Annotated in this window: 54 protein-coding genes and 1 pseudogene; 6 read left to right on the forward strand and 49 right to left on the reverse strand. The window is 33.1% G+C overall.

The genetic code is table 11. The features are described from left to right. Window positions 1-53 precede the first annotated feature (53 nt). From tnpA to ACTQ5K_RS17310, 13 genes are all read right to left on the reverse strand, one after another. The gene (gene tnpA, locus ACTQ5K_RS17250) at window positions 54-248 is read right to left on the reverse strand and encodes an IS66 family insertion sequence element accessory protein TnpA (protein ID WP_441994101.1); all 195 of its coding nucleotides are present in this window, start codon (window positions 246-248) and stop codon (window positions 54-56) included. A 532-nt stretch (window positions 249-780) separates the two neighbouring features. After that, complete coding sequence (locus ACTQ5K_RS17255) at window positions 781-1,947, reverse strand: nucleotide sugar dehydrogenase (protein WP_441994102.1); 1,167 nt, start codon at window positions 1,945-1,947, stop codon at window positions 781-783. Window positions 1,948-2,097: 150 nt separating this feature from the next. Next, the gene (locus ACTQ5K_RS17260) at window positions 2,098-3,504 is read right to left on the reverse strand and encodes a Coenzyme F420 hydrogenase/dehydrogenase, beta subunit C-terminal domain (RefSeq protein WP_441994103.1); all 1,407 of its coding nucleotides are present in this window, start codon (window positions 3,502-3,504) and stop codon (window positions 2,098-2,100) included. 35 nt (window positions 3,505-3,539) lie between these two features. Further along, complete coding sequence (locus tag ACTQ5K_RS17265; protein ID WP_441994104.1) at window positions 3,540-5,054, reverse strand: oligosaccharide flippase family protein; 1,515 nt, start codon at window positions 5,052-5,054, stop codon at window positions 3,540-3,542. Between the two features lie 103 nt (window positions 5,055-5,157). Then, window positions 5,158-6,294 (reverse strand): polysaccharide pyruvyl transferase family protein, encoded by a 1,137-nt coding sequence (locus ACTQ5K_RS17270; protein ID WP_441994105.1) that lies wholly within the window; start codon window positions 6,292-6,294, stop codon window positions 5,158-5,160. 23 nt (window positions 6,295-6,317) lie between these two features. Further along, window positions 6,318-7,454: a glycosyltransferase gene (locus tag ACTQ5K_RS17275; RefSeq protein ID WP_441994106.1), complete on the reverse strand. Its 1,137-nt coding sequence runs from the start codon at window positions 7,452-7,454 to the stop codon at window positions 6,318-6,320. A gap of 294 nt (window positions 7,455-7,748) precedes the next feature. Beyond that, a complete protein-coding gene (locus ACTQ5K_RS17280; RefSeq protein WP_441994107.1) occupies window positions 7,749-8,669 on the reverse strand; it encodes a glycosyltransferase family 2 protein in 921 nt (306 codons plus the stop codon). 121 nt (window positions 8,670-8,790) lie between these two features. Then, window positions 8,791-9,900 carry a hypothetical protein gene (locus ACTQ5K_RS17285; RefSeq protein WP_441994108.1) on the reverse strand — a complete coding sequence of 370 codons (1,110 nt, stop codon included), beginning with the start codon at window positions 9,898-9,900 and terminating at the stop codon, window positions 8,791-8,793. Between the two features lie 179 nt (window positions 9,901-10,079). Next, window positions 10,080-11,171: a glycosyltransferase gene (locus ACTQ5K_RS17290; protein ID WP_441994109.1), complete on the reverse strand. Its 1,092-nt coding sequence runs from the start codon at window positions 11,169-11,171 to the stop codon at window positions 10,080-10,082. 58 nt (window positions 11,172-11,229) lie between these two features. Further along, window positions 11,230-11,904, reverse strand: coding sequence for a sugar transferase (locus ACTQ5K_RS17295; protein WP_441994110.1), 675 nt, complete (start codon window positions 11,902-11,904; stop codon window positions 11,230-11,232). 119 nt (window positions 11,905-12,023) lie between these two features. Next, window positions 12,024-12,788 carry a tyrosine-protein phosphatase gene (locus ACTQ5K_RS17300; protein ID WP_441994111.1) on the reverse strand — a complete coding sequence of 255 codons (765 nt, stop codon included), beginning with the start codon at window positions 12,786-12,788 and terminating at the stop codon, window positions 12,024-12,026. Between the two features lie 121 nt (window positions 12,789-12,909). Beyond that, window positions 12,910-13,617 carry a CpsD/CapB family tyrosine-protein kinase gene (locus ACTQ5K_RS17305; protein WP_441994112.1) on the reverse strand — a complete coding sequence of 236 codons (708 nt, stop codon included), beginning with the start codon at window positions 13,615-13,617 and terminating at the stop codon, window positions 12,910-12,912. After that, on the reverse strand, window positions 13,604-14,350 hold the full coding sequence (locus tag ACTQ5K_RS17310) for a YveK family protein (protein WP_441994113.1): 747 nt from the start codon (window positions 14,348-14,350) through the stop codon (window positions 13,604-13,606). The genes ACTQ5K_RS17305 and ACTQ5K_RS17310 overlap by 14 nt, the downstream gene beginning before the upstream one ends. Window positions 14,351-14,580: 230 nt before the next feature. Between ACTQ5K_RS17310 and ACTQ5K_RS17315 the strand changes: the two genes are divergently transcribed. Further along, complete coding sequence (locus tag ACTQ5K_RS17315; protein ID WP_441994114.1) at window positions 14,581-15,384, forward strand: hypothetical protein; 804 nt, start codon at window positions 14,581-14,583, stop codon at window positions 15,382-15,384. Window positions 15,385-15,774: 390 nt separating this feature from the next. Here the strand turns inward: ACTQ5K_RS17315 and ACTQ5K_RS17320 are convergent, their stop codons facing one another. The 30 genes and pseudogenes from ACTQ5K_RS17320 to ACTQ5K_RS17465 all read right to left on the reverse strand — a co-directional run bounded on the left by ACTQ5K_RS17320 (window position 15,775) and on the right by ACTQ5K_RS17465 (window position 44,974). Then, entirely contained in the window at window positions 15,775-15,990 is a 216-nt protein-coding gene (locus tag ACTQ5K_RS17320; protein ID WP_441994115.1) for a helix-turn-helix domain-containing protein, read from the reverse strand. Beyond that, the gene (locus ACTQ5K_RS17325) at window positions 15,971-16,309 is read right to left on the reverse strand and encodes a lasso peptide biosynthesis PqqD family chaperone (RefSeq protein WP_171510366.1); all 339 of its coding nucleotides are present in this window, start codon (window positions 16,307-16,309) and stop codon (window positions 15,971-15,973) included. The genes ACTQ5K_RS17320 and ACTQ5K_RS17325 overlap by 20 nt, the downstream gene beginning before the upstream one ends. Then, window positions 16,296-17,231, reverse strand: a complete 936-nt coding sequence (locus ACTQ5K_RS17330) for an aldolase (RefSeq protein WP_441994116.1) — start codon at window positions 17,229-17,231, stop codon at window positions 16,296-16,298. The genes ACTQ5K_RS17325 and ACTQ5K_RS17330 overlap by 14 nt, the downstream gene beginning before the upstream one ends. Before the next feature lie 112 nt (window positions 17,232-17,343). After that, window positions 17,344-17,481, reverse strand: a complete 138-nt coding sequence (locus ACTQ5K_RS17335; protein ID WP_441994117.1) for a paeninodin family lasso peptide — start codon at window positions 17,479-17,481, stop codon at window positions 17,344-17,346. Window positions 17,482-17,498: 17 nt separating this feature from the next. Beyond that, a complete protein-coding gene (locus tag ACTQ5K_RS17340; protein WP_441994118.1) occupies window positions 17,499-19,445 on the reverse strand; it encodes an asparagine synthase-related protein in 1,947 nt (648 codons plus the stop codon). Between the two features lie 145 nt (window positions 19,446-19,590). After that, entirely contained in the window at window positions 19,591-20,958 is a 1,368-nt protein-coding gene (locus ACTQ5K_RS17345) for a sugar phosphate nucleotidyltransferase (RefSeq protein WP_441994119.1), read from the reverse strand. A 30-nt stretch (window positions 20,959-20,988) separates the two neighbouring features. After that, window positions 20,989-22,806 (reverse strand): ABC transporter ATP-binding protein, encoded by a 1,818-nt coding sequence (locus ACTQ5K_RS17350; RefSeq protein WP_441994120.1) that lies wholly within the window; start codon window positions 22,804-22,806, stop codon window positions 20,989-20,991. A 1-nt stretch (window position 22,807) separates the two neighbouring features. Continuing rightward, the gene (locus ACTQ5K_RS17355; protein ID WP_441994121.1) at window positions 22,808-23,989 is read right to left on the reverse strand and encodes a nucleotidyltransferase domain-containing protein; all 1,182 of its coding nucleotides are present in this window, start codon (window positions 23,987-23,989) and stop codon (window positions 22,808-22,810) included. Then, window positions 23,967-24,458, reverse strand: a complete 492-nt coding sequence (locus ACTQ5K_RS17360; RefSeq protein ID WP_048717595.1) for a lasso peptide biosynthesis B2 protein — start codon at window positions 24,456-24,458, stop codon at window positions 23,967-23,969. Before ACTQ5K_RS17360 ends, ACTQ5K_RS17355 begins: the two co-directional genes overlap by 23 nt. Further along, window positions 24,453-24,766, reverse strand: a pseudogene (locus ACTQ5K_RS17365) (glycosyltransferase); the annotation flags it as partial. The pseudogene ACTQ5K_RS17365 and the gene ACTQ5K_RS17360, both read right to left, overlap by 6 nt. Window positions 24,767-24,926: 160 nt before the next feature. Continuing rightward, the gene (locus tag ACTQ5K_RS17370; RefSeq protein ID WP_441994122.1) at window positions 24,927-25,064 is read right to left on the reverse strand and encodes a hypothetical protein; all 138 of its coding nucleotides are present in this window, start codon (window positions 25,062-25,064) and stop codon (window positions 24,927-24,929) included. Between the two features lie 238 nt (window positions 25,065-25,302). Beyond that, window positions 25,303-25,611: a PqqD family peptide modification chaperone gene (locus tag ACTQ5K_RS17375; RefSeq protein WP_441994123.1), complete on the reverse strand. Its 309-nt coding sequence runs from the start codon at window positions 25,609-25,611 to the stop codon at window positions 25,303-25,305. 12 nt (window positions 25,612-25,623) lie between these two features. Then, a complete protein-coding gene (locus ACTQ5K_RS17380) occupies window positions 25,624-26,835 on the reverse strand; it encodes a glycosyltransferase family 4 protein (RefSeq protein ID WP_441994124.1) in 1,212 nt (403 codons plus the stop codon). 98 nt (window positions 26,836-26,933) lie between these two features. Next, complete coding sequence (locus tag ACTQ5K_RS17385; protein ID WP_441994125.1) at window positions 26,934-28,445, reverse strand: oligosaccharide flippase family protein; 1,512 nt, start codon at window positions 28,443-28,445, stop codon at window positions 26,934-26,936. 56 nt (window positions 28,446-28,501) lie between these two features. Next, on the reverse strand, window positions 28,502-29,458 hold the full coding sequence (locus tag ACTQ5K_RS17390; protein ID WP_441994126.1) for a glycosyltransferase family 2 protein: 957 nt from the start codon (window positions 29,456-29,458) through the stop codon (window positions 28,502-28,504). A gap of 31 nt (window positions 29,459-29,489) precedes the next feature. Further along, window positions 29,490-30,053 (reverse strand): glycosyltransferase family 4 protein, encoded by a 564-nt coding sequence (locus ACTQ5K_RS17395; protein WP_441994127.1) that lies wholly within the window; start codon window positions 30,051-30,053, stop codon window positions 29,490-29,492. Beyond that, on the reverse strand, window positions 30,040-30,624 hold the full coding sequence (locus ACTQ5K_RS17400; RefSeq protein ID WP_441994128.1) for a glycosyltransferase: 585 nt from the start codon (window positions 30,622-30,624) through the stop codon (window positions 30,040-30,042). The genes ACTQ5K_RS17395 and ACTQ5K_RS17400 overlap by 14 nt, the downstream gene beginning before the upstream one ends. A gap of 55 nt (window positions 30,625-30,679) precedes the next feature. Further along, window positions 30,680-31,627 (reverse strand): GDP-mannose 4,6-dehydratase, encoded by a 948-nt coding sequence (locus ACTQ5K_RS17405; RefSeq protein ID WP_441994129.1) that lies wholly within the window; start codon window positions 31,625-31,627, stop codon window positions 30,680-30,682. Then, window positions 31,628-32,620: a GDP-mannose 4,6-dehydratase gene (gene gmd, locus ACTQ5K_RS17410; protein ID WP_441994130.1), complete on the reverse strand. Its 993-nt coding sequence runs from the start codon at window positions 32,618-32,620 to the stop codon at window positions 31,628-31,630. It lies immediately after the preceding gene. Window positions 32,621-32,700: 80 nt separating this feature from the next. Further along, window positions 32,701-33,843, reverse strand: coding sequence for a glycosyltransferase family 4 protein (locus ACTQ5K_RS17415; protein WP_441994131.1), 1,143 nt, complete (start codon window positions 33,841-33,843; stop codon window positions 32,701-32,703). A gap of 28 nt (window positions 33,844-33,871) precedes the next feature. Next, window positions 33,872-34,972 carry a glycosyltransferase gene (locus ACTQ5K_RS17420; protein ID WP_441994132.1) on the reverse strand — a complete coding sequence of 367 codons (1,101 nt, stop codon included), beginning with the start codon at window positions 34,970-34,972 and terminating at the stop codon, window positions 33,872-33,874. A gap of 14 nt (window positions 34,973-34,986) precedes the next feature. Beyond that, window positions 34,987-36,120: a glycosyltransferase gene (locus tag ACTQ5K_RS17425; RefSeq protein WP_441994133.1), complete on the reverse strand. Its 1,134-nt coding sequence runs from the start codon at window positions 36,118-36,120 to the stop codon at window positions 34,987-34,989. Continuing rightward, window positions 36,101-37,534, reverse strand: coding sequence for a hypothetical protein (locus tag ACTQ5K_RS17430; RefSeq protein ID WP_441994134.1), 1,434 nt, complete (start codon window positions 37,532-37,534; stop codon window positions 36,101-36,103). The genes ACTQ5K_RS17425 and ACTQ5K_RS17430 overlap by 20 nt, the downstream gene beginning before the upstream one ends. Further along, on the reverse strand, window positions 37,515-38,699 hold the full coding sequence (locus tag ACTQ5K_RS17435) for a glycosyltransferase family 4 protein (RefSeq protein ID WP_441994135.1): 1,185 nt from the start codon (window positions 38,697-38,699) through the stop codon (window positions 37,515-37,517). The genes ACTQ5K_RS17430 and ACTQ5K_RS17435 overlap by 20 nt, the downstream gene beginning before the upstream one ends. Window positions 38,700-38,719: 20 nt before the next feature. Further along, entirely contained in the window at window positions 38,720-39,631 is a 912-nt protein-coding gene (locus ACTQ5K_RS17440; protein ID WP_441994136.1) for a glycosyltransferase family 2 protein, read from the reverse strand. A gap of 19 nt (window positions 39,632-39,650) precedes the next feature. Continuing rightward, on the reverse strand, window positions 39,651-40,307 hold the full coding sequence (locus tag ACTQ5K_RS17445; protein WP_441994145.1) for a sugar transferase: 657 nt from the start codon (window positions 40,305-40,307) through the stop codon (window positions 39,651-39,653). Next, window positions 40,304-41,707, reverse strand: a complete 1,404-nt coding sequence (locus ACTQ5K_RS17450; RefSeq protein ID WP_441994137.1) for a UDP-glucose dehydrogenase family protein — start codon at window positions 41,705-41,707, stop codon at window positions 40,304-40,306. Before ACTQ5K_RS17450 ends, ACTQ5K_RS17445 begins: the two co-directional genes overlap by 4 nt. A gap of 547 nt (window positions 41,708-42,254) precedes the next feature. Further along, window positions 42,255-42,953, reverse strand: a complete 699-nt coding sequence (locus tag ACTQ5K_RS17455; protein WP_441994138.1) for a CpsD/CapB family tyrosine-protein kinase — start codon at window positions 42,951-42,953, stop codon at window positions 42,255-42,257. Then, window positions 42,925-43,674 (reverse strand): YveK family protein, encoded by a 750-nt coding sequence (locus ACTQ5K_RS17460; RefSeq protein ID WP_441994139.1) that lies wholly within the window; start codon window positions 43,672-43,674, stop codon window positions 42,925-42,927. Before ACTQ5K_RS17460 ends, ACTQ5K_RS17455 begins: the two co-directional genes overlap by 29 nt. 193 nt (window positions 43,675-43,867) lie before the next feature. After that, complete coding sequence (locus tag ACTQ5K_RS17465) at window positions 43,868-44,974, reverse strand: polysaccharide pyruvyl transferase family protein (RefSeq protein WP_441994140.1); 1,107 nt, start codon at window positions 44,972-44,974, stop codon at window positions 43,868-43,870. 696 nt (window positions 44,975-45,670) lie between these two features. On the opposite strand from ACTQ5K_RS17465, the gene ACTQ5K_RS17470 reads away from it, so the two are divergent. The 4 genes from ACTQ5K_RS17470 to ACTQ5K_RS17485 all read left to right on the forward strand — a co-directional run bounded on the left by ACTQ5K_RS17470 (window position 45,671) and on the right by ACTQ5K_RS17485 (window position 50,908). Beyond that, window positions 45,671-45,817, forward strand: coding sequence for an N-acetylmuramoyl-L-alanine amidase (locus ACTQ5K_RS17470; RefSeq protein WP_441994141.1), 147 nt, complete (start codon window positions 45,671-45,673; stop codon window positions 45,815-45,817). 136 nt (window positions 45,818-45,953) lie between these two features. Beyond that, window positions 45,954-47,069 (forward strand): mechanosensitive ion channel family protein, encoded by a 1,116-nt coding sequence (locus ACTQ5K_RS17475; protein ID WP_441994142.1) that lies wholly within the window; start codon window positions 45,954-45,956, stop codon window positions 47,067-47,069. Window positions 47,070-48,179: 1,110 nt separating this feature from the next. Further along, a complete protein-coding gene (locus tag ACTQ5K_RS17480) occupies window positions 48,180-48,926 on the forward strand; it encodes a hypothetical protein (protein ID WP_441994143.1) in 747 nt (248 codons plus the stop codon). Between the two features lie 1,796 nt (window positions 48,927-50,722). Next, window positions 50,723-50,908 (forward strand): hypothetical protein, encoded by a 186-nt coding sequence (locus tag ACTQ5K_RS17485; protein ID WP_251629192.1) that lies wholly within the window; start codon window positions 50,723-50,725, stop codon window positions 50,906-50,908. Window positions 50,909-51,041: 133 nt separating this feature from the next. Here the strand turns inward: ACTQ5K_RS17485 and ACTQ5K_RS17490 are convergent, their stop codons facing one another. Continuing rightward, a complete protein-coding gene (locus ACTQ5K_RS17490; RefSeq protein WP_031536171.1) occupies window positions 51,042-51,233 on the reverse strand; it encodes a YgaP family membrane protein in 192 nt (63 codons plus the stop codon). 107 nt (window positions 51,234-51,340) lie between these two features. Further along, window positions 51,341-52,006 carry a Crp/Fnr family transcriptional regulator gene (locus ACTQ5K_RS17495; RefSeq protein WP_031536170.1) on the reverse strand — a complete coding sequence of 222 codons (666 nt, stop codon included), beginning with the start codon at window positions 52,004-52,006 and terminating at the stop codon, window positions 51,341-51,343. A gap of 228 nt (window positions 52,007-52,234) precedes the next feature. Here ACTQ5K_RS17495 and ACTQ5K_RS17500 point away from each other — a divergent pair, with 228 nt between their 5' ends. Then, window positions 52,235-52,549, forward strand: a complete 315-nt coding sequence (locus tag ACTQ5K_RS17500) for a hypothetical protein (RefSeq protein ID WP_031536169.1) — start codon at window positions 52,235-52,237, stop codon at window positions 52,547-52,549. A 67-nt stretch (window positions 52,550-52,616) separates the two neighbouring features. Here the strand turns inward: ACTQ5K_RS17500 and ACTQ5K_RS17505 are convergent, their stop codons facing one another. The 4 genes from ACTQ5K_RS17505 to ACTQ5K_RS17520 all read right to left on the reverse strand — a co-directional run bounded on the left by ACTQ5K_RS17505 (window position 52,617) and on the right by ACTQ5K_RS17520 (window position 57,554). Next, a complete protein-coding gene (locus ACTQ5K_RS17505; protein ID WP_251629187.1) occupies window positions 52,617-53,117 on the reverse strand; it encodes a MarR family winged helix-turn-helix transcriptional regulator in 501 nt (166 codons plus the stop codon). A gap of 82 nt (window positions 53,118-53,199) precedes the next feature. Then, a complete protein-coding gene (locus tag ACTQ5K_RS17510; protein ID WP_441994146.1) occupies window positions 53,200-54,963 on the reverse strand; it encodes an ABC transporter ATP-binding protein in 1,764 nt (587 codons plus the stop codon). A 43-nt stretch (window positions 54,964-55,006) separates the two neighbouring features. Further along, window positions 55,007-56,758 (reverse strand): ABC transporter ATP-binding protein, encoded by a 1,752-nt coding sequence (locus ACTQ5K_RS17515; RefSeq protein WP_235252463.1) that lies wholly within the window; start codon window positions 56,756-56,758, stop codon window positions 55,007-55,009. A gap of 238 nt (window positions 56,759-56,996) precedes the next feature. Next, complete coding sequence (locus ACTQ5K_RS17520; RefSeq protein WP_441994144.1) at window positions 56,997-57,554, reverse strand: thioredoxin family protein; 558 nt, start codon at window positions 57,552-57,554, stop codon at window positions 56,997-56,999. Window positions 57,555-57,671 lie beyond the last annotated feature (117 nt).

Here is a 57,671-nt window from a genome sequence, read left to right on the forward strand (position 1 = left end):
CTTCCTTGGTCAACGACACTACCAGTGTCTTGTATTTCATTTAAAAAACTTAACTAAATAATAACCCAGGCCCCATCTAAAACATAGGTGGGGTCTATTTGACGCTTACTTTTCTTCCAGTATCCAAATTGATGATAACTAACCCCATTGTCCTCACACCATTTAGCTTGGGATTGACCACTCGCTTTGTAGTCAGAAATTCTCTGTTCCCATTCTTTACGTAGTTCTAAATTATGGCTTCTGGTCATGAAAAAACCTCCTCAAATATTTATTTGAAGAGATTATCTCAAAGATTCTTCTATTTGAATATGTGGGAGGAGTTTGACGCTTACCTTCCGAATATGGATATAACCGATGAAGCAGCATTAGATAAGTTAATGCCCTGGTCCTCAACATTACCAATGGTTTGTCAAGCCTTCCAGAAGAAGTAACTAAAGCATAACAAATCCCCATCTAGACGTGTAGGTGGGGATTATTTTACGCTTACTTACATAAAATTATGAGTTAGCGAAACAAAAGCACCCAGAACGCTGGACACGTTCAACTAGAGACTGGAGTGCACATGATTCGGTGGCATTAAATCCTATGAAAGAAAAAACAGAAAAGGATGAAACAAAATAGCCTCACTACAACTAAGCTTGAAACTACCCTTTTCCTTCTCATCAAGCGAAGCGCGGTAGTAACCCCTAAAGTTCTTACACTAGCAAACAAGTGAAATGCGACAACTATCTTGACAAACACCGGGGTATCATAAAACTTACTATACTAGTACTATTCCAATTAATCTCTACTAAATAAATCTCTAGTATAGACTTTCTCTTTCACATCTTCCAAATCACTAGAAAATCTATTAGCAACGATAACATCAGAGATTTTTTTAAACTCATCAAAGTCATTAATGACTCTAGAATTAAAGAAAGTCTCTTCCTGCAATGCAGGTTCATAAACAACAACTTCAATACCTTTTGCTTTAATACGTTTCATAACACCTTGTATAGCTGATTGTCGGAAGTTATCAGAGTCCATTTTCATGGTTAAGCGATAAATTCCAACAACTTTAGGGTTCTGTTTAATAATCATGTCTGCTACATGATCTTTTCTTGTTCTATTAGCATCAACAATTGCAGTCATGATATTGTTAGGTACATCTTCATAATTAGCTAACAGCTGTTTTGTATCTTTAGGTAAACAATAACCACCATATCCAAAAGAAGGATTATTATAATGTGTTCCGATTCTTGGATCTAAGCCAACCCCATCAATGATTTGCTTGGCATCTAATCCTCTTACTTCTGCATAGGAATCAAGTTCGTTAAAGAACGCTACTCTCATTGCTAAATATGTGTTAGCAAATAGTTTAATAGCTTCTGCTTCGGTTGAATTTGTAAAATGGACGTCAATATTTTCTTTTTTAGCACCTTGTACCAATAAGTCTGCAAATACTTTTGCTCTTTCTGATTGTTCTCCTATTACGATACGAGATGGATATAAGTTATCATAAAGTGCTTTACCTTCTCTTAAAAATTCAGGTGAGAAGATGATATTATCAGTTTCAAACTTTTCCTTTATTTTCTCTGTATAGCCAACTGGAACAGTAGATTTAATGACCATTATAGCATCTGGATTAATTGATAGTACATTAGCAATTACTGCTTCTACTGTTCTAGTATTAAAATAGTTTTTTTCTGAATCGTAGTTTGTTGGTGTTGATATAATTACATATTCAGCATCTTTAAATGCCATGTAATTGTCTGTTGTTGCTGTTAAATTTAAATTTTTTGTAGCTAAATATTCCTCGATTTCATTATCAATTATCGGAGACTTTTTTATATTGATTAAATTTACTTTTTCTTGAATGATATCGAGAGCAATAACTTCATTTTGTTGAGCTAATAGAATTGCATTAGATAAACCTACATAACCTGTGCCTGCTACAGTTATTTTCATTTGGCTATCCTCACTTTTTATGAAAATTAGTACATTCAAAAATAATTATATAAATTATTGATTCATTTTTTACAATTTATAAATACTTGTAATCAAATACACCCAATAAATTCACATATTCTAGCAAAATGTACTATAAAATAATTCCTCTTATTTTTTTATTAATTTATATACACCTCTTTTTATTTTACGTACTGATTTTATTAATATTGAGGGAGTAATTAATTTATCATATTCTTTTATTTTAGGGTTCATATAATCTATAAAAACATTGAAATTATTTACTTTAAGAGCCTCTTTATATGCTTTAAAACTCTCTTGAGAAAGTGAAGTTCTTTTTTCATATATCACTTTTCGTTTTGAACTGATTTTATTACTTGCCTCCACTCTTTTTTTAGGTCTCCATTCTTTATTCTGATCTTTAAGATACAAACGATAGGATAATCCCTGTCTTCTATGACGAAAACCACCTGCTTGTGATTCGTACACCATTCGAGCACTAATTTCCTCTACGTGTATCTTGTCCATATTATCATCAAAGATTTTTTTTATTATTGGATTTCTTATAACAATTACGTTCGTACCCAAGCTGTCCTTCGAATATTTTGGTAGCCATGCATCTCCAACAGTAACATCAGCTGTTTCTGCTAATACATCATCACAAAATTCACAAGCATTATATTTAAATAAACCGTGTCCCCAATTTCCCACATATAGTTCTCTTCTTGGAGCACTATAGTTTATATTATTACCATCCTGTTTTCCTTTAACTTCTACACCATAATCATTCGCATATTGTCCATTTAATTTTTTCCTGAAATCTATATCTGTTAATTTATCAGGTTCAATTCCTAATTGCCATCCCATAGATTTAGCAAACATATCACTTTTCAAATGCCCACAAACCAAGCCGATTGTATATTTAATTCTCTCTTTTATAATAAAATCCTTATCAGCTAATAATCTAATTGATTTTATAAAACAAGGTATTCCTATTAAAGCATATCTACCTTTATTTTCTTTTACAAATTTTATTACTTTAGACATCTCTATTGGATAATATTTTGATTTAGCTCCATTGTATAACTGTTCCTCACTATATGAGACTTGATATTCAAATAATGCTTCCCCTTGTCCATTTGATGCCTTAACATGAATAATCCCATCAACTAACTTGTTTTCTAATAATTGCTTTGCAATCCAATTTCCCATGCCACCAGAACTTCCCTTTTCTCTAAATTCCCCTTCCTTCACATACCCTGCATAGTTTTTCAAATAATATCCAGTGAATTCGTTATATTTACTGCCTTCTACTTTTCCGAATTTTTCCTTACCAATTTCTGTTTCATTTTTACTATCAGAAAACGGACAAACCGTTAATACATTAATATCTGTATCTTGATTTTGTATATCCCCATTTAAAACGGGACTATATTTACCATTTTGATCTAATTGCATTTTAAATGGAGAGCCTTTTATACTCGCACATATTCCACAACCAATACAATAATCATTATCAATAACTTTATCCTTTAGGTCATTTATATCTTGATTCAAAAATCACACACCCTCACTGATTATCATCATAAATATTATTTTCTACTTTTTAATGTAGCTAGGCTTCTTTTTCTCGTAATTTGTTGGACGAGGTGTTTCTCATAATTATTTAATCCCAAAAACCACAATAGAATAAAATAGATAAATGAATATAAGACTATATTTATTATTAAATTGTAGTGAAAATACAGATTAATTCCATATCCCAAAATTAGAGAAATACATACTGGCAATAAAATGTGCAGTATATTTTTCCAGAATAAAGGAATGTTTAGCCCAATTTTCCTGTGATAAAATATATTCATAATCAAAGCATTGCCTATTAAATAAGAAATACCTGTTCCAAATGCCGTACCGATACCACCATATATTTTTGATAAGGGAATAGTTATTATAATATTAAATATTGCTATACAGATTAAAATAACCGATCTAAATCCCTGCATATTTTTCGCCTGTAAAATTGATAAACATATATTTTGAATTAAGGGAATAGTTATTGGAATCATAATGAACAATACCATATAATACGCGCTAACATAATCATTCCCAGCCCATAATCCAATGAATTGGTACCCAAATAAAATAAATCCGGTTAATATATATGACATTATTACAAATTGGATTCTACTATATTTAACCAAAAAAGCAGTTAAAGCTTCATTACTAGAGTTCTTCGCTACCATAATTGATATTTTCGGTAAAAACAATCCGCTTAATGAGGTCGAGAATTGCAAATATAATTTAATAAATTGTATGGCAATTGCAAATATCGCAACCATGGATGTTCCCTTAACCGAACCTAAAATAAGTTGCCCTGTATTCCAATTTACTTGATCTACTATAATTCCTAGAAAAATAAAGAAAGAGTACCCTATTATTTCTTTTAATAGCTTAAAATCCATTTTTCCAAAATAAAATTTCACCTGCAGAATTTTAAAGCTATAATAAACATTAAATAACAGACATAAAATATTAATAACTGTAGAAACAATTACCATAGTAATAGATCCAAAGTTATAAAATAGAAAGGGCAGTGTGATAAGAGGAATACTCAAAGTACGTATAATTGCAACAATTTTTACTATTCCAAATCTCTCATATGCTTGCATAACTGATCCAAATATAGAAAGTGGAAAAGATAGTGCAAAATTAAAAGTAAGTATTATGACCATTATTTTTGCTTTTTCTATTTCTAGTTGTGTCAAACTCTGACCAAAAATATTATCTAATGCACGAAGAATAATCAGACCAACTAGGATAGTCAGAATTCCAATTACAGTATATATTATAAAAAACATCCCATTAAGCTTTGATTCTGAATCCTTATTTCCAATTGCTCTATTCCTAGCAGTGAATCTTATAATTGCATTCCCTAGCCCCAAATCCATAATACTTAAATATGCAGATAAGGAACCTATCATAGAATATAATCCGTACTCAGATTGCCCCAATAATTTTAACATTACTGGGGTATACAAAAGAGCAATTAAAATTGATATTATTACTGACGCATATGAAAGTATTGCTCCTATTTTCAACTGGTTCACTTTTAATACACTTCTCTTTCAGGAATATCAAAAAACAATTATTTTCAACAAAAGTGAGAAACATAATGTTTTATAAATTTACATTTAAATCAAACTATATTTTTTATTTAACTTGAAGTGATTCTTTTAAAAAATCAATAGCCCTTTTCCGTTCGTTTTCTAATATAGATTTTGTATGAGTATAATCAATTTTAAAAATTTCTTCGTTTGTAATATTTCGAATTGTTCTTGATTCAAGTTTAAAAGTAGACAATAATGTATCTATTCTTGAATTCATAGATAATACTGTACCTTCTCTTGGAAAAACAATAAATGGGGTTTCTAACAATATAGAAAAGACAACACCATGAAATGAATTAGTACAAAAAACACTCGCAGAATTAATAAAGTCAACAAATTCACTAGGTCCTGCTATAAAAGTTTCTTTATCTTTTACATCTGCTAAGTTAATTATTTCAAGGTTGTTGTTTTCTGCTATTTCCCTAATTAATTGTTTATTTTTTTTTGACTGAACACCTAAAAAGTACGTAAGTAAGTAATTTTTATTAATTGGTCTAGTTTTTGATTTTTTTGAAATCGATAGCCACTTTTCTTTTGTTAGCATCATAGTAGGATCAACCAATACTGTAGCATCCTTTTTAGTTAATTTACTTACTATTTCAGCTCCAGCTTGCTCTCTTACAGAAATTTTATTCATTTCTGAAATTAACCTTGTGTATTCTTGAATAAATTCTTTTGGTATATCTGACACTCCAAAACTTGCTGCATAAGAAATTCTCTTTTCACTAGGTGCAAATGTTAAAAAATCAATTGTAGAAAATCGTCTATCTGAAAATGTTGGATTCCAAACTTGATCACTACCAGTAATGAAATAATCATAATTATTTCCTAAGTCATTAGGAATAGATGCTGCTGTTATAAAATAATCTGTTTCCTGAATGTAACTATTTGTGAATTCCTTAAATGCATTCAATCTTTCTGGCTTCATAGCTTTAGCTCTTCTATTATATAAATACTTTTTGAGCTTAGTATTGAATTTTAACGATATTTCACTTGGAGACAACCCCCTTATATTTTTTATTTTATCTAAAGAAGACATTTTGTTATTTCTGTTTGTTTTATGAATTACTGTTTCTACTGAAAAACCTAAAGACTTCAAGACTTCTTGAGAAGCATAGTTTTGCAATCTATTTCCATAATTATCATAATCATTAATTGTTAATATTGCGATTTTTTTCATATTAACTCCTTTCTAAACCCCTTCTAAATTAACTCTTGCATTTTATAATTCCATTTTTTAAAAATAACTTCTTCCTTAAATTCTTGAGTTCTTTTTAAGCCCTTTTTCTGAAAAGCCTTTCTTTTCTCTGGATCCTCTAAAAGCATATTTAGCTCTTGAATAAATTCTTGAATATTATTTTGTTCAATTAAAATACCATATTCTCCATTTTTCAAAATATCTCTAGGACCAGAATTATTAAAACTAATTATAGGTAAACCGAAAGTCATTGCTTCAGTTATTACTAAGCCAAATCCTTCCCATCTAGATGTAGATATGAAAACTGAACCTGATAGATATAACTCACTCAATTCTCTAGTATTAAGATTTCCTTTTAAAATAACTATATCTTCCAATTTATTCAATTTAATCATTTTTTTAAACTTATTTTTATCTGGACCATCTCCAGCAATTAAAATTCTCCAGCCATTTTTTATATTCTTGGCAATTTCAATCAAATGATCTAGTCCCTTTTGCCTAATTAATAACCGACTAACAAATATAATATATTTACTTTCTATATTACTAAGTTTATTCTCTTCATTTTTTATAGTTATCGGATTATATATGCAAACTGAGTTTTTATTTATATTACTAAACTGTTTTTCATCATTCTCGGATAGACAAATTACTACATCAGCTTGTTTCACTCCTGAAATATAATCATTTTTATAAGCTTTATAATATTCTTGCATATATATATCAAATTCATTATGTTGCCATGCAATAATTTTTAGATTAGGAATCTCTTTTTTAAATGCAGGAATAAGGGCTGTAAGTCTTCCTTGATTCATAATTAGTATATCAGGTCTGGACTTTCTCAAGTAATTTACTAAATCGTTTGTTGGTTCTTTTAAAATAGAATTTAGGTTATAAGTTTTTTTTATTAAGTGATACCTATATTTTAATATTTTTTCAAAAACCTTAATTCTAAGTTTACGTTTTTTTACTATCTTTGGAATGCCTATTTCTTCATTAACTTTATAATAAAATGCGTTTTCTCCTGAGAAATCTATTAGTGAAACTTTATTTCCATTATTTTGGAGCGTGTTTGCCAATTCAGTAGTAACCCTTTCAACTCCTCCAACACTAAAAGATTCATTTATAATACAAATATTCATACGGTACTCCTTTTTCCCAACTTAAATTTATTTCATTAATAAAATTTAAAATAATTACATAAAAGTTTATTATGATTTTAGTGAACAAAATTTATGCCGAAAATTTTGTTCTAACTGATTGATTTCCCTGTACCTTATTTAAGCAGAATTAAGTAACTTCTTTTTCCTTTTATTCATTCTTAAAACTTAACCAGATACCCATATTTCTTACAAAATAGTCATACTTCTATAACGTACTTCCAATATATTAGTTTGTGTTCGGTGTTTTAAATATAATTACACTTTAATGTTGAATCATTTCAATGAATTAAACGTTTTATGCAATTTATTTAAAGTATTTAAACTGAAAGTTATTTTTAACCATATCACTATTAATTGTTTTAAATTTATTATCTTATATCTCGATGCCTTAAATAATAATTGATACGCTTCAAATTTTTTTCCACTTCTCCCCATAAATGGTGCAACAACTTTGACCATAAATGCTAGTTCACAAACTTTAGATATTTTATTTTGACTAGAAATCCATTTAATCGAATCAATATATTTATTCTCATTACTCATTCTATCTTTCCTATATTCTATATTCCATATAGATAATGGTTTATTTACAAATATAATTTTAGCATTATATTCTTGCAATCTATTACAAAAATCCCAATCTTGATGTCTTTTTAAATGTTCATTAAAAAGAACCTTCTTAGCTAACGATCTATGAATCATAATAGTACTAGTTTGCATAACTCCATCTTCTAAAAAAAGATAGTCTAATACATTTTCATCTTTTTGAATTCCCCTTTTTGGCATCACAATTTTTGATGCCCCTCTATTTGCGATTAAAGATGTATAGCTTACTATATCCTCTCTATTTGGGTAAGTATTCATAATATGTGATATTTGTTCTTCTAATTTTGTCGGTTTCCATTCGTCATCAGAATCTAAAAAAGCAATATACTCACCACTACTTTTTAAAATACCTGTATTCCTTGCCTTTGAACCATTCATATTATATTCATGTTTAATAAATTTAACTCTATTATTCTTAATATTTTTTATTACATTTTCTGTATCATCTATTGAAGCATCATCTACTACGATTACTTCATAATTTTTATAAGTTTGAGCAAAAACACTATCTAACGTTCTTAATATTATACTAGCCCTATTATACGTTGGAATAACTACACTAATAAGAGGAGTATATTGATTATTCATAAAATCACCTTTTCACTAAATTACGTTTAACTAAATTAGTTTGTATCATATAAAATTAAAATTATATTTGTTTGTTTAATAAAATCTCTATAAAGTATATATTTTGTTACCTATTTAAAGTTTAAAAGGTCATTTTATTTTTATATATACTTAATATCGCAATCATTATAGGTACTAATACCAATTCATGCCTTAAAAAAGAACCTAAATCCGGTTCAAAAGTAGCCTGCGTTAATAAAAATCCTAATCCTAGTGAATAGAAAAATTTTATAGTATTTTCTAATCTTCTATTATTGATAATTGTCTTTTTATAAATCTTTACAAATAACACTATATTAAAAAAATTCCAAATTACAAATACAAAGCTTAATATAGATAAACTACTCAACACAGAAAATGGAAAAATTAAATTCGCTACTATAATAATCCAATTTAAAAAATCAGTTATGCCTCCTGTATTAATAAACGTATTAGAAAACATAGTAGTAGCATCTACCGATCCATCTCTAAATGCATTAACCCCAACCCTATTATCGCTTAGCGGAGTACTAAATACATTCACCATTAAAAAGAACATTAAATATACAAATATTGTTATACAAGAACGGATTTTTAAATTTTTTAATATCTTTACATTTTTTACATTAAATACAAGAATATAATTAATCGAAGTAAAAACCAGCAATATAAACCAATATTGTCTATGATATAACGCATAGATACTCATTATTAAAAAAATAATAAATAATCTTTTTTTACTTACATCCTTCTTATATACAAAAAGGACTATAAAAGACATAATTATAAAAGGAATAATATCCTTACATAATTGTCCTAAATAAATGGGAATAGGGATATTCCAGACAAATAAAGATACAATAGTTAGGTAATTTAATTTTTTATTCAATTTTAAAAATATTGAAACAAAACATATATATGCTAGTAAGTAGATTGTGATTTTTTGGAATATAGTATTTTTAATTAAAGCAATTCCAGTAAATATATAAAAATTCGCAATATTAGTATAAGATTCAAAAAATTCTAATTTAACGTCATCAGATTCTTGTAAGTTTACAATGAATCTTTCAATGGTTATAGCATCATAAAAATATTTACTAGGTAATATAGAACTTCCACTTACAACAATTAAAATCCCTTGTAAAAAAAGTAATACAGCTATAAATATTCCAAAATATAAAGTTTTTTCACTTTGTATTCTATATCTATTCATGAGTTTTTCCTTTCTCTTATTCTTTCCTTTAGAATAGTATTTATCATATATTACAAAGTGTCATAGTAATAATAATTCTTGTTTTAGCTTATACTTTTTTAAAAAAGTGAATAATAAATCATGCTTTATTATTTATATTTAATGAAAGAACAAAATACATCATTTTGTTCTTTTTTTAATTAATTATTATCATATAATACTAGTAATTTCCTCATCATTTGATCAACGCTAAATTTTTCTTTATAAAATTGATATGAACTTTTAGCCAATTTCTCATATAGTTCAGAATTTAAAATAATACTATTCAAATACTCAATAGCCGTTGAGAAATTTTCAAAATCATATAAATAACCATTTTCACCATTTTCAACTAAATCAGTATGACCTACGACATTACTTAAGATAAGAGGCAATTTATACGACATTGCTTCAACAACAGAAAATGGTAAACCTTCATACTCTGAAGTTGATAAATAAATATCAGCCTTATTAAATAATATATTTTTTTCTTTCACAAATCCGATAAACTTAATTTTTTTTTCTAATTTATTTTGTTTTACTTTTTCTCTTATATCATTTAAATACTTTCCATTACCAGCCCAAATAAACTGAATATTATCATTTTTACTCACGATGGGTATTGCAATTTCTAAAAACTTATAGGGGTCTTTTTGATCATCTACTCTTGCCAAATTAACAACAGTAAATATGTTTCTCTCATCATATTCATCTGACTTTTTGGGTTCAGTTACTCCATTGAAAATAACAATTGATTTATCTTTGCTTACTAAATTAAACTTAAGTGCCTCTTCTTCCTCACTTTTGGAAACATGTATAACCGTTTCACAAATATTATTAATCTTTTTTTCTATTCTTCTAGTAATATATTTTAACAACTTATTCATTGATTTTAATGAGTAATAACCATGAGGAGTGTAAATATAAGAAACATTCTTATTAAAAAATGAATATAAATATATTAGTAAACCTGAAAAAGTGCTATTTGCATGAATAATATCAATCTTATTATCCCTTACATATTTATTTAAGTTTTTTAATGCTTTATACAATTTAATAGGAGACATACCAAATGATAAATTGTCATCAACTTGATAATTTTTATTAATATTAATATCATTTTCTAATCTTTTAGAACTAATAAGAATATTAAAATTATATGCCGGAAATTCCATTTTGTTTTCCACGATAACATCAATATAAGTTTTAACTCCTCCGCCATAAGCCTCACAAAGTAACAATATGTTCTTCAATTCTTTCCTCCTTATTAAAATTTAAAGAAGTAGATTATTAATAATTAAAATAAATAATTTAATATGCATCTTTAGATCCAAATAATATAGTAATTGTTTTAATAATTATTTTTAAATCAATTACTATATTTCTTTTGGAAATATACTCCAAATCCAACTCAACCATTTCTGAAAATCCAACGTTACTTCTTCCATTCACTTGCCATAATCCTGTACAACCGGGTACAACTAATAACCGTTGATTATCATAATTACTATATTCAGCAACCTCTCTTGGAAGTGGAGGTCTTGGTCCAACTAAACTCATATCACCTTTTAAAACATTAAACAATTGAGGTAACTCATCAAGGCTAGTTTTTCTAATAAACTTTCCAACTTTTGTTACCCGAGGATCATCCTTCATCTTAAACATCGCCCCAGAAACCTCGTTCAAAGCCAATAACTCTTTCAAACGATCTTCTGCATCAGATGCCATCGACCGAAACTTATACATATAAAACTCTTTCCCATCTTTCCCAACTCTCAATTGCTTAAAGAAGACCTTCCCCTTTGGATCTTCAAATTTGATCAATAGCGCAATGATAACAAAAAGTATACTTAGCACAACCAACCCACAGAACGAACCAATGATGTCTATCGCTCTTTTCATTACAAGGTAACTACGAGCTGTATTTACAGATACATTCTTTTTCTTTTCCAAATACAGAGATTGATCCTTATAAAACTCAGACATCACCATACCACCTATCTTCCCTTATTTTTTCTGTCTCTCTCTATGTAACTATCAGATAACTAACGATAAAATATAATCACTAGTACATTTTATCGTTAGTTATCTAGTAAACTTTCCTATTAAAATATCCCCAAAAACTTCTTTCTCTGTATCCGTTCAGGAATTTCCTTCATCACATTCTTATCTTCCAAAAGCAACTCTGCATTCTCTTTAAAAAGATAAACATAATCCACTCCAAAGTTCTCTTCCACCATATCTAATCCTTCCATCATCTTAAAACTACGATTATGGACATTATGCGCATCCGAAGCCAAAAAATGCGTCAAATTACTCTCAATCAACTGCTCCGAAAACTTCTTAACATTCTTCCCGAAATAACCAGCCACACTAGAAGCCGTCACTTGCGTCAACGCCCCATTTTTCACAAACTGATAAAGAAGATCAGGTTTCTCCTGCAATTCTTTATTTCTCTCTGGATGAACAATGATGGGAATGATTCCCTCTGTTTGCAGTTCATACAGTAATCTCTCTGCATATCTTGGAACAGAGGAAGAAGGAAACTCAATGAAAAGGTATTTTGTATGATTAAGTGTTAGAATCTCTTCCTTATAATAGTCTTCTAACACCTCACCATAAATTCTTACTTCCTGTCCAGGAAGTATCGTAAGAGGAATATTTTCTTGTTTTAAAACGGTGTTTAAGTCATTTACCTTTGTAAGGATAGAAGATTTCGGATTGATAAACTGGTTATTCTTATGATGAGGTGTAGCAATAATCGTTGTTATTCCTTCTTGAACAGCCGCTCTTGCCATCACTAAGCTATCTTCTATTGTCGCTGCCCCATCATCAATCCCAGGTAATATATGACAGTGAATATCAATCATCACGCTACACCTCTCTATTTTTAGTAATCTATTATTATTTCCCTATAACACTTCAAAAATAGTAACATTGAACTACTGATTCGTAAATAGCGAAGATTGTCGAATCTTGTCTACTTACTTGTTAATTTGTTCCATAGTAATAATAGTCACCTTTTTTGTCCGCTTTTTTATTATTTAGGACAACTCCTAATATTTTCCCAGAAGTCGCTGAAAGCTTTTCTTTCGTTTTCACAACTGCTTCTTTATCCGTTTTTCCACTACTAACTACTAATATACTTCCATGACAATGATTAGCGAGCACTTGTGCATCTGTAACGGCTAATACTGGTGGTGTATCAAATAGGACAATATCAAACTCCTCTAGAGCTCTCTCTAAGAAATGATTCATTGCACGGGAACCCAATAGCTCAGAAGGATTTGGTGGGATCGGACCACTAGGTAAAACATACAGATTTTTCTCTTCATTTTCATGAACAGCTTCCATTAAGCCTAATTGATTCGTTAAAACGGATGTTAATCCAGATGAATTATTCAAGTTAAATGTGTAATGAACAGTTGGTTTACGTAAATCAGCATCAACAAGCAGAACTGTTTTTCCTTGTTGAGCAAAAACAATCGCTAAGTTGGCTGTCGTTGTCGATTTTCCTTCTCCTGGTCCAGAAGATGTCACTAAGATAGAACGTATCTCTTCATCAATACTTGAATAAAGAATGTTTGTACGGATTGTTCTGTATTGCTCAGAAATAGGAGATTTCGGATCATACTTTGCAATAAGTTTTCTTCTATTTAATGCTAAACCGCCTTTTTTGCTTCTCTTACTTGCTGCCAAGTAAATCCCCCCTACTTCTTCCTTTTTGAGCCCCTCTTAACTTCGCTTCATGGCTTTCATCAATGGTTGTAATAGCACCTAATACCGGTAACCCTAGCAATTTCTCAATATCCTGTTCTGTTTTCAGGGTATTATCTAAGTATTCTAGTAAGAATGCTAAGCCGATCCCTATCATTAACCCTACTACCGCTGCGATCGCAATATTTAATGGTGGATTTGGACTGATTGGTGCTTGATTTTCTTGATCCTCTGCAAGTGGCAATACTGTCACATTGTCAATGGACATAATATTTTTAATTTCTTTTTCGAACACTTCTGCCGTTTTATTGGCAATTTGCAAAGCTACTGTTGGATCAGCATCCGTAACAGATAGAGTCATTACCTGCGAATTTTGCGCACTTTCCACAGTAATCTTACTATTCAATTCTGAAACACTCATATCTAAATTCAATTCTTCTTTTACAATATTTAAGATAGCCGCACTTTTTAGAATCACACTATATGTGCTAATCATTTGCACGTTTGCCTGTACTTCACCTGAATTAATGACAGCTGATGATTCCTCTTTCTTTTGGTTGACAAGAATTTGTGTTGAAGATTTATACTCCGGTGTAATAATGAAATAACTTACTATCCCACTTACAATCATTGCGATTAAAGTGATGGAGATAATAAGGGCAAATCGTTTCTTAAGTGTGTCGAATAATTCTTTTAGACTAATCGTTTCTTCCATGACTTCCTCCTAGAAAAAGATAAAAACTAAAAATATTATATCATATATCATTGCATATATTGTCATTTCTTGTCATAATTTTAATAGATTTGAATTACTACGTTTATTACTATACCAATTAATTGACATTTTTCCTATCTCTTTTTTATAAAAGGGAGAAGTTACCTACATACCTGTAAATTATCGGTATACTTAAATGAAACGATTATACTGAATTCCTGGAGGTTGAAATGAAAGCAGCTATTCTATCTATTCTTTCTATTGTTCTTGTTGTGGTTCTTATTATTGGAAATATTCATTGGAATATTCGAGGAGATAGTCCTTTATCACCGATTCACGATACACACGATTCAACGGTTTCCCAAGAAAAAAGTTCTAATTCAGAGAGCTACTTTAGCCTTGATTACTATATGGGCTTTGCTAAATCTTGGCCAGAACAAGCGCAACAAGTATTAGAAGCGAAACTATCAGACAAAAAGGTGTTTCATATTTTACTAGTTGGCTCAGATGCCATTGGCGATGAAAAGCTTGGTTTACTTACTCCTTTAAAAGAAGCATTAGCCAGTAAATACAATGAATATGTAACAATTGAGCGTATCGTTTATGACGGAACTACATCGGATTATGTAAGTGATGAAGCATATGAAGCTTTAATTGATAAAAAGCCTGATATGGTTATCTTTGAACCATTCTTATTGCATGATAACAATGTCGTGAATATTTCCACTACATTAACAAACATCAATGAAGTAATCAAAGAAACCAAAGAATCATTACCTGATGTTACGTTCGTTTTAATGCCAGCACACCCATTATATGATGCCAGTCTCTATCCTATGCAAGTTAGTGACCTAGAGAAATATGCCGAAGCTGAAGAAATTCCCTATTGGAACCATTGGGAAGCTTGGCCAGATCGTAAGGATAAAAAGGTTGAAGATTATTACAAGGAACTAGATGGCGATAAAACGATTGCGAATGAACAAGGGTTTGAAGTTTGGAGCGAGTATTTAGCTGATAAGCTTATCTCCGAGTAGTATCATCATTCGTTCTTTAATTATATATATCGATTCCTTACTAAGCGAGTAGTTACTCGCTTTTTTTTATTCATTTGTTTATATAACAACACGACTTTTTAACATTTTATATGGAAGCGTTATTTTATTTCTTCTATTATATATATTCTTTTTTCCATATTAAATTTATTTATGTCCACCCTCAGACTAAAATGGAAATAGAACATACTAAGAGGTGTTTAAGGGTTAGAAAAATTCGACTAATTATTTCAAAATAGAAATTTGGACAAATAAAAAAGATGCATCTCCCTGTTCGAAATAAGGAGATGCATCTTTATAATTAGTTAAATGGAAGAATAGGATAACTTTGAACATCAATATGTAGGCAGGAGTAAAATTTTTTATCATCGTTTATACGTCTTCCTGTTTAAATTCATCACTGATTAATTGATCCACCGTTATTCCTAATCTCTCCGCCACTTTTTCCAAAAACTGAAGAGATGGATTATTTTGTATACCTCTGTCTAGATTACTTAAATAGGTTTTGGATACTCCCGCTTCCTTTGCTAATCTGGAAATGGAATAACCCTTTCGTAACCGCAAATATTTAATTCTTTCCCCAATCATTGACTCTCCTCTTCTCCTTATTTATTATTTTTATCAGCCCTTCTTTTTTTAATGTAAGTAAGAATGAGTGTACTTGATTTTGGCATTCTTCTTGTGTTACATCATATTTGTCTAGTAGCTTGTTCACTAACTTTTCTATTGTAATGGGCTCCTTTATTATTCCCCAAATATCTCCGCCGATTACTCCTAGGTTATAGTATTTACTATTTGCTACACTTAGCATTACCTTTTCACCATTCATGTCACTTACTATTTGACCTGGTGTCTGCTCCACTGTACTGGTCATTTCAATAGTTATTTTTGTTTTACTCACTATTATTACCTCCATTAACCGTATGTAAAATCCATTCTGCTATATCATTTGCTGTAAAGCGTGATTCTGGCCTGATAATCTGAAATATTTTAATGGAATTTGCTAGTTTAGATGTAGTGGAAAAATGCCAGGGTAGTAAATCTAAAGGTTGAAGAAATATATTACGAAAGGTGTGAATATAAAGAGTTTGTAGTCTCTCTAAATTTAATACCTCTTTGTATTTTATCTCCTGTCTTCTTTCCTTTTTTAGTTCAAAAACTCCTGCTAATGGAAGAGAGCTATTCTCAAATTGAAAGGAAATAGGTACACTATATTTTTCTTCTCTATATGCAATTGTTTGATAGTTATCGACGTTCATATCAAAACTTTTTAGACTTTCCAGCCATAATTTCTGGTTTGGATATGAAGGCATAACTATAGATTCATTTGCTGTTGTTTCCCTTAGGGGAATAATGTCATCACTTATTAATTTATAGCCTCTTTCCATAAATGCTCTTGCTAAGGTTGATTTTCCAGCACCACATTCTCCCACTATCGCATAAGCTTTCCCATTAACATTGATAGCGCTACCATGCAAAGGAAGAATTCTTCTTTGCATAAGGAGTGCTCCCATGCAAGTACCTAACAAATAAAGACGAATTTCATCTTGCTTATTATTCGCTAATGGAGTGATATAGATATACCTCCCCTTCTCTATCAAAAAGATGGCAATGTTTGGCGCATAGAATAATACAGATTCTTTATCAAATACGAAATGGCTATTAGGAGTGGAAGTGGCTAACCATTGTTCTTGTAAATCTTTTTTTAAAATAAATATGTCTGGTTTTGATCGATTATCTATTTGTTTACTTAATTCCGGTAGATGAAATTCACTATAAATAGTAGAGCCAAATGCGAAATAATGATAGATAGTTTGGATAGTCGTCATAGGTCCCCCCACTTCTCCCTATTTCTATGTAGTAGAAAAGCCTCTACCTTCTAAATAATAGTCAGTGAGGCTTACATCATAAATTGAATTTAATATCGATGGATGGTGTTTATTAACTCCAGCCTAGATCACCCCATGCAGTTCCAGCTGGATACGTATTATCTAACGAGTTGTTATCAAATGTGCTAGCCATTGTTTTACTAACTTCTAATACTTCTAACTTAGGTGCTTTCCATTCTAATTTCTCCATTATATATTCACCTCCTTTCAGGACATTTTCTTCATAAAGCGAAATAGAATTATACTCCTCATTAATATTCGTATATCTGCATCCACTGCAAAATCTGTTCTAACTCCCGATTTTGCTTTATTCCAACCTTTTAATACTGCTTCTTTGTTCATATATGACCAAATCTCTTTATCCTTTAGCATAGCTTGTGCTTCTTGTAGGAATGAACTCCATTGAGGAATCATTCTGTGGACCCAATCTGTTCCCTGCACACCCCTTACTTGTTGATTTAAGCGGACTTTGTCTGGAAGATAGCCCTTTGTTGCTCTCCGAATAAGCCCTCTATCCATCCCATTTTGAACATATTGATCTTCCGGTATGGATAGACAATAACGGATAACTCGCAAATCATTTGTTGGATCGCGACTGATTATTCCATACTTTAAAGACAGCTTTCCAGAAAATGTATTAGTAGCATTCCAATGAAACAAGTCATCGAAATGTCTTTTTCTATGTTCATATGCGTTATTGCTCAAAAACCAGCCTGTTTCGCTTATTCCAAATAATCGCATACGGTCATAAACTCCCATTTTCTCTGCAAATTCTGGATGAACAAGCGGAGAAACGCCATTAGTAATCGCTTTATTTTTACTAAGAAGAGATGGAGGGAGTATTTCCTTTATTACCATGTTTGCAACTCTTCTTCTTGGTCGTTTAATCAGTCTACTATAACTAGTAATCTCTTGATAAAGCTTTAGCCAATTAAGCTGTTTTAATAATCTTGGAAAGTAATCCTGTGCTGATCCCCAAGAAATAGATAAATTCCCTCTATTACCATTTAATAAAATACCAATATCCTGTTTTTTTGCCTCTTCATAAATTCCATTGATCCAAAAAGTATTTTCAAAAAATTTATAAGGCATTTCCAAGGTATCCAAAAATGTATCGATGTCTGAATAGGAATCTTTTCCTGCAAAATCTAAATAATGATTGTCTATCCCTCCAATGAAATCCACCGTTTCTTTAATAAATGGTGTCTCATTGGACAGTAGACTCTTCGGCACGAATGGTTGAAAATCCTTAGGCGGTATATAGCTATATGTTGTTAAGGTACCATTCGACTTTTCTTTTAACTTATTGGCAGCAATACTTACCACTGATCCAGAATCCAATCCCCCACTCAATTGGGATCCAACTTTCTTAAAGGTACGTAATCTTGCTTCAATAGCTGTTTGATACACATCCATAAATGCATCGACATAGTCTTGGCTATTCTTGTATCTTATTGGTTGTATTTCTTGACTTAGTTGACTATACCTAAATTGTTTCAGATAACCACCTTCAACCATTAAATAATGAGATGGTGGTAATTGTGCTATTGCTTTATAAGGTGTAATTGCGACATTCGCTACATCCACAGCAGCAGAAATAGCTAAATACTCTACCAGCCATTCCTCGTTTAGTTCTTTTCTCACATTTGGTAGATTTAATAAAGGCTCCATTGTTGTTGAAAAGGAAAAACGCCCATCTTGATCGTTATAGTAAAGGGTTCGACTACCAGAAAAATCCCTTGCTGCAAAAAGCCTCTGTTTTGTTTTATCCCAAATAACAAAGGCAAAATCACCAATCAAATACTTAGGTGTTTCTTCTTGCCATTTTTCGTAGGCAAGGAGTATGAGCTGACTATCTGTAACATCTTTCCTATCATGAGCATCTATTTTTAATTTACTTATTAGTTCCGTTCTATTATCAATAATTGCGTCTGCGGTAATGACTAATTGTCTTTTCGGATCATAATAAGGAAGTTTTTCACCAATCGATTCAGGGGTAATCCATTGAGCATGGCATCCCATAAATATATGATCCATTGTAAAAACCTGAATATCATCAGCAGGAAATTGCTGGAACCCACTCATCATTAAATGAATATGTTCATCTGATACATGTTCATTTTTTTTATTATAAATACCAGCAATTGCACTCATTTTTTATCTCCATCCTATTATTTTTTCTCTATTAAGAACGTAATGATTATAAAAAAAGCCTTTGTAACAAAATAGTTCTTAATAAAGAACATATCATGTTTTTTATTACTATTCAACAAGAAAAATAGCGTTTTTGCTATTTTTTTTACTTAACGGTCATTTCCTTGATTATTTCTTCCCATTCAAAAGAAAAACGATAGATATCTTCTTCCACTAATTCACTGCCTGTTTGAACTTCAATGATTTCCATTGTGCTTGTCGCCCTTAAAGCATGTTTTGTACCTAAGGGAATATGGATAACATCTCCTGCACGAATATGTCGGAGTTGATCATCGATAACTAGGACTCCTTCTCCTTTAATCACTGTCCACACTTCGCTTCGTTTATAATGAACCTGATAACTGAGATTTTTTGCCGTATCTACACATATTCTCTTTGTTAACACTTCATTCCCTTCCTTATACTTCGTATGCTCTAAAACTTTATACCAGCCCCACCTTCTTTCTTCATACATGGGGCGTTCTTCTAGATCTTTTAATATTTCTTTCACTTTTGGACTAGATTCTTTTTCTGTTACAAGAATACCATCTGGACTAGCAGCTACCACTACATTATCCAGACCAATTAATGTAATAGGGATATCCAGTTCATTTACAATATGGGAATTTATTAATCCATTACTGACATATCCTCTTCCATTAATTGAATCTCTCATTTCTTCTGTTAATGTATTCCATGTCCCCAAGTCTTTCCAATATCCTTCATAACTTAAAGCGATGATTTTGTTTGCCTTTTCTACTACTTCATAGTCAAAACTATTTTTGGACAGCAAATGGTATTGATTTAGTAATTGTTCATAATGGATAGGCATTCCTTTTTCCATCAATGTATTGAGGATAAATTCCAAACGGAAAGCAAAAACACCACAATTCCATAGTGCTTGATCTTCCATTAATTCTTTAGCCACTTTTTCGGACGGCTTTTCTTTAAAGGAATCCACATGCATATAGTCACTTCTTTTATCTCCAGATGGAACGATATACCCGTATTTTTCTGATGGATAAGTTGGTTTTACACCTAGTAATGCAAGTTCTGCCTCACTCTCCCTTAATCGATCTTCCATCTCTCTAATTTTTGTGAAAAATTGATCTTCTACATATGGATCCACTGGAAGCATAACCACTACCTCATTTGGACTGCAACCTTTAATGGAATATAGATATACAGCAGCTAATGCAATGGCTGGAAAGGTATCTCTTCTTTCTGGTTCCACCACGATAGGGATATCATAACCTAACTGGGTGTGAATCATTTCTACTTGTGATTTACTGGTGGCTATAAGAGAGTCTTCTACGAGATTATTTTTAGCAAGCTGCCCCCATACTCTTTGAACCATGGATTCCTTTTCTCCATCCTCATTTGATAATACTTTGAGAAACTGTTTGGAGCGAGCATCGTTTGATAATGGCCATAGGCGTTTTCCTGAACCACCTGATAATAGGACTAGTTTCACTATATTCCCCCCCTTTTTTATAAAAAGGAGCTAAGCTAATGTTTGGTTACTAGCTAGCTCCTGTGTGATTAACATTCTTCTTAATGGTCCTTTTGTCTCTGATAATATTCCATATTCCCCTGCCTGTATGACACTTCCACCCTCTAGCACGACAACTTGGTCGGCATTTCTAATCGTAGATAAACGATGGGCAATAACAATGATTGTCATCGTCCCTTTTAACCGATCAATTGCTTGTTGAATTTTTCTCTCATTCTCGCTATCTAACGCACTTGTTGCCTCATCAAGTACAAGAATGGTTGGTTTTCTGAGAATTGCTCTTGCTAGGATAAGACGTTGGCGTTCGCCGCCTGATAGCCTAATCCCTCTATCTCCAATAATCGTATCTAATCCTTGAGGCATTCTTCGGACAAATTCATCCGCTGCAGCAAAGGTTAATGCATTCCATAAGTCCCATTCACTTGCATGTGGGGCAACCATTTGCAGGTTCTCTCGAATACTGCTGTGAAATAAAAAAGGTTCTTGCGCTACATAACTGATGGTGCTCCTATATCCTAATACAGTCTTTTCTGTTAAGGGGTCACCATTAACGAAGACTTTCCCCTCTTCAGGTTGTAATAAGCCCATTACAATATCTACTAACGTAGTTTTTCCTGCCCCTGAAGGTCCAACGATTGCTGTTGTTTTATTCTTTGGAAAGGCAATATTTATATTTGAGAGTGCCCAATTATCTTGTGCCTGCTTATATCTATAGGATACATTTTTGCATTCAATGGCACTTTCTAAATGAAATGATGACTTAGATGACAATTCTTCCATTTGTGAAAAATCCCATTCCTGCTCTTTTCTACATTCCTTTTGCACTTTCAGTAAATGATTTAATGCAGGAAACATCGTTACAATTTGTTCTATACTACTTTGAATAGAGGAAAACTTCGGCCATAATCTAGAAAAAATCAAGATAACAAGAATCATTTTTTCTGGTGGAACTTTTATAAAGGAAAAAGAAACATATACAAAAAAGATAATTAAAAGTCCTGCTGCTACCCTATATATAAAGGTTGACTTTGAATTCAGTTTGACTAGCTTCATGACATTTTGATGAATACGGTTAGACATAGATTGAAACCATTCATTAAAGGAAGATTCCAGCCTATTACTTTTCATATCTTTCATTCCATTGAATTGCTCTGAAATTCCTCCAAAGTAATTAGACATTAATTCTGTGGTTTCTTTGCCTAATACTTTGGAACCTTTCACAAACTTCCTCATATAAATGGCGATGACCGCACCGCAAACCATTACCACTAACGTTAAAGAAGGTGATAATAGGAATGCAAGAGTGACTTGCACAATCGTAAAAAAGACAATGCCAATTAATTGAATAATGCCATGTGTTCCTATTCCTACTCTTGATATTTCAGTTGTTAAGATGTAGTTAAAATCGGACTTTCTTTTTTCCAGATAATATTCCCATTTGGCTTTTATTAATGATTCATAAGTTTCTACTCGTAAATATCTAATAAAATTCTGTTGTATTTCTGTATTCAAAATCGTTTGGTATCGCTGCAGCACTGCTTGCCCTGTTAATAACATAAAATAAAGAACTAAAATAAATGGCAAATTAAGCGTAAAAGGTAATTGTTCTAGTCCTTTCACTAATACATTTAATGGGAAGACATTACTAATAGAAGCTTCGAATAATCCGATGACTGCAAGCATTGGGACGAGCAAATAAATACTAATACCTTCTATTGCGCTAATAAAAATGCTGAGAAAGATGTTCATATAGATTTTCGGCCCAGTAACCATTTTAAGTTTCTTTAAATAGATAGTTAAATTTCTCATTTTATAGTCTCCTGAATGAAACTTTTTGTTTTATGATAACTCTCCATAGCCATAGGAATGGTCTTAGTGGAATGTAAAGAAAATGAAGAGCTAACGGTAAGGGCAGAACTTCAGCATCCCAGGAGTTTGCAGCAAATTTGCGAACAAAAAAATCTAATTTCTGGGCAAATGGCTTTATTTCAAACAAATACTTTATACCTTCTTTATCCCATTCCTTACTTGGCGGATGATAAAAATCAATCCTTTCATTTATAAAAGTGAATGCTTTTTGTGCGAGCATTTTGGATCGCTTGTTTATCTTTATCGAGTAGGAAACAGATATTAATTTTGTTCTCTCTAATAAATGAACTGTCTGTTGAAATAAAGGAAAAGCCTGATATTCACTCACCCTTAATGGATTTTGGACTAGTTCAGGATTACTTTTTATCATTTGCATGATATCCGTCAACCACCGAATGCGAAACCAGCCATGACGCGCACCATGTGTAATAAGATAAAGGAATAATGTTTCTTCATCTAAGGTATAAATAGGTTTATCTGTTATATAAACTGTTTTTCTATTATTCCATAATTCTTCAAAGCTAGGTTCCTTACTTGGACCAGGGTGCAATCTCCAATGAACCTCTACTTTGCAGTTTTTCTCTTTATGAAGGAATTCCAAATGATGATTCCGCTTCTGCCAATCCTTTAACTTTCTCGGAGGTTCATATTCCAATTGATATCCTTTAGATTGTAGAATGCTCCTTGTACGTTCAAGTTCATGAAAAGGAATCAATATATCTAGATCATTTGACGTTCTTGAAGATAGGTCTCCGTATAACTGATAGCTAAGAGCTGGACCTTTCAACATTATTACACGTATATTCCGCTCATAAAGTGCTTTATTTATATCATCCATCTCTTTCGATAAAGTCAACATTTTAAAAGTATTATTTACATATAATTGATGTATTTGTTCTTTCACTTTCATTGGTAAAAAAGTAGAATCTTCTCTCGAAAACTTTAAGTAAATGGTAGGATATACTTTATGAAAATAAACTAGCTTTATAAATTCCTGCCAATTTATGATGGCATGAAACGCTTCTAATAGATTGCTTACATCATTACGATCATTTAATAGCTTCAGTAAAAATTGAAGTTCCTTCGAACAATTATCTAGATTAATCTCTTGATATTTTATCAAAACTTCCACCTCTATTTTTTCGTCCACCAGCAAACTTATTGACAACAGTAAAGTTCTGTTTAGCGTCAGCACCCGTTACATATAAAGAACCACTACGCACCCAAGCATGTGCATGCATTATTCCTTTTGTATCTCGAGCAATCCCTAAGTATAAAGTCGTTTCAATGTTTCTTCTGTTTAACATGCGAGTTGCAGCAATTGCTTGAACCAGACAGGCACTTTCCCATAATGTATATCTACTCATGGTTTGAACAGCAAAGGATACATCCTTAATCACTTTTTCATCTTGACTAATTATTACCGGCGGCGTCTCCAAAGATTCTTCCCCCAAAGTAGGAGCAACTTTTTTAAATGGCAAAAGCTTTAAGTACCTCCCCCTTGCCAAGAAAAAAAATGCCTCTATTAGTAGGCATTTTTGTTTGAAATCTAGTGTTATCCATTTTTTTATTATGCGGATCACTCTATACATCCTTTCATATTCCTCGATTGCCTTTTTAATAGCTTGGGCTGTTTGATCATAAAAGAAATAACCAGTTGGGTTTTCTGATTCCTTATATCCCTTCACTGTTTCAAGCGAAACCGCCTTTTCCGTATGCAATGACTGGTGTACCGCATGCTTGCGCTTCTAAAGGGGTAATGCCACTGTCTTCCTCTGCTACAAAGATAAATCCTTTAGCCCTTTGCAGATGAATTTTCAACACTTCGAACGATTGATAGCCATCATGTTAACATTTGGCCTGCCTTTGATTTAATTTTTTTAAAATAAGGGTCAGGTCCGCATCAATCTGTCTTACATTACTTCCATTTCCTTTACTTTAGAAAAAACAGGTCTTCTACATATGGATCCACTGTCAACATGGTTACTATCTCATTTGGACTACCCTTTTACGGAATATAAAAAGAAAGAAGCTAATGCAATAGCCAGAAATGTATCTCTTCAATCCGGTTCTACCACGATTGGAACAAGAGAACCTAACTGAGAATGAATCATCTCTACCTGTGATTTGCAAGTTGCTATAAGAGAGTCTTCTGCAAGGTCATTTTTAGCAAGTTTCCCCCATACTTTTTGAACCATTGATTCCTTTTCTCCATTTTCATTCGATAATACCTTGATAAATTGCTTTACCTTCCATCGTTTGATAATGTCATAAACGCTTCTCCGAACCTCCTGATAATTATAACTAGTTTCACTATATTTCCCCCCTCTATATAAGCTAACGTTCAGTTGCTAGCAAATTCTTGTGTGATAAACCTATTCTTAAAAACAAACTTGCTAATTTCCAATAAATCATAATTTTGACTATTTTACAGTTTCACTTAAAAAATCCTTCCAAGTCTATCAGCTTTAAGAGATTATCCTCCACTAATTCCATTAACAATATTTCCACATTTTCTTTACATTCTTCTAGTGAAACCACATATTCTTCCATTAGTACTCTTACTATTTGGTCCTTGGTAATAGGATACTGGCAATATGTCCATATAAAATTACCAATCTCACCAAGGTTATAATATCCTTGCTTACTCTCGCTCCATACGTACGTAATATGATTGACTTCTCGAAGCGCACAATCTGAATATACTTGGAAATGTAAATGTTCTATTTGCTGTTCAGTTATCATACTATCCACCTCTTAACCTATCGATTCCTTTTTTTGCCATTTAATATCCGAAATATCGTATGACTTAATCACTTGGAATTCTTTACCCGGTTCATCATATAACTGCGCGCTTTTTTCTTTCCATTTCATTTCAACATATTTCCTGAATTCTTGACAGAATCTTTCTGGAGAGAATTTCATCGCATGGTGTCTGCAATCTGTTGGTTGCAAGCTTATTTGTTCAAATTCTTCTACTGCCTGTTTGATTGCTTCTGGTGTCTGTTCATAAAAAAAGTACCCTGTTGGTTGATCCTTTTCTTGATATCCTCTAACGGTCTCAAGAGAACCTCCCTTTCCATAAGCAATCACAGGGGTTCCACACGCCTGTGCCTCTAAAGGAGCAATGCCAAAATCTTCTTCCGCAGCAAAGATAAACCCCTTGGCGCGTTGCATGTAATCTTTTAGCACATCAAATGATTGATAACCTAGTATCATTACATTGGATTTCGCCTTCGCCTTAATCTTTTTAAAATCAGGGCCATCCCCTATTACAATTAATTTTTTTTCTGGCATTTTCGAAAATGCTTCTACTATTTTATCTATTTTCTTATATGGCACCATACGGGAAGCTGTCATATAGAAATCTTCCTTTTCTTCTTTATAGCTAAAGTCATTTACATTAACTGGAGGATATATAGTAATTGAATCCCTTCTGTACGTCTTCCAAATTCTTCTACCAATAAAATTGGAAACAGAAATAAAAAAATCTACACCATTCGCTGTACGATAATCCCAGTTGCGAACTTTGTGTAGAATATATCTTGTTACTATACTTTTTAACCCTTTATTCATTCCCGATTCCTGCAAATACTGATGCTGAAGGTCCCAAGCATAGCGAATTGGTGAATATACATAGGAAATATGTAGTTGGTCAGGTCCTGTTATTACGCCCTTTGCCACAGCATGAGAACTTGAAATAATCAAATCATATCTTGATAAGTCCAGCTGCTCAATCGCAATTGGCATAAGTGGTAGATATGTGCGGTACATCTTTTTAGAGAAAGGGAGTTTTTGAATCAGTGTTGTATTTGCTTTTTTATGTTTAATAAATCCTCTTTGGTTTTCTTCCAAATGATCAACAACACTATATAAATCAGCATCAGGAAAGATATTCAGCATTTGTTCTAACACTTTTTCCGCTCCGCTGTATACCACCAGCCAATCATGAACAATAGCAATTCTCATATTGATTTCCTCCTAGAAAGTTTCTTCTGTTAAATAGAATTCTTTACCTTCAATTAATTTCCATTCTCTATACCTCAAGTATATATAAATTTTACACATTAGCCTGCTCTTCTAAGGACAAGTCGTTTCATCGGTTTTAAGAACATCACCTTTTCGCCTTCATTAAGGAATTTAAAAAGGATGAGGAGATAAATAATGCTTATGCAAAGGGCAAATCCAATAATATCAAGAAGATTTTCCACGTTTAGGATAGTTTTTAGTAAATATCCCATTCCAAAAGTAATCATCATTGGTATAAACAAAACGAATACTTCCTTATAATACCATTTCATTTCCATTCCAATTTTTTGGTAATAAATATTCATTATGACAACATTAATCATTTGTCCAAGCAGTGTTCCAATTGCTACTCCAATAACACCATATTGCTTTGCAAGCGGAATACTTATCGCAACATTCAATAGTGCCACAATTAAAATGGCCTTCGACTGAAAAGCATGCAGATCTTTTGCCTGAAGTATGGAGGTAGCTAATGTTTGCACTACCGGGATATATCTCGAAAGGATTAATAAAATAACTATCCAATAAGCCGTTTCATACTCTTTTCCTGCCCAAATAATTACAAATTCTTTTCCTACAAAGACAAATCCGATTAGCACAATTGCTGCTAGGATGAATTGTATTCTAGATACTTTTATAAAGAAACCAGTGATAATATGGTTTGATTCTTTGTTTGAAACCATTCGTACTAGTCTAGGAAGAAAAAATCCACTCAGTACCATAGTTAGTTTCTTGAACATAACATGAATTACATCTGCGACACTATATATAGCAACTGCTCGTACATTGACAAAAGCACCTAAAATAAACAAATCTGCTCTTGTATAGATAAAATCTGACAAACTATTGATAAATACCCATAATGAATAAATAGTAATATCCTTTAACAAAGAAAAGTTAAAATAATATAATTTTAATTTCATCTTTAATTTTACAAAACAATAGTGCAAATCAAAAAATGACAATAGTATATTGGCAATGGTAATAGTAGCTAAAACTCCAACAGAGGAGTACCCTAAAAATAATACAATCAATGTAATCAACGGATTGATTATAAAGCGTACAATATTTATTAGCCGATAAAAAATAAATCTTTCATGGGCAATAATAATTCCACTAAAAAGTTTAAAAGGGAACGATATTCCTAAATTAACAGCTACTATTTGTAGCATTATTTTAAATTTCTCTTCATCTCCATCACTTAAACTGCTACCAAATAAGACTTCTGCGTTGTTGGCAACAACCATTCCGCAAATAAATGCGACCACACCGATTACAGAATAGAGGATAAGAAACATAGCTATAATATTCTGATATTCTTTTTCTAGCTTCCTTGCTTTAAAATCTGTAACATATTTTACAATTGCATTGGAGAACCCAAAATCAAAAAGGAACAACATATTCATTATAGAAATAGCTAAAGAATAAATTCCATATTCCGCTTGACCAAATAATCTAAGGGTAATTGGGGTAATTAAAATACCTGTTAAAAGACTGATTAAAGTATTAAGATAGGTTAGTACTACCCCAACTCTAATTTGTTTATTCATGCATTGCCTTCTTTCTAATATTTCTGTTTATACTTCAATTTGTTTTATGGATACTATTATTTTCTCTTTCTCACTCCCAGTAACAATAAAAGGTAAACAGATACCCGTTGAATAGGTAAGCGGTACGATTTCAATGTATGCAAATCTCCTAATCCAACAACTGCTTCTTTCCTTTTTTGCTCATGAAGATAGGCAATGGACCTCTCTAACACAGATACACCGTATTTTTCCTTGAAAATTTTAAATTCATTACCCTGAAACTGCTCTTTATTTTTTTTATAAAGACTCAGCAACCCCTCTACTCTATCCTGTGAATTCGTTAGTCGCTGATTAGTCTGCTGCCCAGAGTGAATTCTACAATAACCCAGTCTTTCTGGAATATAATAAGAAATTTTCCTATGCAAACCTAATGTTAAAAAGAGCATGAAATCTGGAACCATTTCTCCAAATGGCTGAAAAAATCCTACTTCTTCTAATGCTTTCCTTCTAAAAAGTGTATGCTGAAGAGAATAAATGGATGCTTTATTACTGATCACTCTTAGAAATACATCATTGTATTCTCCCTCTTTCATCCGGTCTCTTCCGCAATATTTAGAAAATTCCATCGAATTATCCATTAAAACATCTCCATGCTCATTCATAAAATAATGATCTGTAGAACAGAAGTCACATAGCTTTGATTTTGTCAATGCCAAATATGTCTTTTCTAAAAAGTGAATATCCCATTTGTCATCGTCATCTAACATCGCTATATAATCACCAGTTGTAGAAGAAATAGCCAATTGTCTATTCTTTAACTGTTTTAAAGGTGGATCATTTACAAAATGAACCAATTGTATATTTTTATTCTTATTTTGATACCGCTGTATAATCTCCAATGTCTTATTGTCTCTTCCATCCTCTGCAACTATCACTTCATTAGGTAGTAAGGTCTGACTATATACAGACTCTAAAGCTTCTTCTAAAAGACTTGCTCGATTATGTGTGGGAATAGCTACACTAATCTTTTCCATTCAATCACCCCCTGTCTACCAATCTATAAAATTATCTACTTACCACTTCTTGTATAACCGATTCAATATTGGCAACCGTTTGTCTGATATCAAACATATCTCGAAATCGCTGATAACCATTTTCAGCTATAAAATTGTATTTATTTTTGTCATTCAGCAACATTTCCAAGTAGGTAGCTAGCTCTACATGATTTCCTGGTTTAAATAAAATACCAGATAGCTGATCTTCCAGTATCTCAACTGGTCCGCCTATTCCTGATGCAACGACTGGTTTATGAGAAGCCATTCCTTCGAGAATTACTCTTCCAAAAGGCTCTTCTCTAGTAGAAGCATGCACTAGCACATCAATATCTTCCAGCAAATCTTCGATATCATTTCTATAACCTAGAAATTTAATGGCTGGATAATCAGCTGAGAGCTCTAACAAATATTGCTTATATTTTCTCTCGTCCTCTTTATCGAATAATACATCTCCAATAATTAGGAATCTCATATTAGGATATTTGGGAATAAGTTTTTGTGCCGCCTTTATAAAAATTTCTTGTCCCTTCCATTTGGCAATCTGACCAATGATTGCCACATTAAATTCCTTCATTCGTACCTACCTCTTTTACAGGGAGTATTCCGTTATAAACAATTCTTACCTTTTTATTCTTTTTAAATTGATTAGATACTGCATTAGAGATACAGATAATTTCATCAGTAAATGTAGAAAGCAAAACAAAGAGTTTTTTGTTAAATCCATCCTCCAATATATCTCTAACATGCCATATTACCTTTTTAAAGGTCATCTTTCCAACTAGGATCCCAACAAAATGAGCTTTCATGGAATTTGTGTAGATTATTTGTGCATTACTCTTTTGTATATAGCGTATCAATTGGACACTAGGCTTTATGAGATGTACTACACTGAGTAATTGCAAAATACTCTTTACATCTCGATTAAATGATAGTACCTTCTTAGAAAATGGTATAACATACACATTGACTCCTTCTATCTTTGATGCCCTTTCAACAAGATGCCCATCTTCAAAACAAACTAATGTCGGATCATATTTTTCTTTATTGATAAATCTCAATATATCTAATAAACTTTTTTCACCACCACCGATAGTCCCACTATGATCCAGAAAAATTACTTTGATTTTTTCTTCTTTGGATTTCATTATTACGTCCTCCATCTTTTAACTCAGGTCCATTATTGCATGCACTTATAGTTAGTTACATACTCACTGAAATTAATGAATCTCTCCACCAATTCAATGTTTCTTCTAGACTTGTTTTAAATGGAATTTCAGGCTTCCATTCTAATGCGTTATTAATTTTGGTAGAGTCCCCCACAATCTTTGTAACTTCTGCAATTCTATACTTTGTCTGGTCTATCTTTACATTTATTGACAGATTAGTTAATTCAACCAGCTCCTCCAAAATATCCTTCAATCTTTTGGGTTTACCTGAGCAGATATTATAAATGCCATTCCCTAATTCATGTTCTGCAACTAATGCATATGCTCTTACAACATCTCTTACATCTGTAAAATCTCTTTCTGCTTCCAAATAGCCAACATTCAGTATATTTTCACATAATCCCGCTTCTATCCTTGCTAGTTTTGAAGCAAAATCACTAATAACAAATCCGCTCTCTTGTCCAGGTCCAAAATGGTTAAATGGTCTCAAATGAATCAGATTTATGGCATATTGTTTTGCTAATGCCTGTGATACTTCATATGCAGCAAATTTACTAATTGCATAAGGATTTTGCGGACGACAATTGACTGTTTCATCCAAATAATCATGTTCCTTTGCAGATAGTCCATACTCTTCACATGAACCGACGGTAATAATTTTTGTCTCGGGTAAATACTTACCAAGTAGCTCTATTAAATTCGTGGTTCCAATTATATTTGTCTGTAGTGTCTCTATTGGCTGCTTCCAAGAGAAAGCCACACTACTTTGTGCTGCTAGGTGAATGACGGAATCTGGCTTTAAATCTAACAATACCTTTTTCATTTGTACTTTATTTAATATATCGAAAGAAACTAAAGACGAATGGACGGGAGAAAGAATTTGGTTTCTTACTCCCAAGAAAACTTCGTGGTTTCTACCTATTAGTTCCTTTTGCAAATGCCTACCGACAAATCCATTAGCTCCCGTTATTAAAATTCGCATCTATTGTACCTCAGCGAGTATTTGGACTTCCCCTTTTACCCGTTTCATATCTGCATCTACCATCATGGTAATTAGTTGCTCTAGATTTGTCTTAGGCTCCCAATTCAATTGTTTCATTGCCTTGGTTGGATTTCCTAATAGTAAATCCACTTCTGCTGGACGATAGAACTGTGGATCTATTACTATATGATCTATATAATTAAGTCCTACATGTTTAAAAGCAATTTCGCACATATCTCGCACAGTTGTTGTTTTTCCTGTTGCAACCACATAGTCGTCTCCCTGGTCCTGCTGTAGCATTAGCCACATTGCCTCTACATAATCCCCTGCAAATCCCCAATCTCGTTTAGCATCAATATTGCCTAAATGCAGTTTATCTTGAACACCTAGCTTAATTCTTGCAGCTGCATCTGTTACTTTTCGAGTAACAAATTCAATTCCTCTTAAAGGGGATTCATGATTAAATAGAATCCCACTAGAGGTATGCATATTAAAGCTTTCACGATAGTTAACCGTAATCCAATGTCCATATAGCTTAGCCACTCCATAGGGACTTCTTGGATAGAATGGAGTAGTTTCTGATTGAATCGGTTCTTGTACTAAACCGAACATTTCACTAGTTGATGCTTGGTAATAGCGGATTGTTGGATCGGTTAACCTTATAGCCTCTAATAGATTAACTACTCCTACTCCAGTGACATTCGCTGTTAGAATAGGCTGTTCCCAGGAAGTACCTACAAAACTTTGTGCTGCAAGATTGTAAACTTCTGAAGCATTTGAAATTTGAACAGCACGTATTAAGGAAGATAAGTCACTCATATCTCCTTCAATTAAATTCACCTGTTCCTTTATGCCAAGATAATTTAATCTCCAAAGAGTATCTGTACTTCTTCTAGCAATTACCCCATATACTTCATACCCTTTATTAAGCAATAACTGAGCTAAATACGCACCGTCTTGTCCTGTAATACCTGTTATAAGTGCTGATTTCATTTGTTTTCCCCCTAGATTCATTTAATTTTCCAAAAAAATAACCAATGATTTCACTTTATGAAATCATTGGTTTCTCTCACTTATATTGAAGAGAAGATCTTTATGCGTTCTTCCCATGTGCAGCTATTAATCACCCATTCTTTCCCTTGCCTTCCTATTGTTTTACATACCTCCTCATTAGCAATAAGGTAGTTGATTCTATCTGCAATCTCCGAAGGATTTAATGGATCTACTAGAAATCCTGTTTGTTCATGTCTTATAGCGTCTGGTATCCCCCCGCTATCCCCCCCGATAACCGGAACTCCATAATAATTAGCTTCTAAAAACACAATTCCATATCCTTCTACATCTCCAACAGTACCTATTTGCCGACTTGCCATAATAAATATATCCGCTTCCTTATACCAGTATGCTAATTCTTCGTCTGTTACTTCCCCAGTAAAGAGTACTTGTTTTCCAAGTCCTTGTTCCTTTACTAGGTTTTTAAGGTCCATTTCATACGGTCCTTTCCCACATATAACGTAAAGGAGCTTTTCATTTTGTTTATTAACAAGTTTTATTGCTTCAATTACCTTGTCATGGCCTTTACGCTCATGTAGTCTCGCAACAGTCAAAATTATTTTTGTATCCATGCTAATAGAATACTTTTCTCTTAGATTTATAAAACGATGAGAATACTCATTTGGAACGGAAAAGCCAGGACTAATAATTTTAATCTTTTCTTTTTCTATCCCCAAGGAAATAATAGTGTTTTTTGTGTAGTTACTTATGGTTATGACTTTACTTGAACTTTTTAATATCTCCTTAAGAATATATCTTTTTATAATGGAGTTTTTGGCATTCAGAATATCGAGTCCATATAAATATGTATAAAAATCTATTTTTCTTCCGAATAAGATGCCTAACAAACCCACAGGTAAGGTGTTACCAAAGTGTACTTCATCAATCTTATGCTTCTTAATTATTTTTTTTACTTCTTTATACAGAGGAAATAATTTGAAAAGTTGCTTTACAAAATTAATACCGTTTGAAATATCCGTTCTGTAAATCTTGAAATTTTGTTTTCTATCAAAGGCTTCCTGTTCTGCTACCGATCCCTTCTTAGATGTAAGTACATAGGTATTCTTTGGATCTAAGTTAGAAACGAGACCATACAAATAATTTTGTATTCCTCCTTTTACTGGAGGAAAATCAACTGAGACAAATAATCTTCTTTTTTCCAACTCTCTTTACCTCCTCTCTCACTTCTATTTATCTTAGAGCAAGTTCCTTTAAAATACTTTTACTCATACGCTGATTAGAAAAAAGCTGTTCCGCTCTCATTCTCCCATTTTTTCCATAGGTTTCAATATTCTCTTTTTCTACCATCTCTACTACCTTGTTACTGAGAACACAAGGATCATCCGAATTAACTAGGTATCCGGTAATGTTATTTTCAACTATTTCCACTGAACCTGGTGATTCAACAGCGATTAAAGGCTTTTCATGAAGCATTGCTTCTACCATTACAATGCCAAATGGTTCTTCCTTTGCTGTATGCACATAAATATCCATCGCATCATAATAAGGTCCTACATTCAATTGATTGCCAGTTGTAATAATAGAATCTTCTAGTTTCTTTTCCTTTATCATTTCATATAGTTTTTCTTCATACTCGTCATCCAGGTTATATAAATTCCCTCCAACTAGTAGTAGTTTAATTTTTTTCTTTCTTTTTTTCAGAATATCAACTACTGCTACTAATAAATCCTGCCTTTTCCAGCTTTGTATTCTCCCTACATTACCAAGCAGTATTGTCTCTTCATCAACCCCAAGTAAATGTCTTATACTTTTCCTACTATGTTTATTTGGTGCATGCGTACATATATCAGATCCTGGATAGCTATAAAACACTGGTTTATTAGTAAGTTTTTCCTGAGCAAATTTTGCTATAGAAGAAGAACTTCCTATTTTCTTTGCAGGCAATTTAGGAGTGATTCTGTCAAAGAAATTTGGCGGGTCTGGTACACCATGTTGCCACCAATATGTTGGAATCTTTTTTAAATAGTTTGGAATCGCCGTAAAAAGGTGTGCTTTTGGCATCCAATTAAGCACATATTCTGGCTTAGTTCTTTTTATAAACTTTAGATATAGTCCCATCCAAATTGAGACAGAAAAGAAATTGCGCATTTTGGGACTTTTTAATACATAGGTTTGTACACCCAACCTTTGAATATATTCTCTCAGCTTTCCATCTTGCATAAAAAGCACGTGTACATCTAAATCTTCTTTCGAACTTTTTACTAATTCATAAAGCATTGACTCTGATCCGCCTCCAAACTCTCCAAGTGCAGATACAATTAACAATTTCAACTTTATGGACCCCCTTAAACTACTGATTGGAAAGCATGAATTAATTTATTTGCTATTCTTCTGTTACCGAATTGACTTATTGCTATATCCCTTATATTTTCTGGATGAGAAATAGATTGATAGGCTAGTTCTAATTCTTTTGCTAACTCTTCGATGTTACCTTCGGGAAATACAGCTTTCATCCCTAACTTTTCTAAAACAAATGGAATTTCTCCACTTGAACTACCTATAGAAGGCACGCCACATGCAGCTGCTTCGATTAAAACTCTTCCGAATTGCTCCCTCCAATTTGTCATTGTCTTAGATGGAAGAACGTGAACATCCATACAGTTAAACCATTTTGGCATTTCAGAGTGGATTGCATCCACTTTAAATGTTACTTTCTCCTTTAACCCATAATCCATAACCTTTTCTTTCATAGTACTAATCAAAGGTCCTCTCCCCACAATCAATAAATGAATATTCTGAATTTTTTTCGTGTTATATTGGAAAGCTTTAATCAGCAGATCTATTCCTTTTTCTTGTACTAGTCGACCTGCAAAACCTATTACAAATGCATTTTCAGGTATACCAGCATCTTTTCTTGCTTCCTTTCTCCATTTTTGTGAGATTTGGAAATGCTGTTCATCTACACCAAGGGGTATCTCACAAATATTATTTTTGTATCCTTTATTTCTAAGAACGCTAGTAACATCTGCACTAATACTAACTGCTAGTGCAGCATTTTTATAAACATATTTTTCCATTTTTTTGAAGAGAAATGGATATTCTTTTTGAATATTTTGCGCAGAATAAAAGCCTACTGCTGTAGTATGAGATAAGGCACTTTTTAATACCTGATAACAGCTTATGGAATATGGTTCTTCAGCAACATATATAGCATCTGGATTACTGTCAGCGAACACTTTCTTTAAACTTTTTTTATAAAAATGCAGTGGTATGCTTTTATTAAATATAGTAGGAATTTCAATAATCCTACCATTAAATCCTGGCCACCTTTTTACCTTAATTGGTTTATTTGCAAGACCTGTTGCTACAAAGTTGCTTGGTACAATAATATCTACATGATGGCCCATTTTTTCCATTTCTAGATAAATCTGTTGGTTAATATCTGTTACACATGCATGACTAACTACTAACAATCTCATTTTTCTCACCCCGAATTACACAATATTGTTTATGTATCCATCCTATTAAAAGCCAAATGATAATTGGGGCAGTATAAAAACCTCCATTTATCCATGAACCCAATCCTCCAATAAAGATTCCTAGAATTATTACATATTCTACCTTTTTATTTTTTATTACCAAATATATTGTTTTGTAGATCGTAGTGATAATAATTAATATATATATTATCCCTCCTACCCCCATTGCGACGACCATATTGGACACATCTACTTCTGTTGACATGGCTTCACTAGTTGTTGATTTATCAGCCGCCTTTGTTACTGATGCAATTCCATGGCCAATAGGATTAGTAACAATGGACTTCATGCCTTCTACAAAACGATCGATATGACCAACACCAGTTTGGTCTTCAGCTAACGGATCAACCAACCCCTCTACCATATGCTCTACCGCAGGCTCTGCAGATCCAAACCATGCTGGATTAATTAAGGACAAAGAATTCCAAATAACACCAATAATTATCGCTATTCCTATTGCAGAAGCGAGTTTACCAATTGCGGTTTTTTTAGTTACAATTAATATAATATAAATGGCTAATGTCATAAAAAAAATAATGGTTCGAGCACTTGCAAAAAATATCGATGATAAACAAATTATAACTATCGGAAAATGAATCAAAAACCTTTTTTTGTCTATCATTCTGGAAAAAGCAACCATAAATGTAATCATTGTAAAATATACAAATTCTTGAGCACTTGGAAATGTTCCTATTGAACGAACCGTATCTTCTGCTAGATACAAAGCTTTATAGCCAGTGATTCTGACCCAATCTTGTTCAAAGGGTAAGATGCCGAAAAACGTTTGATATAAACCATATAAAGCAATGCATGTTCCACAAATTTCAATAATAGTAAAAATAACTTTTATTTGATTATATTGGATTTTGTATAACGCAATAAAGTACCAAAGCCAAGGAATAATAATATACATAGAACCAATTAAGCCGTTAAGAGGACTACCCGAAAACGGGTTAACCATTTGAAAACTTCCCATTATAAACAATGCCAGCATGAGCCTATCAGGTTTTTCTCTCATTATATTATTTTTGTTATGATTCTCCCAAAACATTAATAATGCAAGCACTACTGTCAAGCTTGGTCCCAAGATAAGCAAAGGGTCAAAGCTACTCCAGCCCGAGATTGGAATTAGCGCTCTTCTTATAAGCCCCATAAATGCTAAATAAATAATTAAATAGTAAATTATCCTCTCTTTTTGATGCAAAACAACTGCAAGAAGAAGAATAAAGAGAGATATAAATATTAGCTGACGCATATATCCTGGATTAATGGAAAAGCGGCCGACAAATAGCATGAAAAATAGCATAAAAACTGGAAGAATTAACTTCTTTAACCTATGATTTGTAAGTAGCACTGTTCTCCACTCCATGTAAACTTAATCTTTTATTCCTATTTTCATGAGATACTAGCGTCTCAAATTGACTCAGATAGGCATCTGCCATTTTTATCCAAGTATTCTCTTCTGCAATTCTTCTCGCATTTTCACTCATTCGGTTTCTTAATTCTTTATTTTCTGTAAGAGAAATAAGCGACATTGTTAATGTAGCTACGTCTTCTGGATTGTCTAATACAATTCCACCATTTCCTTTACTATCATTTATTACTTCTGCTAATCCTGATTCTATTGTGGTTACAACTGGCAATCCACTTGCAAGAGCCTCTAGTACAACTAATGAGCATGCTTCATATCTTGAAGGAAAAAGAAACATGTCAACTGTTCTCATCAACTCATTTACATTTTTTTGGAAACCAAGAAATTCGACTTTATCCTCTATTTGCATATCTTTAACCATCTGGGGATACGGACTTCCATCAGTGTTACCTGCTACTCTTAACAAAATATTTGGAACTGACTTTATGGCCTTAAGGGCTGTATCTAAATTCTTTCTATTTGTACGAATATCACCAGCGAATAATGCAATAGTTGGTTCTCCTTGTTGTTTTACCGTTTGTCTAGGATGAAATTCTACTGTATCAACCCCATTAAAGATGGTGTATATCTTTTCGCTTTTCACCTTTGCAGTTTCAATTAATTCTTTTTTCACCTTCTCTGAAACAGTAATGATCTTATCAGTTCGATTAAATGCTATCTTTTCTAATTTAGAATTCATATAAGAGTAGACTAACTGATATATAGTGTTGATCGATACTTTATTTCTTATTGGGTGTACTTTTGATTGAATCCATTTGCTATGTACAAAATGTACAGCATTAAAATTACTTTTAGCCCAAGTAGTAAACCCATTAACCAACAATACATCGATATCATTTTTTTCTTTCTGAATCAATCGAGTGCTTTTCCAAGCAAAATATTGTGATTTTAATAGTATGATTGGGATGGATTCCGCCTGAACTCTCTTCCAGTGAAGCGAAGAATGTGATAATAAATCGGATTCAATAGCTGTACAAAAAACAGTAACTTCGTGGCCTTTCCCTAGGGCTCGTTTTACAATTTCATAATTAACCCTACCTTGCCCATCACCCTTCAAAATATTATGGCTAACTATTCCTATATGCACCATTTCACCTCTTTTATAACTCAATGTATTTTTAGAATCACTTCTCTTCTTCCTTTAATATTTAATAAGAATTTTTTAAACGTATTTTTTTTAAGAATAAATCGGATTAATTGAAAAAATCCTATCTTAGATGAAGTACCTATAAATATTGCCCAAAGAATAAAAACTACTTTTTTGAATTTAGTTCCCATAAACTCTGTTATTATCAACGTTTCATTGTATACTGAATTATAGACTGCTTCTTCATTGAATGTATCCCTTTGATCAAGATCAAATCGTTGAGCTGGAAAATGGTCTACGCCTACCTCGGGATCATAAACCAACCTCCACCCACGCCTTCTTACACTTAAACTAAATGCCATATCATTATGCACTTGTGCTCCTTCTCCTAACAATCTTTCATCAAAAGTCAGACCTTCAATCGCCTTTCTTCTGTAACTCATATTTGCTCCTTTTAGCACATCTACATCACGAGCCTTACCATAACCTAAATGGTGATTACCAATTACGCGACCAAACCATTGTACTTTTCCAACTGAATCTTTCTTGCCCTCTTCTTTACAATCACCATGAAATACCCAATCACGTCCGCCAACTCCACCAATTTGATCTGATTCATTAAATATTTCTACAATTCGTTTAAGCCAGTGAGCATGAGGATAAGTATCATCATCCAAAATGCATATGAACTCTCCTTTTGAATGCTGCAACCCTGTATTCAGAGCAGCGATTTGTCCAGGTTTATAAACTATCGCTTCTTTAATAAGGACTTTAGATTGGTATTCTTGAAGGAAATTTCTAGTATTATCATCTATATCCCTTACTACAACAATCACCTCATCAGGGATTTGAAGTTGATTATTTAATCCTTCTAAGCACCTTCTCAAATCTTTCACCCGCATGTATGTCGGAATTATAACCGATGTTTCCATTCTTCACCTCCATCTAAAATCAGAAAGCATCTTTTGAACCAAAAAGGACTAGAAATGTCTTTAAAATTAATTTAAGATCAATCAATATATTTCGTTCTCTTATATATTTCAGATCTAGTTCCACCCATTCACTAAAGCCAATATTGCTTCTGCCGCTAACCTGCCAATAGCATGTGATTCCTGGTACTACCTTTAACCTTTGCTTTTCATATGGAGTATAGGCAGCTACTTCTTGAGGAAGCGAGGGTCTAGGACCAACTAAGCTCATTTCCCCTTTTAGGACATTAATAAATTGCGGAAGCTCATCTATACTAGTCTTGCGTATAAATTTTCCGATTCTTGTTATCCTTGGATCTTCTTTCATCTTGAATACAGGACCACTAGCTTCATTCCTATCCATTAAGGTAGCTTTTAGTTCTTCAGCATTGGATACCATTGAGCGAAACTTATATATATTAAAAGTCTTTCCGTTTTTCCCTATTCTTGTCTGTTTAAAAAAGACAGATCCATGTCTGTCCTCTATCTTTATTAAAATGCTAATAATTAAGAATAAGATCGAAAGTAAAACTAACCCTACTAGAGAGCCTATGATATCAATACCTCTTTTCAAGACAAGATAGGCTTTTTGTTCCCTTAATAACACTTCTTCAGTGATTGGATTTAATTCTCTTGCTATTGTTTTACTTTCAACTGACAACTACCTTCACCAGCCTTCTCTTCATCTACTAAAATAGCGGAATCTGATTGCAACATTATTAAAGTTTCTCTTACATTTTCATTTATACTTGGTCTTCCAATTGAGTGATATTCAATGTCGTTTTCCTTCATTATTTCGAGTGAAAAGCAATTTCTACCATCAATTACTATTGGTTTTTTCATTTTATGGAATAGGCTTACATCCATTTGTCTAATTTCATCCCATTCTGTTAATAGGAGAGTCGCATCACATGATTCTATTGCTTCCAATACCGAATCTACATATATTACTTGAGGTGGCAATAACCTTTTTGCATTTTCTATTGCAATTGGATCATATGCGAGAACCTCTGCCCCATTTGCGATAAGATCTTTAATTACAAGTAAAGAAGGGGCCTCTCTCATATCATCTGTATTCGGTTTAAAAGCTAAGCCCAATACTCCAACTCTTAAACCATTTAAGTTTGGATAAATATGTTTGAGCTTACTCATAAGTAAGACTTGTTGTTTTTTGTTTACATTTACAACCCCTTTTAATAATTCAAAGTCATAATGAACATTTCCAGCAATTTGAATTAGTGCCTTTGTATCTTTCGGGAAGCAGGAACCACCATAACCAATGCCTGCTTTTAAAAACTGTGATCCTATTCTTGTATCTAAGCCCATCCCAACGGCTACCTCTTCTATATTCGCTTTTACTCTTTCGCATATATTTGATATCTCGTTAATGAAACTGATTTTCGTTGCGAGAAAAGCATTGGAAGCATATTTAATCATCTCTGCACTTTCAATAGATGTTTTATATACAGGAATCCCAAAAGGCTCATTCACTTTCTCCATTATCCTTGCTGTTTCTTCTTTATTCGTCCCTATCACAATTCGATCTCCATGAAAGGAATCATAAATTGCTGTTCCCTCTTTTAAGAACTCTGGATTAGAAACTATTTCCACCCGTACGTCATGAACTAAATTTTGTAGGATAATCTCTTCAATTTTTCTATTTGTTCCAACAGGAACCGTACTTTTGGTAACAACTATAGTATCTCGAACTATATTTTCTGCGATGGAGTATGCCACTTCTTCAATATAGGACAAATTTGCAGAACCATCTTCATTCTCCGGAGTACCTACTGCAATATAAATTATATTTGCCTTTAAAAAAGCTTCACTATGACTTGTTGTGAAATACAACCGATTTGCCTGTATATTCTTTTTCATTAGTTCACTTAGACCCGGCTCATAAATTGGTGAAATTCCTTTTCTCATTTTCTCTATTTTTTGTCGATCAATATCTACACATGTTACAGAATGACCAATTTCAGCTAGACTGACTCCAGTAACAAGGCCGACATAGCCAGTTCCAACAACTACAATATTCATCACATTCACCTATTTTCATTATTTGATTTACCAAAGTCACCTTCTTAAATGGCTATCTTTTTCACTAAATAAGAAATAATAACTTCTTACATCCAGTAGCCATTTTTCATAAATGATTAGTCAAGAAGAACCTTAAACAGATTTTTCTTGACTAATCATTTGAGGCATTTAACCTCACCTCACATCATACTCTTGCGACTAGCACTAAGGTAAAATTTACCCACAGCATGATCGAGTGCCTCCCTTGATAATGGTTAGGAGACATTACCATTTCTAAAGTATTCTTAATAAGGATCATGTCTACATGATGATTTCTAGCTTTTTTTTATTTTTCTCAAATGAGCTACTAAGGTTGCATGCTCTTATTCTTAATAATCTCACTAAGTCTTCTTATAGCATTTGTTCTCATTAGAGAACAACATGGCAGTATTTGCTACTAGGATATCTTTGAAAAGTATTCATACTTATCTTTTTATCAAATCATTTTCATATTTGTGAAAACTTTAAAATCCACTATTTAAATTAGTAATAAAATACTTGATTCATTTTAATGTAATATCTTTCTTCTTTTTTTCCTTTTCAATTTCTGCTCTCCATTTAGAACAGCTCCCACAAAATGAGCATTAGTATTGGACAACATATCTTTGGTTAATTCAACAGTTTCAAAATCATTCTTATTACTTCTTACTACCATTATGACACCGTCACATATATTAGATAATATGAGGGGATCAGCAACAGATACTACAGCTGGAGTATCGAAAATAACAGTATCATATTTCTCTTTAAATACTTTTATCAAATTCTCCATTGCCATAGAACCAAGTAATTCAGAGGGATTAGGAGGAATGGGACCACTAAGCAATAAATCTAAGTTTTCAATGTGAGATTTTACAATACATTCGGTTAATGAAGACTTATCAACCAGAATACTACTAAGTCCATTTTCATTCTTTTTTTCAAATGAATCTTGAAGAATTGGTCGTCGAAAATTTGTATCTACAAGCAAAACTTTTTTTCCAACTTCTGCGAATGTTATTGCTAGATTAGCAGAAAACGTAGATTTCCCTTCAAATTCTTCTGCTGAAACTACTACTATTGTCTTAATGCTATTCTCATTAATTGATGGCTGTATACTTGCACGTATAGTATGATACTGTTCACGTATAGGAGAATTCAGTTTTAAGTGAGTTAATAAATTGCTTTTATTTTCTTGTTTAGAATTCCGTTTTAGTAGAGGTGACATTTAATTGCCTCCTATCTGATTTTAATGAATCCATGAATGACTGTGGCAGTCGATCTTTATCTGAGATATTGCTAAGAGTTCCAATAACTTTGATATTAATTCTTTCTATATCTGTTTTTGTTCTAACAGTTGTATCAAGAAATTCAATCAATAGTACTAAACCTATCCCAATTATTGCACCCAATGCAACGGCTATTCCAATGTTAACAGCTATATCGGGACTTATAGGTGATGAATTTACAGTTGCTTCATTCAAAATTTTAACGTTATTAATTTGCATTAATTCAGGTAGTTTCTCTAAGAAAACATTTGCAACTGTATTGGTAATAAGTGCTGCTCTTTCTGGATCAGTGTCTGTAGTAGTTATAGTTAAAATCTGAGTTGAATCCTGATTTGCTACATTAATATGCCCACTTAGTTGCCCTGAAGACATTGAGAGATTTAGTTCTTTTATTACTTCATTCAAAATTACTGGATTACCGATTAACCTTACATATGTATCTATCAAGTCCATATTCGTTCTAATATCAAGATCTCCGACGCCTTCTACATCTCCTACTTTTGCTACCAGAAGATCTGAACTTGTTTGATATTTGGGAGCTACTGTATAATAAGTGAAAAATCCACTTATAGCTCCCGTTCCAATGGAAACGAAAATAATTAATAATAATCTCTTCTTTAAAACTGAAATTATTTCTTTTACTGATTTTATTCCTTCCAATTTTTTCTCTCCTCTGATAATTTTATTTTCTTTATATAATCATAAAACGTTCTTTATAAAGAACTTAAAATCATTATACACTATTTATTTTTCTTTTGATATAATAATCTACTAAATTAATTAATAAATTGAACAAGTAGTTGGTAGAGATACTTTTTAGTGTTTAATCCACATCTACTAATTAGTATTCAAGTCAACCTTCTTTTACATTGATGCTCTCTGACAAGAATTCGTCTAACTTATAAAAATGATTGGCAGCACTTTGTATTTTTTTTGTCACTTCTATAGTATTTTTGTGGATAGATTCTAATACTACTTTCCCTTCTAAATCTTGAAGACTATTAAAATCTATATAAAGACTATTAAATCCAATATCATCTATAACATTAGTCATTTTATTACTATATACAATTGGAAATACCGGTTTGTTATGTATCCAGCCTAAAATCATTGAATGAAATCTTGTGGCAATAATAAAGCTAGACTTAGCAAATAGGTTTAAAGTTTGCTCCAAGTTTTTCTTATAATAGTGTTCCTTAATTTTATAGTGGTAAGATTGCGGAACTAAACCCAAAATCTTCTTAACAGCAATATCATCTCCTTCGAATTCACAAAATGACATTAAAGTAATACTGTAGCCTTTTTCTACAAAGAAAACAGATATATCGCGGATTTTTGTATAATAAATTTCATCAAAGCCATTTAAACTTTTTCTAGAAGGATTTATCACTGAAATAAGAATATTCTTATCTTCACCTTTCATATTCTCAGTTTTCAGTTGAAATACAATATCATCAGCAAAACGAACATTTTCCAAATCTTTAAACAAATTATATGAATATGTCTCTCTAAAACAAATATCTGTATACTGACTAAAAATTTCTTTATGTTTATTATAATAATCCATACGATTAAAAGGTCCAAAGTTTGCTCCTAATAAATAATAAGGTTTAGATTGTATTAACCGTTCTCTTGTTCTTATCAATTGTTTTTCCCAATTTTCTCCTTGTACAAATAATGAACCTCCGATATGTACCACTGCATCACATCTTTTACTTAGCAACTTTAAAGTAATACAATCTATATTAAATATTTTTCTAAAAATATAATTAATAGCTCTAATAAAAAAGAATTTACTAGGAATCACTCTTAAATTTCTACTCATTTTAAAAAGCTTTTTATAACCTTTAGGTGCATATATATAAAATAAAGTCTCTGGATACCTTTCTATTAATATTTTTAAAAACAAGTCATCACCTAAATTAAATGTAAAAAATCCATGAACCATTACTTTTTTCAAAGAATAATCACTCCCATATCCTAGACTACTCTTTATTAAAAACAACCTGTTCTTTATAAAGAATTAATTTTACATTATTATACACCATTTCCAGTCGCAGTTGGAAGTATAAAATTAATAATTTTTCCATATTTTTAATTTTAGTCTTTTCCAATATTTTTACATGAAATGCTCATTTCCTAATAAAATATTTAATATATTTTACTTGCTCAGTATATTGATAAGCATATCCAGTCAGTTTTAAGTTGCTAATGTTTAAATTCCTTTTTTCAAAATTAATGTCTTCTCTGTATATAGATTCTATTCTAAAGTTCGAAAACGCTTCCCAGTTTCTTCTATTATATTGCGAATCTACAGAATCAATAATCAGTTCCGTGATACATGCCATTACCACCAAGCTTAGAAAAGACCAATGTGAATTCCATGCTTTCTCTAAATAATTGCCAGCTGCTTTCATTAACGACAAGGAAATGTAGGCAATGCCTATTTCAATAGGAAGACGGTGATGAGAAAGGTCTTCCACTTTTCAAAACGAATGTAGAGAATGTCTAGAACAATTGGAATGCTAAAAAGATTAGCTGGGAGCATGGCGGTGAAGATGGGTTGGAGCTCCGTGCGATAATTATTCCAGTCCACCGCCGTTGTGAAGATAACTAGGTTTTATTGATTATGTTTAGTACTGCATAGCATGATGGTTTGGAAGTTTTTTACAACCAGACATTACTGGAGCTTGGATTTATTAATAATACAGCTGAGCGTAAAAAGCTTGTAACGAGCAGCTATCAGAATAAATTAGCAAAAGCAATTACAGATGGCATCGAAGAGTATTTTGAAAGATTTTAACTTTAATCAAGGATTAGCAGGAATGCTGATCCTTTTTTCTATGGATAGGCTTGTCATATTACATTTTATTTACTCTTTTTGTGAGTTGCTTGGGTTTGCCCATTCCTATGCTATAATGTTTTTCGAGGTGATTTAGATGGATGATTTACAAGTATGGTCGCAATGGGAGCGATTTATCGCTGCTTTTGAGCGGTTTAACTGGATGGATATTGGGATTGCCTTGCTAATCTTTCTTGTTTTTTTAGGGTTTAGAAAGCTATTTACGACCTATATTTTCAAGTTAGTATTAGGAATGGTAAAGAAATTACCAGTAGCTACGGTTTCCAAAATATTATTAGCGTTTGAAAAACCACTTCGTTGGTTCTGGGTCATTATCGGAACTTACTTGGCTTTAACTTATTTGCCATTTCCGATTACTACTTTCTACTTTGTGCAACAGATATATAAGTCCTTTATTATCGGGTTAATCGGCTGGGGAATCTTTCAGTATTTTTCCGATCAATCGAATCCTTTTGAACGACTGGTGTCACGAACAAAGCTAGATGCTGATAGCATGCTGATTCCTTTCTTAGGGAAGGTATTCCGAATGCTTGTCGTTATCTTTACTGCTGTTAGCATATTGGACATTTGGGATATTCAAATTGGTGCCTTCGTTGCTGGTCTCGGGGTTGCTGGTCTTGCCTTCTCCTTAGCAGCACAGGATACTGTTGCTAACTTCTTCGGTGGTGTTGTGATTATTACGGAAAAGCCATTTTCCAAGGGGGACTGGATTCAATCTCCTTCAGTGGAAGGAACAGTCGAGGATATCACATTCCGCAGTACGCAAATTCGCACATTTGCTGATTCGATTGTAACCGTTCCTAACTCAAAGCTTTCCAATGAAGCGATCACAAACTGGTCTAAAATGGCGAAGCGACAAATCAGCTATGAATTGGCGCTCTCCTATCGCACGCCAAATGAAAAATTACGGGTCGCTTTAAGAGAAATAGAAGAAATGCTTCATGCACACCAAGGTGTACATAAAGATGTCATCATGGTGCGATTCACGGAATTCCGAGATTACAGTTTAGGTGTCTTCATCTATTTCTTCTCGAAAACTACCGTTTGGTCAGAGTTTTTAGAAGTGAAGGAAGATACGAATTTACAAATATTAAATATTTTAGAGAAACACGGAATAGAAATCGCATTGCCTAGTCAGCAGATTTATTTGCCAGAGAAAGAGGAAGGGAAAAAGCTGATGGCTGGGGAATGATGGTTTTTCTTGAGGGATTGGTCTTAGGTGCTTTGATGCGCTTTGAGGCTGTCCCTTTTTCAATATTGAACTACAACTAATTTATTTTTAATTATTGCATCTCTCCTTTTGTTTCCATAGAATTTCTTACTTCTCCACATTCATTGCATCATACTTCTATTAAATTTAGCTATGACTGGTTTTGTATCTTGATATAACTTAGTATATTTTTCTCTATACCATGCTGGCGATATATTTACAAATACGGATATCGCTTATAGTAATAAAACAATATGGAGGATATTAAATGGCTATACAAAAAGACCATATAATCAGTGTATACGGACAGAATGTTACTTTTAGAAATGCGTATTCAAATCACCTACTTTTCAGGTAATAAAGATGAACTAAAAATGGAATACTCTGTTTTTGAAGACTCCACAAAAGATACTTTCATAGAAAAAATGACTTATGTCTTTATTCCTTCCGTAGCAGATGATTCTTTAAATTCGTTGAAACAAGGTTATGAAAACTTAAAAAACCAGAAAAGAATTTGAAGGAGCAATTGATGTAATGGAAGAAGGACAAACTTCTCATAAATAGTACAGACTTTCAACTACAAATAAAGGTAGACACACTACAATATAGTGTGTTAAGGAAAAGGTATAGGATCGCCATTTTTGCATTTGGAAAGACGCTCAATAGTCATCCCTTTGTTATCTTTAGTGTAATTATAGGTTGCTCCACACTCACAGAAGCCACTATATCGATTGCTATTATGACCTGAATCAATTTCTATATATACTTTTCTTTTTTTACAACAGAGACAATCTAAAATCAAAAAGTTCAACTCCTATATATTATTTATTCTGACTATATAATAAAATAATAAATTTGTGTATTTTTTACAATTTAGTACTATTGTATAGAGATTAAATACGGGGGAATATAATTTACATCCCCTAATTATTGCTATTTTAATAACCTATGGGTACTATTATATAAAAAAGAAGCCACTTTACGGTATTTATTTAAATCATACAGATTATTGGTATTAAGGAGGAATGTAGTAGGTAAAAACCTCACTACTAAAAATATATGAAAACTGACCAAGAATCTATAAGAATTGCAATGAAAGCATTAAAACGTTTAAAATGCCCAGAATTGAAGAGAGGCGAGGGCAATAATAAATTTATTAAATTCCAATCTAGTACTTACTTTAGAACGCCTGACCTTGTATCAGGTCCAAATAATGGGGATAAATTAGATTTTTATATTGATGTTCATTCTCCGAACGGTTCAATGTTTGATGTAAATAGTGCAGCTTACTTATCCCCTATTGCAGATAATATTGAAAATATGGTCAATGTACTGAAGGAAAATCCACATGGTACAATAGATAGAGTTTTTTTATCACCATATAAACAGTCCTATATTACTGAATGGGAAAATCCACTGAAAAAAAAGTCTAAAAGATACGGTACTGATAGGAATACACACTTATTTGGATTGGTTGGGATAGTTGATGGAAGGAAAGGTGGTGAGGATATTCTTAAGTCAGCAACTGACTTTGCAACTTTATCGGACACCGTTTTTGAAAAGTTACAGAGATACTACGCTAACGATTCTGTTAATCTAGAGCTTTTGAAAGAGGAGAAGAGAATACTTTTTAGTGAAACAGGGAATTTAATAAGAGTACAGTATGAAACTGATGAGCACTTCGCATTTTACTTAATTTTAGGATGTGGAGAATTAAAGAATTTAGGCTTGTTGCTAGTAAATTCAAAAGTATTTAAGTTGAAAGAATACAAATACCATCCAACTGTAATATGGCTTAAAAGGCTTTATAATCGCCCATACGATATCAAACTTCCATAAGTTTTTTCTATGTTTGAATCTAGATTCATTTATAGTAACATTAGATTTAAGAATAACAAAAAAACAAGGTTTAAAATAGTCGCTATAAGTGGCTATTTATTTTGCTTATTAAAAGGATACTATTATGTGAAAATCTCATTAAAGCACAATTAAAATAGCAACCTTCATGATAGCGCCATTTTCCAGAAATGAAGGTTGTTCATTTGCTCTTTTTCAAGGGTAAAGAATAAGAATAAAATTATTATTTCCCGAATTAAAAGGGCAATTAATAATTGTTGATTTTGATGAAGTTTATACTACAAAAATTGATTTATTTTTCTCACACTTGAGTACTATCTTTTTACTTTCTTATTAAACATCTAATATATTTAAAACGCGATACCCCTTTCCCCCTTTTTAATTTCCCTTTTCTATAATTATCACACCTTACTCCGAATAGAAGATTGTGATTTTTCTCAACAAGCGATATCAGTGAGTAAATAGATGTATTTATCCATGTAGCCTTTCGAACCATTCCTACTATTTTTACTATAAGCTGTTTGTGAAAAGCGATATATGTTATTGGATCATTTCTCACCCGAGTTGGATTATATATGCATTGTTCACTCTCCGATTTCGCTACTCATTCCATTTAATTTAGTTATCCACCACTATACTATTGTATATTTGTTGTTTTTCCCTGAAACTGTCCTTTCCATATGTACACTTCTAAGAGTTTGTCTTTTTATGGTGCCTGTCACCGGTATTTCGAAACATTATATTCTAAACGGCAAAAAGGGCATGGGCGAAGTGCATGTAAGAATGGTGTCGGCGAGCCTGTGCGGGGAGATTATCAAGCTAGGTTGTTTCAGTTGCAGAAATTAGATTGAGTTTTGAAGTAGGAGTGAGCTAATGTTCACTTCTTTTTTTAATAAGCGAGTAGTAAATTGATGTATTATTCCATGTTGTATTTCGGGCTTTTCCTACTATTTTTCTAATAAGTGGTTAGAATAACTGTTATCAAGGGTAAAGTGGACTTGTCATTATCGAGGAGTGTTTCTACATGGAAAACGAGAAATTTGTTAAAGGCTTCACGATTGGATTAGGCATCAGTATTCCATTATGGACTTCTTTCTTTGGATGGATAAAGATTCTGTTACATGTGTTGGGGAAATAAGGATTGAGTGGTGAATGGAAGAAAATAACGGATGACTGGGAGAAGTGTCTTTTGTTTTGTTTTGCATTCATTTGCTCGCGTTTTTTGGATATGAACAATCGTTTTTCTGTTTCCTACAAGATAAACACTTTCAACCTAAGTTGGTGTATACGACGGATAACCCTTATTGTCTTCATTCAGTGTCCTTCTCATATGTACAATTCATGAAATTTGTCTTTTTGTGGTGCCTGTTACCGAAAAATGTCACCGAAAAAAGCTTAATAAATATTTCATATTTGCTAAACATATCGTTCATAATACTTTTATAAAATAAAGGTATAGGGTATATGCGTATTATACTAACGAAATGAGGTGCTTTAAAATGTTGGGAAAATGGATTAATTCTATCATCGAAAAACCTTTAATAAGTGCCGAAGATAATTTAGAGTATGAACATTTGCTAGAAATGGAATTTGAAGATAGTGACATAGAGATAATTAATATAGTATAGGGCGCCTTTTTAGGTGCCTTTTGTTTTGCTCTATAAAGGGATATTTATTTAATGGAAGTCTGCCTTTTCTTATCTATAGAATGTATCGGAAATAAAGTATAACATCCATTAATTTAACAGATAATACCTTCAAGTTGAGGAGGTGTAAGAATGGCATGGAATGGGGCAAAAAAAATAATCTGGTTTTTACTAGCAAGTACGCTTTTATCCAGTTTATTTAGTGGATTTATGATTTATTTATGTACGATGATAAATAAGGATGTATCCTTTTTAAGAAGAAAATTAAGTAATTCAGGTGACAATACAATAAGATTTCAAAAGTATCGGCAACCATAGGAAGTCTTGTTAGCTATTCATTCTATTCATCAGTCGGAATAATATTTCCTATCAAAACACCCCTAAATAGTTAGGCACCCCCCACCTACTTTTCTTTATCGGCGGGGGATTGCCCTTTCATCCAAGTACAAGCTTAATTAATTCTACAAGTATTTCTACCTAACAATTTATTGATGCCACACTTTTGTGTAAGTCCAGTGATTAGTAAAGGAAGGGAGATTAGGCCAAATAGCTTCCAATACCCTGGTAAAAAATAAAATAGTGATAACAGGGCAATTCCTAATATGATGCGAAAACCTCTATCAAATCCTCCGACATTTTTCATTGTTAATTCCTCCTTTCAAGATATTTCTATCTTAGCAGGAGGAGGAGCATGAACTCCGTAACTAAGTTACATAACGAATAAAAGCAGAAAAATTTTTTAGCATGTCGTTATTCTACTAATTCTTCTAAGCCTGCTCGGTCTAAAATCATGATTTTTCCTCGCGTCAATGCGATATATTGATCTTTTTCTAGTTGTTTTAGTGTGCGACTAATTACTTCGCGAACTGATCCTAGTTCGATTGCTAATGTATCATGAGTTGTTTTGATAACATTTCCTTCCGCTTGTTCTAACAAATATTCTACTACTCGGCTGCGAATGGATTTGAAATTAATGTTATCGAGTAATTTAGAAAGGGTGAGGATTCTTCCGCAAATCGATTGAAAGATAAATTGGCGGAAGCTCTTATATGTATCAAACCACTCCCGAAAGATTGGTGTTGGAATGAAAAGCGCGAGGCTGTGGGTTTCCACACTAGCAGATGCTTCATATTCTGTTCCCCCTAAAATGCTCGAGCTCATTAAAGGACAACACTCTCCATCACTTATTCGGTATAGCGTTATTTCGCGCCCACTTTCACTTACTTTGTACATTCTCACCCTTCCATCTAAAATAAAAACAGCATAATCTAGAATAATTCCTTCTGGTATCGTTTGAGCTGGTTCCAGTTTCTTTACATCAATTCCAGCTTTGCGCCATTCTTCTTCTGGCAAATCAGCTAAATCAGGGAAAATAGAAACAATCTTTGGTAAATGGTCCTGTACATTATTACTCATCGATTCTTCTCCTTTCACCTTCTTCTTATTTATTTCATAGGATAGGATTTATTTGTTAATTCTATATTATAGCATTCGTTATATCTTTTCCTATTTTTCAAATCAAAACAAATCAGGCTTTAAACATGACAACATGCTGTCAACTTTCCTATGTTATTTTTAGTAAGTGAAGCAGATGGTGGAATCCTCATTCCATCATCTAACAACATTATTAGGAGGATCCTTTACATGAATTTTAAAGAAGCAGTAGAACGCTCTCTTCAAATTAGACAGGCTTATCATCAATTAGAAAAACAATACCATGGTTCAGAGTGGTCTGTTGCGGAAGATGCACTTGCTTTTCTTACAGATGCTGCATTGGTTGGGCGATTATCAATGGCGCAGCAAGAGAGATGGCCAACTGGTGATGATCCAGAGGCAGAGCTTACGCATAAAATTGGCGAATCCATCTGGTGGCTCATTATTTTAGCGGAAAGAATGGGGATTGATAGTAACGAAGCATTGGAACAGTTTTTAGCACGTAAGGAAAAACAATTTTTTTAAGTAAATAAGCATTCTCGACAGGCCAAAGCCATGTTAACTAGGCGTTGAACATGGCTTCCCTTTTCTTTTACTTTTTCTTCTCTTTTGGTAAAAATAGCACTTCAAAATCTTCTAAGCTCTCGATTCCATCTGCTTCCATCTTCTCGCCCACTGCTGCTACCAATAGCCTTATTCCTTCTTCAACAGTCGCTTGCTCGCTTGGCTGCAAATTATCTAATACCGCACCCATTATTTGCTGAATCGGCTTTGGTGAGGTTTCTTCGATTATTTTTACCATTTCTTCTGTTAACATAATCTGAACAGATCGCTTGTCTTGTGGATTCGGTTTCTTGATAAGAATCCCTTTTTCCGTTAGTCTTTCTACAATATCTGAAACCGTACTCTGTGTCATGCGAAGGTTTTGGGTTAGCTCCTTGACACTAATTTTTTTATTAATAAAGACCTCTAGAATGACGCGTACTTGCGGGGCAGTCATTCCATGTTCTTCTGCATGTCTCTGGAGACTCTTCATGATAAAACGATTCAAGAAATCGATGGATTCCCAAATATACGTGGCCCTATCTAGCATTTGTTAACTCCTTTCTTCAAAAGTTATGATGAAGAAAAACTCTTAAAGCCAAACTGCGAGTCTTTCTTGGCTTAGGTAAAATTTAAGACGCTTCTTCAAACTGACTATTATAAAGCTCTGCATAGAAACCATTATTCTCCATTAGTTCCTTATGTGTTCCTGCTTCAATAATATCTCCTTCTTTCATTACGAGAATTAAGTCAGCATTTTTTATCGTTGACAATCTATGGGCAATAACGAAAGAAGTTTTTCCTTCTGTCAGCATATCCATTGCTTGTTGAATCAGCAATTCTGTGCGTGTATCTACAGAGCTAGTCGCTTCATCTAAAATGAGCAATGGTGCCATTTTTACCATCGCACGGGCAATGGTGATAAGCTGCTTTTGCCCTGCCGATAAGCTCGTCTTGTCATCTAAAATTGTATCATACCCGTTTGGCAATGTTTGAATAAAGTGATGCAAGCCAACTGATTTGCAAGCTGCTTCTACTTCTTCATCAGATACGTCTTCTCTGGAATAAACAATATTATCACGGATAGAGCCTTCAAATATCCATGTATCCTGAAGAACCATGCAGAACAGGTCATGAAGAGATTCTCGTGTTATTTGGTTAGTCGGGACACCATCAATCATAATTTCTCCGCCATTCACTTCATAAAAACGCATAAGCAAGTTGATTAATGTTGTTTTTCCAGCACCAGTTGGTCCAACGATTGCTACTTTCTGACCAGCATTTACTTTTACGGAAAAATCCTTGATAACTGCTTTATCTTCACTGTAGCCAAAGTGTACATGCTTAAATTCCACATCGCCTTTGACATTTTGCAGTTTTTCTTTCTTTTCGTCTTCTTTTACAAGCTCTTTCTCTGCTAGGAATTCAAAAACACGACCACTTGCCGCTGCTGTTTGCTGTAGATTTGTCGCTGCTTGCGCAATTTGCTGCAGGGGCTGTGTAAATAAGCGAATGTACAGCATAAAGGCAACGATGACTCCAAATGAAATATGGCCATTAACAGCAAGCACAGCACCAACAATACATACAACGACATAGCCAAAGTTTCCGATAAACATCATTAATGGCATCATTAACCCTGACATAAATTGTGATTTCCACGCACTTTCAAATAGGCGTGAATTAATGGCAGAGAAAGCATCCTTTGCTTGTTGCTCTCCATTATATGCCTTCACAACATTATGACCGGAATAGATTTCTTCGATATGGCCATTTAGTTTTCCAAGTTCTTGTTGCTGTTGGGCGAAGTATTTCTGTGATTTCGAAATGATCATACCCATAGACGCAAAGCCGATAAATGTAGATAAAATAGCGGCAATAGCCATAATCCAATTTGTATAGAACATCATGATTAACGAACCGATGAACATCGTAATAGCCGTAATTAAGCTACTAACACTCTGGTTCATTGTCTGTCCAACCATATCGACATCATTTGTTACACGGCTAAGGACATCCCCTGTTGTTGTATTATCAAAATAGCTTAAAGGCAATCGATTAATTTTTCCCGAAATATCTCTTCTTAATTGCTTGGAAATCCTTTGAGTGACGGTAGCCATAATAAAACCTTGAACATAGTTGAAAATATAGCCTAAACCATAAAGGAATACGAGAAAAATAGCGACATCATAGACAGCATCCAGGTTAATTTCTCCCATTAATCCTTCTGTAATATAATCCGTCATTTTGCTAAGCTGGTCAGGACCAATAATGCTAAAGATAGAGGCTGTCATCGCAAGAATTAAAGCAAGTAGAATGATTGGAAAATACGCCTTACAGTAAACCGCTAGTTCCTTCAAGCTAGAAAATTTCATGCCTTTTGCATTTGGAGGAATCGATTTTGTTGATTGATTTTTCGTTTCTTTAACATCCTTTTTCTTAGCCAATTTCGAGCTCCTCCTTTGATAATTGTGATAAGGCAATTTCTTGATAAACATCGCAAGTAACCATCAGCTCATCATGTGTCCCTATTCCGACTACTTCTCCTTTATCTAATACAAGAATTCGGTCTGCATCCTTAATGGTTCCAATGCGCTGTGCAACAATAATGTTTGTAGCATCGTTTATTTCCTCTTTAAGCTTGGAGCGGAGGACACGGTCTGTTTTATAGTCCAATGCGGAAAAAGAATCGTCAAATAAATAGATTTCTGGATCTTTGTAAATAGCACGGGCAATCGATAATCGCTGTTTCTGACCACCAGAAAGATTGGTTCCACCTTGCGAAATAGTTCCCTCATATTGCTGATCCATTTTTTCGATAAAATCCTTCCCTTGGGCAATTTCTACGGCTCGTTTTACTTTATCTTCTGATTGCTTAATCTCCCCACCGAAAGCAATATTGGATGTAACCGAACCACTGAACATAACAGCTTTTTGAGATACATAGCCTATTTTATCTCGCAAAGCTTCCAACTTATAATTTTTCACATTTTGACCATCCACTAAAATTTCCCCGTCTGTAGCATCCATAAAGCGTGGAATCAGGTTGAGAAGGGTACTTTTTCCACTACCAGTTGAACCAATAATGGCTACTGTCTCTCCCTTGGATGCAGTGAAGCTAATATCTCGGAGAATGTAATCACTCGCACCAGGATATTTAAAGCTTACATGGCGGAATTCGATTTCCCCTTTGCTGTCCCCTTCTGTCTTCGTGCCACTCTTTATTTTCACATCTGTATCGAGCACTTCGTTGATTCTTCTTACAGAAACAGCCGCACGAGGAAGCATGACGAATGCAACAGAAACCATCATAAAGGCCATGATGATTTGCATGGCATAGGAAGAGAATACAACCATATCAGAGAATAAAGGCAATCTATCTGCCATAGGAGCATTGTTGATGATCACCGCTCCAATCCAATAGATAGCAAGACTCATTCCAGACATAATAAGGGTAATCGTTGGCATCATAACAGCCATTGTTCTTGTTGTAAAAAGATTCGTATCTGTCAGTTCCTTATTCGCTTTCTCAAACTTATCCTCGTGGTAACGAGTTGCATTATACGCATGAACCACACGGATTCCTGATAAATTCTCTCTTGTTACCATATTAAGATTATCCGTTAACTTCTGGATTACTTTGAATTTAGGCAGGGCCACAAAAACTAGGATGGCAATTAATACTAATAATATAGCAATCGCTACACCTGTAGCAGCAGTCCATTCCCAGCTTTTTCCCATAATCTTAAAAATGCCCCAAACAGCAATAATCGGAGCCTTTATCACAATCTGCAAGCTTAGGATAATTAGAATTTGCACTTGCATAATATCATTGGTAGAACGAGTAATTAAGCTCGCTGTCGAAAAACTAGACAGTTCTTCCATGGAAAAAGATAAAGTTTTATCAAACACTTTTTTACGCAGTCGATTAGAAAAACCAGCAGCAACCTTTGCCGCAAAAAATACAGTTATAATCGAAGCGGCCATACTTCCCACTGCACAAAGCATCATAAAGGCACCTTGTTTGAGAACATCACTTAACTCACTACCTTCTGTCTGTACAAGTCTAGTGATTTCCGCCATATAATCTGGAAGTTTTAAATCAAGCCATACCTGCCCAAAGATAAAAATAAGGGCAAATGTGATAAACATCCAGTCACTTTTTTGAAAATTTTTCAAGATTTTTAACATGGAATCTATTCCTCCTCCTGCAGCAAAACACATTTATTTTTTCGCTGTAAATCCTCTCTGCTATTCTGGACCCTATTTACAAATAATTATCAAACAAAAATTAATCGAATAAGATGTATCGCATCCGATATATCGTATGCGATTATATTAATGATTTTATCGCTAAATGTCAAACGAAAATAATTCCATCTCGTGGGTAAAGAAAAAAACAGCTCCAACGTTGGGAGCTGTTTTTCCTTTATTTTATGATTTCTTTTAACATACTCTTAAAGCTATTGTACACATATGTCCAAATTGCCGGATCCGTTCGGTACGTTTTTTGTAATTGCCTATAAAATTCCTTTTGCTTTTCCGCAAATGCTGGGTCCTCTTTCGCTGGAAGCTTAGCTCGACCTTCTGTCACCATCTCTTGTACCTCTGGCGCCCTTGGTCCCCACTTGCCGACTAGCTCCCCTTGTTCATTTAAAACAAGGACCATCGGAATAGCTCTGCCGCCGTTTGTTAAATGTCTATCAATTAAATCCGTGTCCGCGTCTCTAAGTGCCACATGCATCTGAAGATCAGCCGCTTCCACTAATTTGCGAAGAATCGGATTAATCACCATTGCATCTCCACACCAATCCTCTGTTATGGTTAAAAAGTGGAGGTTGTGTTGCTTTAATTCTGCTGCAAAGCCATCTTCAGGCAATGTAAAGTTTTGATGCACCTCATAGCTTTCCTCTTTTAATGTACTCATGTTGTCCATATACGCTTGGATGGTAGAACCTTCTTCGAAATACTGTTGCTCTGTCTTCATTTATATACCTCTCCTTTTTATGTATGCCTTGTCTATTATTTTACTATTTAACTGTTTTTCATTCTATTTTTCAGATTTGGGATAAATTTCTTTTTTTGATAGATGATTACTCAACTT

Origin of the sequence: Niallia sp. Sow4_A1, assembly GCF_052116745.1 — a bacterium.
Lineage (GTDB): Bacteria > Bacillota > Bacilli > Bacillales > Cytobacillaceae > Niallia > Niallia hominis.

Excerpts from the sequence above, each read along its gene's own strand:
- ACTQ5K_RS17450 (WP_441994137.1), bottom strand. The coding sequence starts at position 41,707 with ATGAATATTGTAGTTGTTGGAACTGGCTATGTCGGCCTTGTTACTGGA.
- ACTQ5K_RS17490 (WP_031536171.1), bottom strand. The coding sequence starts at position 51,233 with ATGAAAAATGTCGGAGGATTTGATAGAGGTTTTCGCATCATATTAGGA.
- ACTQ5K_RS17320 (WP_441994115.1), bottom strand. The coding sequence starts at position 15,990 with ATGATTGGGGAAAGAATTAAATATTTGCGGTTACGAAAGGGTTATTCC.
- ACTQ5K_RS17295 (WP_441994110.1), bottom strand. The coding sequence starts at position 11,904 with ATGTCTGAGTTTTATAAGGATCAATCTCTGTATTTGGAAAAGAAAAAG.
- ACTQ5K_RS17480 (WP_441994143.1), top strand. The coding sequence starts at position 48,180 with ATGAAAGCATTAAAACGTTTAAAATGCCCAGAATTGAAGAGAGGCGAG.
- ACTQ5K_RS17440 (WP_441994136.1), bottom strand. The coding sequence starts at position 39,631 with ATGGAAACATCGGTTATAATTCCGACATACATGCGGGTGAAAGATTTG.
- ACTQ5K_RS17300 (WP_441994111.1), bottom strand. The coding sequence starts at position 12,788 with ATGATTGATATTCACTGTCATATATTACCTGGGATTGATGATGGGGCA.
- ACTQ5K_RS17380 (WP_441994124.1), bottom strand. The coding sequence starts at position 26,835 with ATGAGAATTGCTATTGTTCATGATTGGCTGGTGGTATACAGCGGAGCG.
- ACTQ5K_RS17330 (WP_441994116.1), bottom strand. The coding sequence starts at position 17,231 with ATGACGACTATCCAAACTATCTATCATTATTTCGCATTTGGCTCTACT.
- ACTQ5K_RS17405 (WP_441994129.1), bottom strand. The coding sequence starts at position 31,627 with ATGCGAATTTTAATAACGGGAGCTAATGGATTTGTCGGTAGGCATTTG.
- ACTQ5K_RS17400 (WP_441994128.1), bottom strand. The coding sequence starts at position 30,624 with ATGAAATCCAAAGAAGAAAAAATCAAAGTAATTTTTCTGGATCATAGT.
- ACTQ5K_RS17395 (WP_441994127.1), bottom strand. The coding sequence starts at position 30,053 with ATGAAGGAATTTAATGTGGCAATCATTGGTCAGATTGCCAAATGGAAG.
- ACTQ5K_RS17500 (WP_031536169.1), top strand. The coding sequence starts at position 52,235 with ATGAATTTTAAAGAAGCAGTAGAACGCTCTCTTCAAATTAGACAGGCT.
- ACTQ5K_RS17520 (WP_441994144.1), bottom strand. The coding sequence starts at position 57,554 with ATGAAGACAGAGCAACAGTATTTCGAAGAAGGTTCTACCATCCAAGCG.
- ACTQ5K_RS17515 (WP_235252463.1), bottom strand. The coding sequence starts at position 56,758 with ATGTTAAAAATCTTGAAAAATTTTCAAAAAAGTGACTGGATGTTTATC.
- ACTQ5K_RS17425 (WP_441994133.1), bottom strand. The coding sequence starts at position 36,120 with ATGAGATTGTTAGTAGTTAGTCATGCATGTGTAACAGATATTAACCAA.
- ACTQ5K_RS17505 (WP_251629187.1), bottom strand. The coding sequence starts at position 53,117 with ATGCTAGATAGGGCCACGTATATTTGGGAATCCATCGATTTCTTGAAT.
- ACTQ5K_RS17285 (WP_441994108.1), bottom strand. The coding sequence starts at position 9,900 with ATGAATAGATATAGAATACAAAGTGAAAAAACTTTATATTTTGGAATA.
- ACTQ5K_RS17350 (WP_441994120.1), bottom strand. The coding sequence starts at position 22,806 with ATGAGAAATTTAACTATCTATTTAAAGAAACTTAAAATGGTTACTGGG.
- ACTQ5K_RS17495 (WP_031536170.1), bottom strand. The coding sequence starts at position 52,006 with ATGAGTAATAATGTACAGGACCATTTACCAAAGATTGTTTCTATTTTC.
- ACTQ5K_RS17280 (WP_441994107.1), bottom strand. The coding sequence starts at position 8,669 with ATGAATAATCAATATACTCCTCTTATTAGTGTAGTTATTCCAACGTAT.
- ACTQ5K_RS17275 (WP_441994106.1), bottom strand. The coding sequence starts at position 7,454 with ATGAATATTTGTATTATAAATGAATCTTTTAGTGTTGGAGGAGTTGAA.
- ACTQ5K_RS17370 (WP_441994122.1), bottom strand. The coding sequence starts at position 25,064 with ATGGTTCAAAAAGTATGGGGGAAACTTGCTAAAAATGACCTTGCAGAA.
- ACTQ5K_RS17385 (WP_441994125.1), bottom strand. The coding sequence starts at position 28,445 with ATGAATAAACAAATTAGAGTTGGGGTAGTACTAACCTATCTTAATACT.
- ACTQ5K_RS17360 (WP_048717595.1), bottom strand. The coding sequence starts at position 24,458 with ATGTATAGAGTGATCCGCATAATAAAAAAATGGATAACACTAGATTTC.
- gmd (WP_441994130.1), bottom strand. The coding sequence starts at position 32,620 with ATGAAATCAGCACTTATAACAGGTATTACAGGACAAGACGGTGCGTAT.
- ACTQ5K_RS17340 (WP_441994118.1), bottom strand. The coding sequence starts at position 19,445 with ATGAGTGCAATTGCTGGTATTTATAATAAAAAAAATGAACATGTATCA.
- ACTQ5K_RS17335 (WP_441994117.1), bottom strand. The coding sequence starts at position 17,481 with ATGGAGAAATTAGAATGGAAAGCACCTAAGTTAGAAGTATTAGAAGTT.
- ACTQ5K_RS17315 (WP_441994114.1), top strand. The coding sequence starts at position 14,581 with ATGAAAGCAGCTATTCTATCTATTCTTTCTATTGTTCTTGTTGTGGTT.
- ACTQ5K_RS17455 (WP_441994138.1), bottom strand. The coding sequence starts at position 42,953 with ATGTCACCTCTACTAAAACGGAATTCTAAACAAGAAAATAAAAGCAAT.
- ACTQ5K_RS17475 (WP_441994142.1), top strand. The coding sequence starts at position 45,954 with ATGGATGATTTACAAGTATGGTCGCAATGGGAGCGATTTATCGCTGCT.
- ACTQ5K_RS17390 (WP_441994126.1), bottom strand. The coding sequence starts at position 29,458 with ATGGAAAAGATTAGTGTAGCTATTCCCACACATAATCGAGCAAGTCTT.
- ACTQ5K_RS17255 (WP_441994102.1), bottom strand. The coding sequence starts at position 1,947 with ATGAAAATAACTGTAGCAGGCACAGGTTATGTAGGTTTATCTAATGCA.
- ACTQ5K_RS17310 (WP_441994113.1), bottom strand. The coding sequence starts at position 14,350 with ATGGAAGAAACGATTAGTCTAAAAGAATTATTCGACACACTTAAGAAA.
- ACTQ5K_RS17485 (WP_251629192.1), top strand. The coding sequence starts at position 50,723 with ATGGCATGGAATGGGGCAAAAAAAATAATCTGGTTTTTACTAGCAAGT.
- ACTQ5K_RS17270 (WP_441994105.1), bottom strand. The coding sequence starts at position 6,294 with ATGAAAAAAATCGCAATATTAACAATTAATGATTATGATAATTATGGA.
- ACTQ5K_RS17375 (WP_441994123.1), bottom strand. The coding sequence starts at position 25,611 with ATGATAACTGAACAGCAAATAGAACATTTACATTTCCAAGTATATTCA.
- tnpA (WP_441994101.1), bottom strand. The coding sequence starts at position 248 with ATGACCAGAAGCCATAATTTAGAACTACGTAAAGAATGGGAACAGAGA.